The following is a 48222-nucleotide window of genomic DNA, read 5'->3' on the forward strand; positions in this document are numbered from 1 at the left end:
AGACGCCGCACCGACTCGACCGGATCCAGCTCCGGCCGGGTCGCGTCCCCGAACGGGTCCCTGCCCTGCCAGCCAACGGTCCACAGACCGAACGTGAACCTGTCCTCGGGAGTGGGGTTGAAGCGCTTCGACATCGTGCGGCCCTTGCTGTCGTACCGTCGGCTCCCACGCCGGACGGTTTTGTTTGATGGCATGACTAATACGTCACGGAGCAGCTTCCGCGCTAGACCCGAAGGAAACCCTCCGCTCCGTGAGTGCGCCGTTCTCTTCGGTTATCCGGGCAGTTCAGAGGCCGAAAAGCTGGACCTGAGCCCTTCCGCGCCGATTTGTTTTGTGTACGATCAAAACGCTCCTGAGACGTCACGCACCGCTATCCGACCGCTCTCGCCCCACCCGAGGAAGATCATGAAGTTCACCGACGGCTTCTGGCTCGTCCGCGAGGGCGTGCACCTCTCGTACGCCACCGAAGTACGCGATGTCCGCGCCCAGTCGAAGCGCTTCACCGCCCATGCCGCCGTGAAGAAGGTGACACGCCGGGGCGACACACTCAATGCCCCGCTCATCACCGTCGACTGCTTCTCGCCGGCCGAGGGCGTCATCGGCGTCCGGGTCACCCACCACGCGGGCAAGCGGCACCCGGGCCCCGACTTCGCGCTCACCGAGGCACCGGACGGCGCCGGCGAGGTCCGTCAGGACGGCCCGGTCACCGAGCTGACCAGCGGCCCGCTCACCCTGCGCCTGGACCGCTCCGGCCCCTGGGGGCTCACCTTCCACGACGCGGACGGACGGGAGCTGACCCGGGCGGACGCCAAGAGCACCGCGTACGCCACCACCGGCGAGGGCGCCCACCACATGCTCAGCCGCCTCGCGCTCGGCGTCGGCGAGCAGATCTACGGGCTCGGCGAGCGCTTCACCCCGTTCGTGAAGAACGGCCAGGTCGTCGACGTCTGGCAGGCCGACGGCGGCACCAGCAGCGAGCAGGCGTACAAGAACATCCCGTTCTACCTCTCCTCACGCGGCTACGGCGTCTTCGTCAACCACCCCGGCGCGGTCTCCTTCGAGATCGGCTCGGAGTCCGTCGGCCAGGTGCAGTTCAGCGTGGAGGACCAGACGCTGGAGTACTACGTCGTCGCGGGCCCCACCCCGAAGGAGGTCCTGTCCCGCTACACGGCCCTCACCGGCCGTCCCGCCCTGCCCCCCGTCTGGTCCTTCGGCCTCTGGCTGAGCACCTCCTTCACCACGTCCTACGACGAGGCGACCGTCACGTCCTTCGTCGACGGCATGGCCGAGCGCGGCATCCCGCTCTCCGTCTTCCACTTCGACTGCTTCTGGATGCGCGAGTACCAGTGGTGCGACTTCGAGTGGGACCCGGACGTCTTCCCGGACCCGGAGGGCATGCTGGCCCGGCTGAAGGAGAAGGGGCTGAGGATCAGCGCCTGGATCAACCCCTACATCGCCCAGAAGTCCCCGCTGTTCGACGAGGCGGCGGAACTCGGCCATCTCGTACGGAAGCCCAACGGCGACGTGTGGCAGTGGGACCTGTGGCAGGCCGGGATGGGCCTGGTCGACTTCACCAGCCCCGACGCCCGCGCCTGGTTCCAGTCGAAGCTGAAGCCGCTGCTCGACCAGGGCGTGGACTGCTTCAAGACCGACTTCGGCGAGCGCATCCCCACCGACGTGGTCTGGCACGACGGCTCCGACCCGGAGCGGATGCACAACTACTACACCCAGCTCTACAACCAGACCGTCTTCGAACTCCTGGAGAAGGAGCGCGGCCAGGGCGAGGCCGTCCTGTTCGCCCGGTCCGCGACCGCGGGCGGCCAGCAGTTCCCCGTGCACTGGGGCGGCGACTGCTGGTCCTCCTTCGGTGCCATGGCCGAGTCCCTGCGCGGCGGTCTGTCCCTGTCGCTGTCCGGCTTCGGCTTTTGGAGCCACGACATCGGCGGCTTCGAGGGCACCCCCGACCCGGCCGTCTTCAAGCGCTGGCTCGCTTTCGGCCTGCTCTCCTCGCACAGCCGGCTGCACGGCTCCTCGTCGTACCGGGTGCCGTGGGAGTTCGGCGACGAGGCGGTCGACGTCGCCCGCCGCTTCACCCTCCTCAAGCACCGTCTGATGCCCTACCTCTACGGCGCCGCCGCCGAGGCCCACCGCACCGGCGTGCCGATGATGCGCCCGATGGTCCTGGAGTTCCCCGGCGACCCGGCCTGCCGCCCGCTGGACCGCCAGTACATGCTCGGCCCCGACCTGCTCGTCGCCCCGGTCTTCACCGAGGACGGCGAGGTGGAGGTCTACCTCCCCGAGGGCACCTGGACGCACCTGCTCAGCGGCGAACAGGTCACCGGCCCGGCCTGGCGCACCGAACGCCACGGCTACGACAGCCTCCCGCTGTACGTCCGTGAGGGCGCCGTGCTGCCGCTGGCCTCCGACGACCGGCGGCCCGACGGCGACTGGCTGGACGCGCCGACGCTGCTCGTCCACCCGTCCGCGTCCCTGGACTACGCGGCCGAGGCCGTCGTGCCGGACGCGGCGGGCGCGCCGGCGGCGACGTTCCGGGTGCGGCGGGACGGTGATGTGCTGCGGGTGAGCGCGGAGGGGACCCAGCGGGCGTTCACGGTGCGGGTCGCCGGCGGGGCGAGCGCCGAGGGCGCGGGTGAGGTGACGGTGCCGCTCGGCTGAGGGACCGGTGTGCGCGAGGCCGGAGGACAGCCTCCGGGCCTCGCGCGTGCGGGGCACGCGGACGGGCTCGGCGGCTCGCGTGCCTCACTCCGCCCACGTCGTTCAGTGGCCGGCCAGGTGCTCGCGGAGCACCGTCTCGACGGAGACGGGTTCCCGGCCGGTCAAGGCGGCCAGCGTCGGGTCGACGGTGGCGAACTCGCCCTCGCGCGCGGCGGCGAAGATGCCCAGCAACTGCCGCGCCACGGTGGCGGGCATGCCGTGCCCCGTCACCTCCGCGAGCCATTCGTCGTCCGGCACGGTGATCCTGGTGAGGGCGCGGCCCGTGATCTCGGTGGTGAGCGCGGCGAGGTCCTCGAAGGTGAGCGCCCGCGCCCCCGTGAGCGGCGGCGTGGGGCCCTCGAAGCGGCCCTCGTCGGCCAGGACGGCGGCCGCCGCCTCGGCGAGGTCGGCGTGCGCGGTCCAGCTGAACGGCCCGTCGGCGGGGAGCACGAGCCGGCCGGACTCCACCGCCTGGCCGATGAAATGCGCCGCGCTGGCGGCGTAGAAGCCGTTGCGCAGCGAGGTGAACGGCACTCCGGCGGCGCGCAGGGCCTCCTCGGTGGCGGCGTGGTCGACGCACGCCTGGAAGCGCGAGGACGGGCTCGCCCCCATCTGGCTGGTGTACAGGATGCGGCGGGCGCCCGCCGCGACCGCGGCGTCGATCGCCACCCGGTGCTGCTTGACGCACTCCTCGCCCATCTTGTCGACGGAGACGACGAGCACCTGCGAGGCGCCCTCGAAGGCGTGGGCGAGACCGGCGACGTCGGCGAAGTCGCCCTGCCGTACCCGTACGCCGCGGTCGGCGAACGCCCGCGCCTTGCGCGGGTCGCGCACGCTGACGCCGACCCGGTCGGCGGGTACGCGGGTGAGCAGCCGCTCGACGATACGGCGGCCCAGCAGGCCGGTGGCTCCAGTGACGATGATCATGATGCGCTCCAGTGATGAAGAGACCGTGGTTCCAGTGGAAACGCAAAGACGATAACACCGATATTAACGGCGGAACCATAGGTGCCGTATCATTGATTCATGTCATCACGGGAGCAGACCCGGCAGCGGGTCATCGAGGCCGCCATCGACCTGCTGACGCGCGGCGGGCGCGACGCGGTCACCACCCGCGCGGTCGCCGACGCGGCGGGCCTCCAGCCGCCGGCCATCTACCGGCTGTTCGGCGACAAGGACGGGCTGCTCGACGCGGTGGCCGAGTACGGCTTCACCGCGTTCCTCGCCACCAAGCGTGTCGATCCCGACCCCGAGGACCCCATCGAGGACCTGCGGGCGGGCTGGGACGTCGCGGCCGAGTTCGGGCTGGCCAACCCCGCGCTGTTCACGCTGATGTACGCCGAGCCGGCCAGGACCGCCTCGCCCGCTTTCGCGGCCGGCATGGAGATCCTGATGGGCCGCGTCCGGCGGCTCGCCGCCGGTGGCTGGCTGCGCGTCGACGAGCGGCTCGCGGCGCAGATCATCCACGCCACGGCACGCGGCGCGGTGCTCACCTGGCTGTCGCTGCCCGAGGACCGGCGTGATCCGGCCCTGCTGACCGCCCTGCGCGAGGCCATGGTCGTCGCCGTCACCCACGAGAAGCCGGCCGTCCGGGAGGCGGGCCCGGCGGGCGCCGCCCGCGCCCTGCGCGCCGCGCTGACCGAGCGGACGCCCCTGAGCGAGGCGGAGCGGCATCTGCTCAGGGAGTGGCTGAACCGCCTCGCCGACGGCGACTGACGCGTCCCGGTGGGCGCCCCCCTCAGGGGGAGGCGGGGGGCGCGAGTTCCGGCGGGCTCTTGTCCCGCCCGCCCGGGTGGCGGTGCCGCCAGATCCAGAACACCGCGCACGACACCAGCGCCCACCCGGCCAGCACCAGGAACGGGAACGCGTGCTGGTGCCCCGCGAAGTACACTGCGGTGTGCTGGGCGTTGACCGAGGCGCCCGGCGGCAGCCACTGGCCGATCACGCCCAGCGCGGACGGCAGCAGCGGCCAGGACACCGCGCCGCCGGACGACGGGTTGCCCAGCAGGATCATGACCCCCCAGGTCGGGAGCATCGCCCAGCGGCCGACCAGGGTGTTGAACATGGTGAACGTCATCCCGCTGGCGAACATCGTGAACGCGAGGATCAGCCAGGACTCCACGAACGGCAGGTCGAGCGAGCCCAGCAGCCAGTCGACGACCGCCGCGATGGCGAACCCGCCGAGCAGCGCGTAGGCGAGGGTGAAGCCGATCCGTTCCAGCGGGGTGAGCGCGCGGGCGTGCACACTGAGCTGGATCGCGCCGACGAAGCCGATGATCACCGCCGCGAGCGAGATGTAGAAGATCGCCAGACCGCGCGGGTCACCGTCCTGGAGCGGATTGATGTCCCGCACGGTGACCGTCACGCCGGTGGCCTTCCCGACCGCCGGGGCCGCCTGCTCCAGCAGTTCCGCCACCGAGGCGCCCGAGGCCGAGGAGACGTCCAGCCGCACCTGCCGGCCGTTGTCGCGCAGCTCGAAGACGGCGAAGACGGACTGTTCCTCGACGGCTTCCACGGCCGCCGCCCGCGAGTCGTAGGTGTGGGTGTGGACCGAGGAGTTGAGGGCCTTGCCCAGCCCCTCCAGGAACGCCTTCCCCCGTCCCTCCTCGTACGAGCCGACGACGGCCGTGGGGAGCTGGTGCGGGGTCGGGTTGGCCATGGTGTACGTGTACGACCCGGCGAACAGGCCGGCCGCCGCCGCCAGGATCAGCACCAGCACACTGGCCGGCCACCACGGACCCGCGCGGAACCGCGTCCAGGCCCCTTCCCGTGCCGGGGGCGGGCGCTGGCCGTCGGGGGGCCTCTCGGGAGTCTCGTGCACGTTCGCTCGTCCTTGGTCGGGCCCGCCGGTCCGGTGCGGTGTACGACGGCGGTCATGAGGAGGTGGCGGCCGCGCGCCGGGGAGCGCGGCGGGAGAGGGCGGGACGGGGCACCGGTCGCGGCGCCCCGCCGTCCGACGGCTCCCGCCGCCCGGCGCTCCGCTCAGACCCGTACCAGCGGTGTGTCCACCAGGTGCTCCGCCAGGAACCAGGCCTGGAGTTCGTTGGTGCGGATGACGTCCGAGACCAGGATGTCGTTGGTGCCGTCGTCGCCCTGTTCCTGGACGACCGCGGCGGCGTCGTGGCAGTCGGCGAGGATCTGCTCGTGCGTCTCCAGCAGCCGCGACAGCATGGCCGGCACCTCCTCGACCCCGTCCGGCGGGCGGCGCACCGTGGTGATCTCCGCGACATGGCGGGGGTCCCCGATCGCGACACCGCCGAGCGTCTGGACCCGTTCCGCCATCGTGTCGATCAGCGCCAGCTGCTCGCCCGCGTGCTTGTCCATCAGCAGATGCAGCTGGTAGAACGTCGCCCCGCGCATCAGCCAGTGGTACTTCTTGTACAGGTCGTGCAGGATGCGCGTGTCCGCCAGGACCTTGTTGAGCCGCTGGGCGGAGTAGAGGCGGGTCTCCATGGACAGGGCCAAGGGGAACTGCTTGACGGTGCCGAACTCCTGGATGACCCGGCCCTGCTGATGCAGCCACGGCTGGCTGCCGTCGGTCTGGCGTGCCGGTGCCGCCGGCCTCGGATCGGTGCTCACGCCTGAACTCCTTCCACGGGGAGCCGAAGGGGAGTGCCGGCGCCTCGCGCGGCCGGACTCGGCCCCCTGCGACAGTCGACCAGCCGCCCGCCGGGCCCGCAAACGCTACGGCGCGGGCGAGGCACCCGGCCCGGACGGAACGGCTGCGGACGGGCCGGGCGGGAGGGGTTGTCCAGGCGTTCGCCCGACGCCTAAGGTCAGCCAGGGTGTAAGCGCTTTCCATCAGGTGTCGTCCGCCGTTTCACCGTCCGGCGCCCGCACCCGTGTGCTGTGCCGTGCTGTCGTCAGCGTCCGAGGAGGACCCCCGCATGTCCCCGCTCCCCGCCCGCCGCCGGGTGGCCGTCGTCGGCACCGGTGCCATCGTGGCCGGAGGCCATCTGCCCGCGCTCAGAGCCCATGCCGACCGGGTCGAACTGGTCGCCGCCGTGGACGTGGACCAGGCCCGGCTCGACGCCTTCCGCGCCGAGGCCGGCCCCGAGGTCACCGGTCACACCTCGATGGGCGCCATGCTGGACGCCGTACGCCCCGACCTCGTCCTCATCGGCACCCCGCCGTCGCTGCACCGGGAGCAGACGGTGGCCGCGCTCGAGGCGGGCGCCTGGGTGCTGTGCGAGAAGCCGCTGTGCCTGTCGCTGGCCGAGTACGACGACATCGCGGCGGCCGAGCGGGCCTCGGGGGCGTACGCCTCCGTCGTCTTCCAGCACCGGTACGGCTCCGGCGCCGCGCACGCCCGCGAGCTGATCGCCGGCGGGGAACTGGGCGCGCCGCTGGTCGCCCACTGCCAGACGACCTGGCACCGCGACGCCGCCTACTACGCGGTGCCCTGGCGCGGACGCTGGGCCACCGAGGGCGGCGGCCCGACCATGGGCCACGGCATCCACCAGTACGACCTGCTGCTCCACCTGCTCGGCCCCTGGGCGGAGGTCCGGGCGATGGCCGCGCGGCTGGTCCACGACACCGAGAGCGAGGACGTGTCCACCGCCCTGGTGCGGTTCGCGAACGGCGCCCTGGCCACCGTCGTCAACAGCGTCCTGTCGCCGGACGAGACGAGCCGGATACGGGTGGACTGCGCCGACGCCACCGTGGAGTTGACCCACCTGTACGGCCATCGCAACGCCGACTGGACCTACACCCCGGCCCGGCACGTCGACGCCGCGCGTGCCGCCGCCTGGCGCACCCCGGCCGCCGACGTGCCCAGCTCCCACACCGCACAGCTCGGCGCGGTCCTCGACGCCTGGGACGCCGGATTGCGGCCCCCGGGCAGCGGCGAAGAGGCCCGCGCCACCCTGGAGTTCGCCGCCGCCCTGTACAAGGCGGCGTTCACCGGACGGCCGGTGCACGCGGGGGAGATCGGCCCCGGCGACCCGTTCCACGCCGCGATGCACGGCGACCACCCCGACTGGGCCCCCGAGGAGCACGCATGAGCGACGGCATCCGCGTCACCCACACCCACGGCGAGGACATCACGGTCACGACGGCGGCCGGCACGGAGATCCTCCGGTACGTCTACCGCCCCGACCCCGACCCGTTCGAGTCCCGCAAGCCGTACGCCCACCCGGTGCGCACCCTGGCCGGGCGCACCGTGACCGGGTACCGCCCCAGCGACCACCGCTGGCACAAGGGCGTGCAGATGACGGCGAGTCATGTGTCCGGGCAGAACTTCTGGGGCGGCAACAGCTATGTCCACGGCCGTGGTTACCTGCCGCTGCCCGAGCGCGTCGGCTCGATGCGGCACGACGGCTTCGCCGAACTGGCCGCCGAGGACGACCGGCTGACCGTCACCGAGCACCTCACCTGGGTCGAGCACGGCGGCGCCGAGTGGGCCCGCGAGGAACGCGGACTGACCGTCCACTCGGTCGACGAGGAGTCCGGCTCCTGGGCGCTGGACTGGTCGATCCGCCTCACCAACCTCCGCGCCGAGCCGCTGGCCTTCGGCTCACCGACCACCGCGGGCCGCGAGCTGGCCGGCTACACCGGCCTCCACTGGCGCGGCCCCCGCGACTTCACCGGCGGTACGGCCTTCACCCCGGACACAACGGGTGCCGGGCACCTGATGGGCAGCCAGGCCCCGTGGCTGGCGTTCACCGCCGAGCACGACGACGTGGACGCCCACTCCACCCTCGTCTTCGCGCACGCGCCCGAGAACCTCGACGAGAAGACGGCGATCCACCCCTCGCACTGGTTCGTGCGCGCCGAGCCGGTCCCGACCGTCGCGTTCTCCTGGGCGTTCTTCGAGGAGTTCGAGCTGCCGCCCGGGCAGTCCTTCGCCTACCGCTACCGGCTGGTGGTCGCCGACGGCGCCTGGGACGGGGACCGGGTCGCCGCCCACCTGGCCGGGCTGCCGTGGTGATCCCGCACCCGCTGCCCGGCGCCGTCGGCCTGTCCCACCTCAGCACCTACGACTGGGAGTCCGCCGACGGGGTGTGCGGCGGCAGCCCGCACCTGCACCTGGCGTGCGCGGAGGCGTACGTCGTCACCGCCGGCCGGGGCGCGGTGCAGACGCTGAGTCCGGACGGCTACCGGGACATCCCGCTGGGGCCGGGCTCGGTCGCCTGGTTCACGCCGGGCACGGTCCACCGCATGGTCCAGGGCGGCGGCCTGCGGATCACCGTGCTGATGCAGAACAGCGGTCTGCCGGAGGCGGGCGACGCCGTCTTCACCTTTCCGCCGGAGGTGCTCGCCGACCCCGGCGCGTACGCCGCCGCGGCCGCGCTGCCGCCGGGCGGCGGACCGGAGACGGAGGCCGCCGCACGGCGTCGCCGGGACCTCGCCGTCGAGGGCTACCTTCCGCTGCGCGCGGCCCTGCTCACCGGCGACGACACCCCGTTGCGCGCGTTCCAGCGGGCCGCCGCCCGCCTGGTGCGCGACAAGGTGCCGGTCTGGCGGGAGGTGTGGCGGGCCGGGGCGCTGGCCGCCGCCGAACGCACCGGCGCACAGCTCGACGCCCTGGCGGCCGGCGACCCCGCCCACCTCGACGGGGCGACCGCCCGCGCGGCCGTACCCACCCGGCGCGGCGGCTACGGCATGTGCGGACGCCGGGACGAGTACGCCCTGCCGGGGACGACACTGCCGTACGAGGAGACCGGTCGCCCGCGTACGGGGCGGGAGTGACGGCCGTTCACCTCCCGTCGCGCGGCCCGAGGCCGCATCGAGGTGTGGGATGCGCCGCGGAAGACTCGTGACCGGTCCTGCCGCCTCGGCACCCTCCGTCCTCACCGCGACGGCTCGACCGTGTCCGCCACGGGACCTCGGGCGCGCCCGCCGCGCCGGCGGCACGCAGACCACCCGCGACGGAACGGCGTGCACGTACTGCCAGGCCGTCAGGGCGTTCGGCCGGCGCACCCCGGCCGGGTACGGGCCGTCACCGCCAGGGTGACGGCCGCACTCGCGACCCCCAGCACGGCCCCGGCGGCCACATCGCCCGGATAGTGCACGCCGGTGTGGACCCGCGCGTAGCCGATCGCGCCCGCGAGGGCGGCCAGCGGGACGGCGGCGGGCGGGAGCACCGTGCCGACGGCGGTGGCGAACGCGACCGCGGAGGCGGTGTGGCCGGACGGGAACGCCGCCGACGCCGGCATCGGCACCCGCCGGTCCACCGTGACCCGGGCGGCCTCCCGGTCGGGCCGCGGCCGGCGCACCAGGCGCTTGCCGAGCAGGTTGGCCGAGGCCGAGGCCAGGGCGAGGGAACCGGCGCCGAGGGCCGCGGCCCGGCGCCGCCGTCCCCCGCCCAGGGCGAGCGCGGCGGCGATGGTGAGCGAGATCTTGGAGTGGTCGGCGGCGCGGGAGAGCCGTCGCAGCGTCCGGTCGAGCGTGGGCGTCGGCGTGGCGGCCACCGCGGCGTACAGGGCTCCGTCCACGGCCCGCAGATCACGCAGTACGGCGGCGGTCGGCTCGCTCATGTGCTCCTTCTCCCCGGGACGTCCGGACACCAGCCTGACCCGCGGGGGCCCGGACGGCGCCTCGGCCGGGCCCGTACGGGTCAGGCCCGCGTCACGCCAAGAGGTACCCCCAGGGGGTATGCTGGAAGTGAAGTGGCGCACCCGCGTACCGAGCCCTGAGCCGAGGAGACGACCGACCATGAACACGGGACTGCGGATCACCGCCTTCGCGGCCGCCCTGGCCGCGACCTTCGGCACCGCCTACGGCGTGGGCGCCGCCGTCGACCCGGCCGCCGAGGACCCCGCGCCCGCCGCCCACGGCGAGCACGGCGACCCGGCACGCACGTCGCGGGCCGGTGACGGGCACGCCGGGCACGAGAGCGAGCCGGCCGGCGGGCTCCAGATCGCCGAGGACGGCTACACGCTGGACCTCGACACGCCCCGCGTCACCGCCGGACGGCGCACCGAGCTGAGTTTCACCGTCCGCGACGACCACGGGCGGGCCGTCACCGCCTATCGGCGTGAACACGGCAAGGAGCTCCACCTCGTCCTGGCCTCACGCGACCTGGGCACCTACCGCCACCTGCACCCGGAGCGAGCCGCCGACGGCACCTGGAGCACCCCCGTCGACCTGCCCCGGGCAGGCGGCTACCGGGTCTTCGCCGACTTCACCCCGGCGGAGCGCGGCGCCGGGAACCTCACCCTCGGGGCCGACCTGGCGGCGTCCGGCTCCTACGCGCCGCACCGCCTGCCGGCCCCGGCCGCCACCGCCCGCGTCGACGGCTACGAGGTACGGCTGACCGGCGCCCTGCGTCCGGGCCGGGCGAGCGAACTGCGGCTGACGGTCGCCCGCGACGGCAGGCCGGTCACCGACCTCCAGCCCTACCTCGGCGCCTACGGCCACCTGGTCGCCCTGCGCTCCGGCGACCTCGCCTACCTGCACGTCCACCCGAACGGCGAACCCGGCGACGGCACCACGGAGCCCGGCCCCGCCGTCTCCTTCACGGCCACCGCGCCCAGCGCCGGCGACTACCGGCTCTTCCTCGACTTCCGGCACGAGGGGAAGGTCCGCACGGCGGCCTTCACGGTCCGGGCGGGTACGGCGCCGGAGGCGGCCACGCCGTCGCCGTCCGCCACCCCCACGGACGGTCGCACCGACGCGCCCGGCACCGGCCACGGCCACTGAGCCCCCTCGGCCGGGGGCGGCGGCCCGGCGGCTCACACCGCGACGACCGTGATCCCCGCCTCCTCGAACCGCCGGACCGTGTCCGCGTCCACCGCCGCGTCCGTGACCAGGGTGTCCACCGTCCCGGCCGCGCAGATCCGGGCGAACGCCCGCCGGCCGAGCTTGGTGGAGTCGGCGGCCACCACCACGCGTCCGGCGCGCTCGCACAGCAGCCGGTTGATCGCGGCCTCCGCCTCGTCGTGGGCGGCGGCCCCGTGCGTCACGTCGAACGCCACGACACCCAGCACCGCCACGTCCATCGTGATCTGGCCCAGCACCCCGTCCGCGAGCGGCCCGATCAGTTCGTAGGACTGCGCCCGCGCCACCCCGCCGGTCACCACGATCTTGAACTGCGGCCGGACGGCCAGCTCGTTGGCGATGTTCAACGCGTTGGTGACCACGGTGAGCGCGGGCGTGCCCGAGGCGAGATCGGGGCGCACGGCCAGCGCGCGCGCCACCTCCGTGGTGGTCGTGCCGCCGGTCAGCCCCACCGCCTCGCCCGGCGCCACCAGGGCGGCGACGGCCTGCCCGATGCGCTCCTTCTCGGAGGCCCGCCGCGCCGTCTTGTACCGCAGTGGCAACTCGTACGACACCCCGTGCACGACCGCGCCGCCGCGCGTGCGCACCAGCATCTGCTGCTCGGCGAGCTGGTCGAAGTCGCGGCGGATCGTCGCGGCCGACACCGCCAGCTCGGCCGCCGCCTCCTCGACATCCAGCCGGCCGCGTTCGACGAGCAGCTCCAGCAGCGTCTTCCAGCGGGCGTCGCGCGACATGCGCACCCTCCGTTCCTCGGTCCCTGGCCGACCCTAACGCAGATGCTCTTCCGTCAAATGCTTGATTGTGCTCGAAAGCTCGCTATACCTTGCAAGAACAATCAATCCAGGGGAGGGTGTGGCCATGACACACGTCGAGGACGAGCTGAACAGCCAGCCGGAGTGCTGGACCCGCGCCGCGGCGGAGGCGGCACGGCACGGCGGCGCGCTGCCGGCGGCGGGGGAGCGGGTCGCGATCGTCGGCTGCGGCACCTCGTACTTCATGGCCCAGGCCGCCGCGGCACTGCGCGAGGGGACGGGCCAGGGCGAGACGGACGCCTTCGCCGCCTCGGAGTTCCCGCACGGCCGCCCCTACGACCGGGTCGTCGCCCTCACCCGCTCCGGCACCACCACCGAGGTGCTGGAGCTGCTCGGCCGGCTGCGCGGCCGTACCCGCACCACCGCGATCACCGCCGACCCGGCCACCCCCGTGATGACGGCCGCCGACGACCTGGTCGTACTGGACTTCGCGGACGAACGCTCGGTAGTGCAGACCCGGTTCGCCACCACCGCGCTGACCCTGCTCCGCGCCCACCTCGGCCTGCCCGTCGAGCAGTCCGTCGCCGACGCCCGCACGGCACTCGCCACCGACCTGCCCGAAGGGCTCGTCGACCGCACCCAGTTCACCTTCCTGGGCCGCGGCTGGACCGTCGGACTGGCCAACGAGGCCGCCCTGAAGATGCGCGAGGCGTCCCTGTCCTGGACCGAGGCATACCCGGCGATGGAGTACCGGCACGGCCCGATCAGCGTCACCACCTCCACCACGGCGACCTGGATGCTCGGCGAGGCGCCCGACGGACTGGCCGAACAGGTCGCGGCCACCGGCGGCATGTGGGTGGCGGGCACCCTCGACCCGCTCGCCGAACTGGTCCGCGCCCAGCGGCTCGCGGTCGCCGTGGCCGCCGCCCGGGACCTGGACCCGGACCGGCCGCGCCACCTCACCCGCTCGGTGATCCTCGCCCCCTGACGGGCCTCGGGAACCTCAGGAAAAGGACAGATCCGTGCCCCTCGCCACCACCGGCGACCTGGTCGCCCGCGCCGCGGCGGCGCGTACCGCGGTCGCCGCCGTCAACGTCATCACCCTGGAACACGTCGAGGCCGTCGTCGCCGGCGCCGAGTCCGTGGCCGCGCCCGTGATCCTCCAGGTCAGCGAGAACGCCGTGAAGTTCCGGCACGGCCGGCTCGAACCGCTGGCCCGCGCCGCCGTCGCCGCCGCCGAACGCGCCGCCGTGCCCGTCGCCCTCCACCTCGACCACGTCAAGAGCGACGCCCTGCTGCGGCAGGCGCCGGACGCCGGCTTCAGCTCCGTCATGTACGACGCCTCCCGGCTGCCGTACGCCGAGAACCTGGACGCGACCCGCGCCGCCGCCGACTGGGCGCACTCCCAGGGGCTGTGGATCGAGGCGGAGCTGGGGGAGGTCGGCGGCAAGAACGGCGAGCCGCCGCTGGACGCCCACGCGCCCGGCGCCCGCACCGACCCCGCCGAGGCCCGCGCCTTCGTCACCGACTCGGGGGTGGACGCCCTGGCCGTCGCCGTCGGCAGCTCGCACGCCATGACGACCCGCACCGCCGCCCTCGACCACGACCTCCTCAAGGAACTGTCGGCCGCGCTGGACGTCCCCCTCGTGCTGCACGGCTCCTCCGGCGTCCCGGACGGCGAACTCGCCGCGGCGGTCGCGGGCGGCATCGCCAAGGTCAACGTCGGCACCGCGCTGAACATCGCCCTGACCGGGGCGGTCCGGGCGCACCTCGCCGCACACCCCGAGGCGGTCGATCCGCGCGGTTACCTCGCGGTGGGCCGGGACGCCATGAGCCGCACCGTCGCCGACCTGGTCCGGGTGGTGGGCGCGGTCACTTCCTGACGGCCCGCAGCACGACGAACTTCGGGTCACCGGCGACCAGTTCGCTGTTGCCGAACAGGCGGCGCAGCTTGACGTGGTAGCCGAGGTGCCGGTTGCCGACCACCCACAGCTCGCCGCCCGGCCGCAGCGCGCGCCGGGCACCGCTGAACATGCGCCACGCGGTCGCGTCGGTGGTGGCCTGGTGGGAGTGGAACGGCGGGTTGTTGAGCACCAGGCCGACACTGCCGTCCGGCACCCCGGCCAGCCCGTCACCGACCCGGAACTCGGCGTTCCCCCGTGCCCCGCTCGCCCGGTACGTCGCCTCCGCCGAGGCCACGGCCTGGAAGGACTCGTCGGTGAACAGCACGTCGGCCCCGGGGCTCGCGAGCGCCACCGCCGTACCGACGACGCCGTTGCCGCAGCCGAGGTCGACCACCTTCCGGTCCCCGGCGTCCGGCAGGTGCTTCAGGAAGAACCGGGTGCCGATGTCCAGCCGGTCGGCGCAGAAGACGCCCGCGTGGTTGACGACGGTCCGGCCCGAGACGGGACCGCTGCCGTCGGGGAGCCGGTAGCCGAGCGGCCAGGGGTTGGCGGGCCGCTCCGACGACGGGTCCGGCGTGCAGAAGACGAGCCGGGCCTTCTTCTTCGCGAGGGAGGTCCGGGTCGGGCCGAGGGCCCGCTCGAACACCGCCAGCGTCGAGGTGTGGATCTCCTTCACCATCCCGGTGCCGACGACGACCGTGTCCGCGTGCACCGACGGCGCCAGCCGCAGCAGCTGGTCCTCCAGCAGCGCCAGGCTCTTCGGCACCCGCACCAGCAGCACGTCGATCCGCTCCGGCGGCGGGTCCTGCGTGGTCAGCAGCCGCACCGCGCCCGGCTCGACGCCGTTGCGGGCGAGGTTGAGCCGGGTCGCCTCCCGGCCGAGGTACGAGTCGGTGATCTGCACCGGCCGGTGCGCCGCCAGCGCCGTCACCAGCGCTCCCCAGCGGTCGCCCAGGGCCACGACCGTCCCGGACAGCGGTACCCGCTCCTCGGCGAGATGCCCGAGCAGATACTCGTCGGAGGCGTCCCAGGCGCGCAGCCGGTCGCGCGGATCCTCGGGGAACCGGGTCAGCACCGGCTCGCCCCACTCGGTCGTCATACGGTCATCACGGTCGTCCATCGTGCGTCCAGGCTAGCGGAGCCGCAGCTCAGGGCCGGTCGGCGGCGGGAGGGCGCAGGATGGGGCACATGGACGCCGAGCTGTTCCCCCGAGGCCGTACCGAGATCGCGCCGGGCGCCGTCCACCTGCCGGACCGGCTGGACGCCGGGCTCCAGCGCGAGCTGCTCGACGCCTGCCGCCGGTGGGCCCGCCCGCCCGCGGGACTGCGCACCGTCCGCACCCCCGGCGGCGGCACGATGACCGCCCGGCAGGTCTGCCTGGGATGGCACTGGGGCCCGGTGCGCGCCTGCCCGAGCTGCGGCCGGGCCGTGCGGGACAACCCGGACTGCCCCGGCCCGCACGCGTACCCGTACGCCTACTCCCGCACCGTCGTCGACGGTGACGGTGCCCCCGTCAAGCCCTTCCCCTCCCGGCTCGGCGACCTGGCCCGCCGCGCGGTGACCGACGCGCTGGGCGCGCGGGCGGTGCCGGCGGCGCCGTACGACATCGCACTCGTCAACTTCTACGACGCCGACGCCCGGATGGGCATGCACCGCGACGAGGACGAGCTGTCGGACGCGCCGGTGGTCTCGCTCAGCCTCGGCGACACCTGCGTCTTCCGCTTCGGCAACACCGAGACCCGCACCCGCCCCTACCGCGACGTCGAACTGCGCGGCGGCGACCTGTTCGTCTTCGGCGGCCCGGCGCGGTTCGCCTACCACGGGGTCCCGCGGGTACGCCCCGGAACGGCACCGCCGGAGCTGGGGCTCGTCGGGCGGCTGAACATCACCCTGCGGGTGAGCGGGCTCCGGAGGGCTTCCCTGCCGGGGACTTCCCCGGCACAGATCATGGGAGACTCGCCTCCATGAGCGGCAAGGCGGACCCCCGGAGAACGGCGGACGGTACCACCTCCAGGACGCGGCTGGACCGGGGGCGCGGGGCGCTCGGTCCCGCGTTGGAGCTCGTGCACACCGGACGCGCGCCCACCCGCGCCGTCCTCACCGCCGAACTCGGCGTGACCCGGGCGACGGCCGGCGCGGTCGCCGCCGAACTGGAGGCGCTCGGCCTGATCCGGGTCGACGCCCGGCCCGGCGCCCCCGCCGGTTCCCAGGGCCGGCCCTCGCACCGCCTCGCCGTCGCCGAGGACGGCCCCGTCGCCCTCGCCGCCCAGGTCCACGCCGACGGGTACCGGGCCGCGCTGGTCGGGCTCGGCGGCCGGATCGTCGCCACCACCCCCGGCTGCGAGATCGTCGACGCCGACCCGGCCAAGGTCCTCGGCTCCGTCGTGGAGGCCGGCGCCGAACTGCTGGAGCGCACCGGACGGCGCTGTGTCGGCGCCGGGCTCGCCGTACCGTCGGCGGTGGCCGAACCGGAGGGCCTCGCGCTCAACCCGCTGCACCTGGCCTGGCCGGCGGGCGCCCCCGTCCGGCAGATCTTCGCCGAGCGGGTGCGCGCCGCCGGCCTCGGCGGACCCGCCTTCACGGCCAACGACGTCAACCTCGCCGCCCTCGCCGAGCACCGGCACGGCGCCGGGCGCGGGTCACGCGACCTGCTCTGCGTGGCCACCGGCCACCGGGGCGTCGGCGGTGCCCTGGTCCTCGACGGCCGCCTGCACTCGGGCAGTTCCGGTCTGGCCCTGGAGGTCGGCCACCTCACCGTCAACCCCGAGGGCCGCCCCTGCCACTGCGGCAGCCGCGGCTGCCTGGACGTGGAGACCGACCCGCTGGCCTTCCTGACCGCGGCGGGACGCGAACCGGGCCCGGAGCAGTCCCTGCTCCAGCAGTCCGTCGACCTGGTCCGCGACCACTACACCGACCCGGCCGTGCGCACCGCCGCCGAGACCCTCCTCGACCGCCTCGGCCAGGGCCTGGCCGGTCTGGTGAACATCCTCAACCCGGACCGCATCGTCCTCGGCGGCCTCCACCGCGACCTGCTGCGCGCCGACCCCGACCGGCTGCGCGCGGTGATCGCCGGCCGCAGCCTGTGGGGACAGAGCGGCGGCGTCCCCGTCCTGCCCTGCGCGCTGGACCACAACAGCCTGGTGGGCGCCGCCGAACTGGCCTGGCAGCCGGTCCTCGACGACCCGCTGACGGTACTCGGCTGACCGCCGGGCCGGGCCCGTCGGCTCCTCGCCGGGCGCCGGCACCGTTCCCCGGAGAAGGAGCGGTCACCGCCCGGTCAGCCGGCGACGGCCGACCGGGCCGCGGCGGCGCGTGCCACCTGGGCGAACGGCTCGGCGGACACCTCCTCGGCCAGGCGCCGGGGCGGGCGGCCGGACAGGGCGGGCAGGGACGGTGGCGTGGTGAGGGCGAACCAGACGACCTTGCCGGACTCGCCGTCCGGCCGGGCGCCCCAGCTCTCGCTCATCGCGGCCACCATGGCGAGACCGCGCCCGCAGGTCGCGAGCGGCTCGGCCTCGTCCACCACGGGCAGCCGCGGGTCGCGGTCCCGTACCGACACCGTGAGCCGGTCGGGCAGCAGCTCGATCTCCACGGTGCACGTCTTGTCGGGCCGGGCATGCTGGTGGACGTTGGTCAACAGCTCCGTCACGCCGAGCGCGGCCCGGTCGATGAGGGAGTCGAGATGCCAGTAGCGCAATTGCGCAGATACGATTCTGCGGACCTGGCCGATCCGCGACGGCAGGGCTTGGAGCTCCACCGTGCAGTGCCTGCTTGGGTGACTGATCACGGCTGCGACTCCCCGACATAGAGGTCCGGAAGAACACTGAGGACGGATCCAGCAGGCGCCTGCGTCACGCGACCGCCTGCTGTCGTGGCCGGCGGGCTGGTTCGCAGCGTTATCGCCGGTAAACCCAGAGTGACGTGAGACCAGCGTGGCGCAAGGGGTGAGGCAGCGCAACTTACGGACATCTCACCCGCTGTGTCCCGCCGCCCGGCGCACGGCCTCGATGAACCGGCGTGCCGCCGCCGGCCCCGACTCGCCCGGCACCGGGTCCGACTCGCCGAGGGTCAGCAGGTACCGCTTGCCGTCCAGCTCCGCCAGGGCCCGGTCCCCCGGGGCGAACCAGGGCCTGGAGGCCCGCACCGACCGCACCGGCGCGCTGTCGATCTCGCTGCCGTAGCTGGTCAGCAGCTCCAGCCGGCCGTCGCTGATCCGCACCTGCCCGGCCCGCGTGAGCGAGCGGAGCCACTTGTCTATCCGCACCCCCGTCGCCGTGAACTCCGGCTCCGCCATGCCGCCGCCCCCTCGTGCGCGTCGGTGGCCGGACCGTGCTCCGGGCGGGCCGGTGCCGGCTCGTACAGTGATCCTGTGTGCCCCCGGGCGGGGCTCGGGTCCCACCCGGAGCAGTGTGCCCGCCCCCGGCGTGGAGCACCAGTGCGCGCGGGTGTCTTCCCGGTGCGGCCCGGAGCACTGGCGCGAATGCGCCCCCACCTCGCACCCCGCCCCGCCCCGCGTCCCGCTCCAGATGTTCCTTTGAGCCTCCCCAAGAGGTCTTTATGCAGGTGAGAGAGGTGCGGGAAACATGCTTATGATCGGCGCAGGCGGCCCGGCCGGGCGCCGTCGGCACCAGCGTGAGGAGCCGTGCCATGAGCACTTTCCAGCCCACCGGGACCGGTGCGACCCTGGACGTCGACCGCGGCGACACGGCGTACCGCGCGTGGCTGAAAGAGGCCGTCCGCAAGGTCCAGGCCGACGCCAACCGCTCGGCCGACACGCACCTGCTGCGGTTCCCGCTGCCCGAGCCCTGGGGCATCGACCTCTACCTCAAGGACGAGTCGACCCACCCGACCGGCAGCCTCAAACACCGGCTCGCCCGCTCCCTGTTCCTGTACGGCCTGTGCAACGGCTGGATCCGGCCGGGCCGTCCGGTGATCGAGGCGTCCAGCGGTTCGACGGCCGTCTCCGAGGCGTACTTCGCGAAGCTGATCGGCGTCCCCTTCATCGCCGTCATGCCGCGCACGACCAGCGCCGAGAAGATCCGCCTCATCGAATTCCACGGCGGACGGTGCCACTTCGTGGACGACTCGCGGAAGATGTACGAGGAGTCGGCCCGCCTCGCGGCGCAGACCGACGGGCACTACATGGACCAGTTCACCTACGCGGAGCGGGCCACCGACTGGCGCGGCAACAACAACATCGCCGAGTCGATCTTCCGGCAGCTGCGTCTGGAGCGGTTCCCGGAACCGGCCTGGATCGTCGCCACGGCCGGCACCGGCGGCACCTCCGCGACCCTCGCCCGCTACGTCCACTACATGCAGTACGACACCCGCATCTGCGTCGCCGACCCGGAGAACTCCTGCTTCTTCGACGGCTGGACCACCGGTGACCCGGACGTCACGTGCGACTGCGGCTCCCGGATCGAGGGCATCGGCCGGCCCCGCATGGAGCCGAGCTTCGTGCCGGGCGCGATCGACCGGATGATGAAGGTGCCCGACGCGGCGAGCGTCGCCGCGGTCCGCGCCCTGGAGCGGGTCATCGGCCGCAAGGCGGGCGGTTCCACCGGCACCGGCCTGTGGAGCGCGCTGAAGATCGTCGCCGAGATGGTGGCCGCGGGCCGCCGGGGCAGCGTGGTGACGCTGCTGTGCGACCCGGGGGACCGGTACCTCGACAAGTACTACTCCGACGCCTGGCTGGCCGAACAGGGCCTGAGCATCGAGCCGTACACCGCGGCCATCGAATCCCTGCTGCACACCGGCGTCTGGCCCGACTGACGGCCGGGCGCCGGCCGCATGACGTCCCCGCGCGCCCGCACGCGCCTGCCTCCGCAACGCAGCGTGGTACGCGGATCTCAGACGTCCCCGCGCGCCCGCACGCGCCTACGCACGCGCCGAGCGCCGGTCCAGCGCGCCGACCGCCCCCTTGAACGCCCGCCCCGGACCGGGCCGCGCGCCGCGCAGCACCAGCCGGAAGAGCACCGTCCCGTCCGCGGCGACGGCCCACCGCACCCGCGTCCCGCCCCGCGGCAGACCAGCCGTACCGGAGCCGCCGCCAGGAAGTCCAGTTCCACCGGATGCCGGCGGCGTCCGTCAGCCGTCCTGCTCCGGCTCGCCCGTCACGGCCCCCGCCACGACCACCCGCACATGCTCCGCGACCTCAGCGCGCGCCTCCTCGGGCAGCCCCGCGTCCGTCACCAGCGTGTCCACCCGTGTCAGCTCCGCGAACGAACTCAGGCCCACCACACCCCACTTGGTGTGATCGGCGACCACGACGACGCGCCGCGCCGACTGCACCAGCCGCCGGTTGGTCTCGGCCTCCGCGAGATTGGGCGTGGACAGCCCCGCCTCCACCGATATGCCGTGCACACCCAGGAAGAGCACGTCGAAGTGGAGCGCCGCGATCGCCTGGTCGGCCACCGGGCCCACCAGCGAGTCGGACGGCGTGCGCACCCCGCCGGTCAGCACCACCGTCGCCGCGGCCTGCCGCGCCCCCGAGGTGCGCTGCGCCGCGTGGAAGACGTCGGCCACCCGCACCGAGTTGGTCACCACCGTCAGGTCCGGCACGTCGACCAGCCGGTGCGCCAGCGCGTACGTCGTCGTGCCGCCCGACAGCGCGATCGCCGCGCCCGGCGCGACCAGTTCCGCCGCGGCCCGCGCGATCTCCTCCTTGGCGGTCGGCTCCAGACCCGACTTGGCCTCGAAACCGGGCTCGTGCGTACTCGCCTCGACCACCGGCACCGCACCGCCGTGCACCTTCTCCAGCACACCCTGCCGGGCCAGCGCGTCCAGATCGCGGCGGACCGTCATGTCCGACACGCCGAGCCGGCGGGTCAGCTCGTTGACCCGGACGCCGCCACGGCGCCGGACCTCGTCGAGGATCAGGGCCCGCCGCTGCTCCGCGAGGAGGTTCTGATTCTCGCTCACGTACGCTCCGGTCCTTTCGCCGCCACCAGTCCGACCCGCCCGGCGCGCCCGCTCCGACGAGGGCGTCCGCACGCCCCGGTGCGCCGACGCACCATCCTCGCACGCCCCGTCACGGAGCGCCCCACCGCCCACCCGTCGCGCACATGTCACTCAGACCTCACCGGAACGCCGCCAGTCACACGCTTGGGGGAGATTCCGTGGGAAGGGGTGTACGCGGCCCGCTCAGCGGAGATCCTGTGCCCGCACGCACACAGCCGACGGCGCGTCACGGGGGAAGTGCGACACAGTGGAACAGGCGCAGGAACGGTCCGCACACCAGGGCACGGCGGACGGCGGACAGGGCACCGGCACCGCCCTGGAACTCCTGGTGCACGGCGTGGGCGGCACCACCCCGCAGGAGATGCTCGACGACCCGCGCACGGTGCGGGTCACCGGCGACGACATCGCGGCCGTCTTCCGCCGCGCCGAGGACGCCGACGCCGAGGCACGCCCCGAGGACTACCGGGACAGACCGGTGCCCGAGGCGTACGTCTGGTGCAACCTCACCTCCGGCGACGGCACCCGCGCCCTGTGGCTGCTGCTCCTGCCCTTCATGGTGGCCAACCTCGCCCACTGGATGCGCCCCGCCGCCACCGGACACACCCGGACGGTGCGCCTGTACGGCCTGCTGGTCCGGCTCGCCGGACTGACCCTGACGGTGCTGCTGGTCGCCGCCGCCGCCGAGGTCGCCCTGGACCTCGCGGCCTGGCAGTGCGCGGGCACCGAGGCGTGCGCCGTGCGCCACTCCTGGCTGGGCTTCCTCTCCCCGGCCGGCCCCGACGCCGGCTGGTGGAGCGCCCCCGGCCGCCGGCTCGCCCTGGCCGCCCTGGTGCCCGCCGCGCTCACCGGCCTGCTCTGGTACCTGTCCCTGCGCACCTGGCGCGCCTACGAGTCCCAGCAGCCGATGGAGCGCGATCCGGAAGCCGGGACGGAGACCGGGCACAACGCCCTGGGCCGGCCCGGGTTCTGGTACGGGCGCCGGCTGGTGGCCCGGCTGCGCGCCGCGCACACCGCCGCCGGACTGCTGACCGTCGCCGCCGCCCTCGCCGTACCCGCGGCCCGCTTCGACCGCCGGGCCGGCGGCCCCGCGCTCCTGGACACCGCCGGGTGGCTCCTCCAGGCCGCCCTGGTCGTCATGGCCGCCGTCGTGGTGGGCGTGGTCTGCCGCCGGGGCCGCGGCGAACGGCACCTCGACCGGGGGCTCGACGAACACCTCGTACGGCGGCTGCCGCTCGCCGCGCTCGCCCTGCTGCCGCTCGCCGCGGTGTACGCCGGGTGGCGGCGGCCGGGGTGGGCGTCCGCCGGGCGGCTGCCGGGCGACGCGGTCTTCGGCGGCCTCGCCCTGGCCCAGGGGCTGCTGGTCGTCGCCCTCGCCGTCGTCGCCCACGTGCTGCACCGGGCCGCGCCCGACCCGCGTGCCGCGATGCGGGGCCTGGGCGGACCCGCCGTCGCGATGCTGGCCTGCGCCCTCGGCGGCGTCATGTCCGGCGGCGTCGCCCAGCGGGTGTCGGACTGGCTGGACGGCACCGGCACCTCGCTCGCCGGTCCGCCGGTCCTGCTGACCTGGCAGGCGTCCGTGATCCCGCCGCTGCTCGTCGTGGTCCTCGCGCTGTGCGCCCTGCTCGCCCGGCGCACCTGGTCCCGGGCCCGCGCCGAACGCGCCGCCGTGGCCGGCGACCACGCGGCCGAGGCCGGTGACCCGGCCCGTACCCGCCGGATCGCCGCCGCCCGCGCGATGGCCGGCCTCACCGACCTGGCACCGCTCCTGGTCGCCGTCGTCTCCACCGCGACCTTCCTGCTCGGCATGGGCGCCCTGGCCGGCGCCCTGACCACCGGACGGACCCCGGCGAAGGCCGCGGAAGGGACGTACGCCGTCGTGCACGGCGCCGCCCAGACCGCGCAGGCCGTGGGCTCCTGGCTGATCGGCCTCGGCTTCATACTGTTCGTCACCTGGGGCCGCCGCGCCTACAAGGACGCCTCCGCGCGGCGCACCATCGGCATCCTGTGGGACGTCGGCACCTTCTGGCCGCGCGCCGCCCACCCCTTCGCCCCGCCCTGCTACGCCGAGCGCGCCGTGCCCGACCTGACCTGGCGCATGGCCACCTGGACCCGGGCCACCGGAGGGAAGCTGGTGCTGTCCGGGCACTCCCAGGGCAGCGTGCTCGCCGCCGCCGCGGCCTGGCAACTGGAGCCGTCCGCCCGCGGCCGGGTCGCCCTGCTCACCTACGGCTCCCCGCTGGAGCGGCTCTACGGCCGCTGGTTCCCCGCCCACTTCGGACCGGCCGCGCTCGCCTCCCTGCACGGGGAGATCGACTGCTGGCGCAACCTGTACCGGCACACCGACCCGATCGGCGGCCCGGTCCGGCTGCCCGGCGACTGCGGCCCGGAGGTCGACCGCGAGGCCCTCAAGGACCCGCTCTCCTACGGCCGCACCGCCGAGCACCCGCTGCCCGCGCCGATCCTCGGGCACGGCGACTACCAGGCCGACCCGGCGTTCGCCGAGGAACGCCGGCGGCTGCTGGGCCGGCTCCGCCCCCAGGTGCCGGCACCCCGGCCCGAGGAGGACGGGACCCGGGCGGTGCCGGGCGCCGACGGCGGACCTCAGGGCTGCTCGGGCAGGTCCTCGGCGTAGAGCAGGGTCAGCTCGTCCGTGCTGGGGTCCGCGACCTGCGCGACCCGGCTCGCGTGCCGCTCCACCATCGCCTCGAAGGTCTGGCGCGCGGTACGTCCGTTGCCGAACGCGGGCCCCTTGGGCAGCGCCGCGAAGTACTTCAGCAGCCCCTCGGCCGCGCCCGGCGCCAGCCGGTACTCGTGCTCGTCGGCCTGCTGCTCCACGATCCGCAGCAGCTCCTCGGGCCCGTAGTCGCCGAAGGTGATGGTCCGTGAGAAACGGGACGCCACACCGGGGTTGACGGACAGGAACCGCTCCATCTCCGCCGTGTAGCCCGCGACGATCACCACGACCGCGTCGCGGTGGTCCTCCATCAGCTTCACGAGGGTGTCGATGGCCTCCTTGCCGAAGTCGCGGCCCGCGTCCTCCGGGGAGAGCGCGTACGCCTCGTCGATGAACAGCACCCCGCCGTGCGCCTTCTGGAACGCCTCCTGGGTGCGGATCGCCGTGGAGCCGATGTGCTCGCCGACCAGGTCCACCCGGGACACCTCGACCAGGTGGCCCTTCTCCAGGACGCCCAGGGAGGCCAGGATCTCGCCGTACAGCCGGGCCACCGTGGTCTTGCCGGTGCCGGGGGAGCCGGTGAAGACCAGGTGCCGCTTGACCGACGCCGCCTTCAGACCCGCCTGCTGCCGGCGCCGGCCCACCTCGATCATGTCGATCAGGGCGCGCACCTCGCGCTTGACGCTCTCCAGGCCCACCAGGGCGTCGAGTTCGCCGAGGACGTCCTGCGAGTCCCGGGCCGGCCGCTCGGGCACGGCGGCCGTGACGAGGGGCTCCTGCTCGGTGCTGCGCTGCCCGGGGATCGAGCCCAGCAGCCCGGGGGAGCGGGTCACCGCCTGCACGGCGGGCTCCCGTGTCTCGGGCGGCGTCCGCAGGCTCGTGCTCTCGTCGCTGGTGCAGTCCTCGACCACGGGTCCCGCGTCGCCCGCGTCCGGCCCGGCGTCCGCGAACTCGTACCCGCCGCGCGCGCACCGCTCGGTGCGGCACTTGCGCAGCGTGGTGCGGCAGCCGTCGATCACGTGGAAGCCGTAGCCGCCGCTGTTGGTCACCCGGCAGTTCAGGAAACTGCCGCGGCCGCCGGCCGACACATAGGCGCCGGCCTCGCCGGGGGAGTCGATGGTGCAGCGCTCGATGGTCGGGTCGGCGCCCTTGGTGACGATCACGCCGGTGCGGGTGGAGTCGATGGAGCAGTTGTTCAGCGTGCCGCCGCTGCCGTGGTCGCGGAACCAGGCGCCGGTCGCCGCCTCCCGGATGCGGCAGTCGTCGAGCTGGGCGGTGGCGCCGTCGCTCACCGACACGGCGGTGTTGCGCACCTGCGACAGGTCGCTGTCGACGACGTCGGCGCGCGAGCCCCGGTCGAGGACGAACAGGGCGTCCGGCACGTCGTGCACCCGGCAGGAGTCGAGCACGGCGGTGGCGCCGTCGCTGATCCAGACGGCCGGGTAGTCGCCCGTGCTGTCGAAGATCTCGCACTGGTTGGCGTCCACGCGGGTGCCCGGGTCCCACACCGACAGGCCGTTGCGGCCGAACTGCCGCACGCTGGTGCGGGTCAGGGTGAGGACGGAACGGGAACGCAGGTCCACCGCGTTCTCGGGGATGTCGTGAATGCGGCAGTCGGCGAGGGTGAGCACCGCGTCGGTGTCCAGCGTGATGCCGTCGGCGGTGGTGCGGTGCACGTCGCAGTCGGTGAGGTGCGCGGTGGCCCGGCCGGTGACCTGGACGCCGCTGCCCCGCACCTCGTAGATCTCGCACCCCACGGCCTCCAGCGAGGAGTGCTCGCCCGTCGCCGTCAGGCCCGAGCCGGCGGCGTGGTGGACGCGGCAGCGGTCCAGCCGGGGGCGGGCGCCGGAGCGCACCGCGACGCCCTCCTGGCCGGCCGCGACGACCTCGCACTCCTCGAACACCCCGCCCCCGCCGTCGACCACGGCGATGCCGATGCCCGCCGGGTTGTCGACGGTGCACCGCCGCACCGTCGGCCGCGCACCGCCGCGCACCTCTATCCCGGCGGCGGACCGGGTGACGACCCGGACGTCGAGCAGTTCCGGGGTGCCCTCCTCGATCAGTACGGCGGGTGCCGCCGCGTCCTGTCCCTCGACGTGCAGGTCCTGCACCACGGCCGAGGCGCACACGGTGAGCGGCACCCCGTCCACGGGCGCGATCCGCACCGATCCGTGGGAGCCGTCGGGACCGCGCAGGGTCACCGCCCGCCGCACCACGAGGTTCTCCCGGTAGGTGCCGGGGGCGATGGTGAGCACGTCACCGTCGGCCGCGGCCTCCAGGGCGGCGGCGAGTGATGCGTACTCGCCCGTGCGGCGCCGCCACCGCGACGTGCCGGTGTGCGTCACCTGGACCGTGCCCTGTGCCATGGCGTTGCTGTGCCCCCACCTCGTTGGTTCGATGGCTCGTTCACCGCCGGGGCGTGCCCCGGTGGTCTCTCACGCGCGGGTCGATGCCGAAACGGGTTCGGCCGGTCCACCGTAGCGTGCGCCGGAGGGGTGGACCGACCGGAGGCGGAAGCCGGTCAACTGCCGGTGCCCGTCCTGCCCCAGTCCGGACCGGCCTGCTCCCACGCCTGGTCGAGGCGGGCGTAGCGGCGGCGGACCATGCGCCAGACGACCAGCCGCCGCGCTCCTTCGGCCAGGGCGGCGGCCGCGAAGGCGGCGCCGGTCCCGGCGAGCACGGCGTGGGTCGCGGCGGTGGCGGCGTCGAGCGGGCGGGCCACCGTCCGGCCGTGCTCGTCCGTCCATATCGGGAACCGGTCGCCGGGGTGCGGGCCGTCGGCGACCGTCAGGACGGGGCCGTGCCGGGCGGAGCCGTCCGGTGCCGTCCACTCGGCGAGGACACGGCTGCGCGGGGGAGCCGCGGCGGCGGCCTCCGGGTCGACGTCCAGCGGCGAGGGGTCCAGCTCTCGGACGACGGTGGCCGTCACCCGGTGGCGGGCCTCCTGCTGGTCGTGGACCGAGCGTCGCAGGGCGTCGGCGGCGGCCGTGCCCACCCGTACGCCCACCACGGGTGCGACGCACACGATCAGCACCAGGGTGGCCAGCGCCACCCAGGCCTCGGCCAGGTCGGTCGCGCGGCGCAGCGGATTGTGCCGCCAGCGCCACAGCCCCCCGATCGCTCGCACGGTCCGCACCCCCTTCCCGCTCTGCTCCGCTCCGTGATAACCCCGGACCGAGCCGTTCATGAGCGCGGCCGTCGAAGAGAGAGCGAGATCACCCCCCGGCGGCTCCCGCCGGGCGCCCCGGCGGACCTCTCATGAACTTCTCATCCGGGTCAACGCGCGGGCCCCGCCCCCGGGTTCCCGCCGGCAGACCGGTGCTCCGCCGGATCAGCCGTCGACGGTGACGGGGTCGCCGACGCGGACCGTGCCGCGGGTCAGCGGCACCAGGTTCTGTCCGAAGAGCAGCTTGCCGCCGTGCCGGCGGTGCCGCCCCAGGGTGTGCAGGGGTTCCCGGCCGCGGGCGGCGGTGTCCTGGTCGGTGGTGGTCACCACACAGCGTCCGCTCGGCTTGGCGACCCGGAAGGAGGCCTCGCCGATGGTCACGCGCGACCAGCCGTCCTCCGCCCACGCCTCGGTGCCGGACACCACCACGTTGGGCCGGAAGCGGTCCATGGGCAGCGGGCCCTCCGCGGCGTGATCACCCCGCGCGATCAGCGAGTTGAGGGCGTCCAGGGAGGCCGTGGCCGTCAGCAGCAGCGGGTAGCCGTCGGCGAAGGACACGGTCTCGCCCGGTCGCGCGTACGCCGGGTCGACGGGCCGGCGGGTGGCGGGGTCGTCCAGGTACACCAGCCGGGTCCGCGCCCCCACATAGGCACCGCACCACGCGTGCGCCGCCTCGTCGGCGGCCGGTGTCACCCGGACCTTGTCACGGAAGAGCTCCACCGTGACCGTCTCCCCAGGGTCCGGGACGGGTACCGACAGCGGCCGCGCGCCGGGCGCGGACAGCCGTATGCCGCCGCCGGGCAGCGGCTCGGCGGCGGCCAGCGCGAGGCGTGGCCGCTGGCGTTGCGTGACGACCTTTCCCCCGTCGTCGACCAGCATCCAGCGCCGGTCCCCGGCCAGCCCCCAGGGCTCCACCTCCGCCTCCCGGGGCGCGAAGCCCCGGAACGCCTTGACCGGATGTACGTGAATCGACCGCAGTCGCGCGTTCCCCATGGGGCCATCGTGCCAGGCGGCACCGACAGCCGGGCCGGCTCAGTAGCCCCGGTACTGCTGGTTGTTGTACGGGTCCTGGTACGGAGCCGGGGCCGGTGCGGGCCGGGGCGCCGCGGGGCGCATCGCCTCGTACCCCGCCGGGGCGGGCGCTGCCGGACGGGGCTGCTGGGGCTGCTGGGGTGCGGGGTAGCCGCGCGGCGCCGACATCTGCTGCGGGATGTAGGGGGCCGGGGCCTGCTGCAGCGGCGCGGGCTGGGGGGCCTGCTGCGGATAGCCGTAGGAGGGCTGGGAGGGCGCGGCCGGCAGGGCGGGAAGGGCCGACGGGAGGGCGGGCAGATGGCTGCCCGGGGCGTCGTACGCGGCGGGGACCCGGATCGGGGCGATCTGCGGGGTGCCCCGTTCGGCCACGAGCGAGTCGTAGATCGGGGTGTCCGGGAAGGAGGCGGAGTAGTAGCCGCCGCCATAGGTGGAGCGGGGGGAGGTCATGGCACATAAGTTAAGCCCACGATGTGCTGGTTGGGGAGACCGATAAGAGGGTTGTTTTCCGTGTCCGCCGTGACCGGAGATCCCCAATGCGAGCGAACTCGATGAAAAAGGGCATGCCCGGAACGCGATCTTCTGATAAAGGCGGACTTGCGCGCGTGTTACCGACCGGTTGCGACCCGGCTCCACGGCTCCGTCCGCCCGGGCCGGCGGCCGGGCGGGGGCGGGAAGGCGCCGCGCGCGGCAGAATGGACGGACCGCGCGGAACGCGCCCAGGGGCGTTGTCAGCAAGACATAAAGGGGGCCGGACATGCTCATGGCCAAAGGGGCGAACACCGTGGTGCCGACGGGGGCGCTGCGGGTGGAAATGGGCTGGCGTTCCGGACCGGGTGTGCCCGACGTGGACGCCTCGGCACTGCTCCTGGTGAACGGAAAAGTCCGTTCCGACGCGGACTTCGTCTTCTACAACCAGCCGGCGCACACCTCCGGCGCCGTCCGCCACGAGGGCAAGCGGGAGGCCGGCGGCCGGGTGACCGACAGCCTGCTCGTCGACCTCGCGGGCCTGGAGCCCGCCGTCGAGACCGTGATCCTCGCCGCCTCCGCCGACGGCGGTTCCTTCGGCCAGGTCCCCGGCCTCCGCGTCGAGGTCCGCGACGCGGCGCGGGGCACGGTGGCGGCCCGCTTCGACAACCCGGGGGCGACGGTCGAAACGGCCTTCGTCCTGGGCGAGTTCTACCGCCGCCAGGGCAGCTGGAAGTTCCGCGCCGTCGGCCAGGGCTACCGCAGCGGGCTGGAGGGCCTGGCCACGGACTACGGCATCACGGTGGACGAGCCGGAGCGGACGCCCTCGCCCCCGTCCCCGGCCACGCCGGCGCCTCCGCCCCCGGCCACGCCGGTCCGCCTGACGAAGGTCACGCTCACCAAGGCCGCCCCGTCCGTCTCCCTGGCCAAACAGGGCGGCACCTCCGGCGCCCTGCACGTCAACCTCAACTGGGAGACGCGCGGGGAGCTTTCCGGCTGGGCGCGCAAGCTGAGCCGGGCCCTCGCCCCGCAGAGCGGCCCCGACCTCGACCTGTGCGCCCTGTACGAACTCGCCGACGGCAGCAAGGGAGTCGTCCAGTCCCTCGGCAACGCCTTCGGCGCCCTGGACCGGCCCCCGTTCATCCACCTCGACGGCGACGACCGCACCGGCGCCGTCGCGAACGGCGAGAACCTCACCGTCAACCTCGACCACCGGCGCGACTTCCGCCGCATCCTCGTCTTCGTCACCGTCTACGAGGGAGCACGCTCCTTCGCCGGCCTGAACGCCACGGTCACCCTCCGGCCGCAGCACGGCGCCCCGGTCGACTTCTCGCTCGACGAGTGCACGGTCCCCTCGACGGTGTGCGCGCTCGCCCTGATCACCCGCACCGGCGACGACCTCGTCGTCCAGCGCGAGGCCCGCTACCTGGTCCCCGAGCGCGGCGTCAGCCCCCAGCGCACCGTCGACCGGGCCTACGGCTGGGGCATGGACTGGACGCCCGGCCGCAAGTGAGCGGAGACGTTCCCCCCGGGGGCGCGGTCAGCTCTCCTCCGGCACGGCCTCCGGACGGGCGTAGGTACGGCCCTTCCAGGCCGCGCCCCGCCCCCGGTGGTGCCGCACCGCCGAGTCCACCGTCATCAGCAGGTACAGGCCCGCGGTGAACGGCAGCAGCGGCGCGAGCCACGGCGGCTGCCCGTAGTAGCGCAGCATCGGCAGGTACGTCCCCGCCATCACCAGCCACGCCAGACCGCCGGGGACGGCGCACGCCGCGCTCCCGGTGACCGCGCCCGCGATCAGCGCGACGGGCGGGACCAGGTACACCAGCGCCAGACCGGCGACCGTGCCGAGCAGCACCAGCGGGTTGTGCCGCAACTGGGTGTACGCGCTGCGCGCCACCATCCGCCACAGATCGGCGAGCCGCGGATACGGCCGCACGCTGTCCACCCGGTCGGCCAGCCCCAGCCAGATGTGCCCGCCGGAGCGCTTGACGGCCCGGGCGAGGGCCACGTCGTCGATCACGGCCTGCCGGACGGCCTCCGGGATCCGGGCCCGCTCGGCGGCCTCCGTCCGCAGCAGCACGCAGCCGCCCGCCGCCGCGGCCGTCCGCGACCCGCGCCGGCCGATCCGGCGGAACGGGTACAGCTGCGCGAAGAAGTACACGAAGGCCGGTACGACGAGCCGCTCCCACCCGCTCGCCACCCGCAGCCGCGCCATCAGCGACACCGCGTCGAAGCCACCGGTACGGGCCGCCGCCACCAGCTCCCGCAGACTGTCCGGGGCGTGGGCGATGTCGGCGTCCGTCAGCAGCAGGTACTCCGGTCCACGCGCGCGTGCCAGCCCGATCCCGTGCCGCACCGCCCAGAGCTTGCCGGTCCAGCCCGGGGGCGGCTCGCCGGGGGAGGCGACGGTGAGCGGCAGTCCGCCCACGCCCAGGGCCAGCTCGCGCGCCAGGGCACCGGTGCCGTCCGTGCTGCCGTCGTCGATCAGGAAGATCTCTGCCCGTCCCGGATAGTCCTGGGCGAGCAGCGACGGCAGGCTGCGGGGCAGCACCGCCGCCTCGTCCCGGGCGGGCACGACGACGCACACGGACGGCCAGCGGCCGGGGCCGGGAGCCCGGAAGCGGGGCGGCAGCCTGACGTCGGTGCGCCAGAAGAAGCCCTGGCAGAGCAGCAGCCACAGCCAGGCGGCGAGTGAGACGGCGGAGATCCAGGCAACGGCGTTCACGTGCGCAGTCTTACCCACCGCGCGGGGCCGCCGAGGCACATCGTCTATCGTGGCCGGGTGAAGATCGCGCTCATGGACTCCGGAATCGGTCTGCTGGCGGCCACCGCCGCGGTACGGCGCCTGCGGCCGGACGCCGATCTCATCCTCTCCCTGGACCCCGACGGCATGCCCTGGGGACCCCGCACGCCCGAGGACCTGACCGGCCGTGCCCTCGCGGTGGCCGAGGCCGCAGCGGCCCACCACCCGGACGCCCTGATCGTCGGCTGCAACACCGCCACCGTGCACGCGCTGCCCGCCCTGCGGGACCGGCACGAGCCCGGGCTGCCCGTCGTCGGCACCGTCCCGGCGATCAAGCCGGCCGCGGCCGGTGGCGGCCCGTTCGCGATCTGGGCGACGCCCGCCACCACCGGCAGCGCCTACCAGCGCGGCCTGATCAGGGACTTCGCCGACGGCCTGCCGGTCACCGAGGTCCCCTGCCACGGGCTCGCCGAGGCCGTCGAGCACGCGGACGAGGCCGCGATCGACGCCGCCGTGGCCGCCGCCGCGGCGCTCACCCCGGCCGACGTCACCACCGTCGTCCTCGGCTGCACCCACTACGAACTGGTCGCCGAGCGCATCCGGGCCGCCGTGCAGCGGCCCGGCCGCCCGCCGCTGGCCCTGCACGGCTCGGCGGGCGCCGTCGCCGCGCAGGCGCTGCGCCGCGTCGGTGCCGCGCCCGCCCCCGACGCCCCCGCCGACGGCACCCTCACGGTGCTGCTGAGCGGACGGGAGGGCGCGCTGCCCGCGCCCGCGCTGGCGTACGCGGAGGGCAGGCTGCTGCGGACGGCCGCGCCCGCGCGCTGAGGCGACCGGGCGCCCGGTCGGCCCAGTGACTCTCCGCGGCGCGGTACACGCCGAGCCGAACGTGAGTAACCTCATTGCCATGAGGGACCACCTCCACGGCGGGCACGCGCCCCACCCCGATGTCTGGACCGGCCGCGCGACCAACCGGGTCCAGTGGCTGCTGGCGCTGATCGGCGCCGCCTGCATGGCGCTCGGCGTGCAACTGGCCGTCGACTCGGCCTGGGAGTCCGGCATCGCCGCGCTGGCCATGGCGGTCGTCGGCTGCATCGCGGCCGGGCTGCTGGTCCTCTTCGGCACCCTGGCCTTCGTGCACGTCGCCCTGAGAGTCGACCAGGAGTGCCTCGAAGTGCGCTGCGGTCACATCGGCGTCCCGCGCCGCCGCATCCCCCTGTCGCACGTGGCGGGCGCCGAGTTCGCCCCCGTCGTGTGCCCGCGCCACTGGGGTGGCTGGGGCTACCGGTGGCGGCCGGAGAAGGGCACCGCCGTCGTCGTCCGGCGCGGTGAGGGCGTGGTCCTGCGCCTGTGGGACGGCCACACGTTCACCGTCACCGTGGACGACGCGGAGTCGGCCGTACGCGTCATCAAGGACCGGCTCCGGCCACGGGCCCCCGGCACCGCGCACTGAACGGACCGGCTCCGGCGCCCGCGCACCGCGACGGTGCCCGAGCCGGTCCCAGGTCACCCGCGTACACTCCCGGGGTGACCGTCACCGCACCATCCGTCGCCGGGCCGGACCGGCCGGACCCGCGGACCGCGCCCGCCTCGCGCGCCGCGCGCCTCGGCCGCCGTCTCCTCCCCGCCGCCGCGGCCGCCCTGGCCGGTGTCCTGCTCTACGCCAGCTTCCCGCCGCGCACCCTGTGGTGGCTCGCCCTGCCCGCCTTCGCCGTCCTCGGCGCGGTGCTGCGCGGGCGCGGCTGGAAGGCGGGCCTGGGCCTCGGTTACCTCTTCGGCCTCGGTTTCCTGCTGCCGCTGCTGGTGTGGACCGGCGTGGAGGTCGGCCCGGGACCCTGGCTGGCGCTGGCCGCGATCGAGGCGCTCTTCGTCGCCCTGGTCGGCGCGGGCGTCGCCGCCGTCTCCAGGCTGCCCGCCTGGCCGGTGTGGGCGGCGGCGCTGTGGACGGCCGGTGAGGCGGCACGCGCGCGTGTGCCGTTCGAGGGCTTCCCCTGGGGCAAGATCGCCTTCGGGCAGGCGGACGGCGTCTTCCTCCCGCTCGCCGCGGTGGGCGGCACCCCGGTGCTCGGCTTCGCGGTCGTCCTGTGCGGCTTCGGCCTGTACGAGGCGCTGCGGCTGGCCGTGACCGCCCGGCGCACCCGGACCGTCCGCAGGGGAGCGGCCGTCGCCGCCCTGCTGAGCGTCGCCGTCCCCGTCGTGGGCGCGCTCGCCGCCCGGCCGCTGGTCGGCGACGACGCGGAGGACGGCACCACCACCGTCGCCGTCGTCCAGGGCAACGTGCCCCGCGCGGGGCTCGCCTTCAACGCCCAGCGCCGCGCGGTCCTCGACTACCACGCGCGCGAGACCGAGCGCCTGGCCGCCGAGGTCGCGGCGGGCAAGGCGGACCAGCCCGACATCGTGCTGTGGCCGGAGAACTCCTCCGACATCGACCCGTTCGCCAACGCCGACGCGTACGCGGTCATCGACGCCGCCGCCAAGGCGATCAAGGCGCCCATCTCGGTCGGCGGCGTGGTGAAGCGCGACGGCAGGCTCTACAACGAGCAGATCCTGTGGGACCCCGACAAGGGCCCCGTCGACACCTACGACAAGCGGCAGATCCAGCCCTTCGGCGAGTACCTGCCGCTGCGCTCCCTCATCGGCGCCATCAACAGCGACTGGACGTCCATGGTCAGCCAGGACTTCAGCCGCGGCAGCGAGCCCGGCGTCTTCACCATGGCCGGCGCCCGTGTCGGCCTCGTCACCTGCTACGAGGCCGCCTTCGACTGGGCCGTGCGGTCCGAGGTCACCGACGGCGCCCAGCTGATCTCCGTCCCCAGCAACAACGCGACGTTCGACCGCAGCGAGATGACCTACCAGCAGCTCGCCATGTCCCGGGTCCGCGCCGTCGAGCACAGCCGGACCGTCACCGTGCCGGTGACCAGCGGGGTCAGCGCGATCATCATGCCGGACGGCCGGGTCACCCAGCGCACCGGCATGTTCGTCGCCGGCTCCCTGGTGCAGGAGGTGCCGCTGCGCTCCTCCCGGACGCCCGCCACCAAGCTGGGCGTCCTGCCCGAAGTCCTGCTCGTCCTCGTCGCGGCGGGCGGACTGGGCTGGGCGGTCGCCGCCGGCGTGCGCGGGCGACGCGCCGGTGACGTGTAACCGTACGCCCGTCGCACGCCGTGCCAACCGGTGAGCCGGGAGGCCGGTGCCCGTTAGGGTCGGACGCATGGCTACTCCCGACTTCATCCGCACCCTCCGCGCCACCGCCGGGAACCAGTTGCTGTGGCTGCCCGGCGTCACCGCCCTGGTCTTCGACGACGACGGCCGGGTGCTGCTGAACCGCAGGTCCGACACCCGGCGCTGGTCCGTGATCGGCGGCATCCCGGAGCCGGGGGAGCAGCCCGCGGCCTGCGCCGTGCGCGAGGTGTGGGAGGAGACCGCCGTGCGGTGCGCCGTCGAGCGGGTGGTCCTGGTGCAGGCGCTGGACCCGGTGACGTACGAGAACGGTGACGTCTGCCAGTACATGGACATCACCTTCCGCTGCCGCGCCCTCGGCGGCGAGGCCCGGGTCAACGACGACGAGTCCCTCGACGTCGCCTGGTTCGCGGTGGACGCCCTGCCGGAGATCGGTGAGTTCGGCCGGTTCCGGATCAAGCAGGCGCTCGCGGAGGCGCCCGCCTGGTTCGAGCCCCCGGCCGCCGGCTGAGGCGCGCGGCGCGTCAGCCGAGGACGAAGCGGACCGGTGTGCCGGCCGTCGCCTGGGCCGCTGCGGCGAGGGCGGCTTCCGTGACGACCGCGATCACCGGATAGCCGCCCGTCGTCGGATGGTCGTGCAGGAAGACCACGGGGCGGCCGTCCGGCGGGACCTGCACGGCGCCGAGGACCATGCCCTCGCTGGGCAGCTCACCCGCCGCCGCCCGCTCCAGCGCCGGTCCCTCGGTGCGCAGGCCGATGCGGTTGCTGTGGGGGGAGACCTGGTAGGCCGCCGAGGTGAAGGTCCGCAGTGCGGCCGGGGTGAACCAGTCGGCGCGGGGGCCGAGGCGGACCGGAAGGACCAGCTCGGCGGGCGGGGCCGGCCACGGGACGGCCACCGGGATCGCCGCCCGTCCCGTGGGGGTGGCCAGCGGGAGGACGTCCCCGTCGCGCAGGGGTGCCGGGCCGAGCCCGGAGAGCAGGTCGGTGGAGCGGCTGCCGAGAACGGGTTCGACGGCGACACCGCCGCCGAGGGCCACGTACGCGCGCACGCCCGCCGTCACCGGCCCCACGTCCAGCACGGCGCCCGCCGGCACCCGCACCGGGGCGCCCCAGGCCACCGGCCGTCCGGCCACCGTCACCGGGCAGGGCGCGCCGCCGACCACGACGGTGACGGCGCGGTCGGGCCGCACCGCGCAGCCGGTCAGGGTGGTCTCCAGGACCGCGGCGTCGGGATCGTTGCCGAGCAGCCGGTTGGCGAGCCGCATCGCGGGCGCGTCCAGCGCGCCGGAGCGGGGGACGCCCAGGTGGGCATGGCCGCGCCGGCCCGCGTCCTGGACGGTGGTGAGCGCACCGGCCCGTACGGTGGTCAGCTTGCCGGTCATGCCGTGTCCTCTGCCGTCACGAAGCGCACCCGGGTCCCCGGGGTGAGCAGCGCCGCCCGGTCCCTCGCCGGGTCCCACAGGGGACCGGGGTCCGGCATGGTGCCGATCAGCTGCCAGCCGCCCGGGGTGGCGCGCGGGTAGACCGCGCTGTAGGGGCCGGCCAGCGCGACCGCTCCGGCCGGCACGCGGGTGCGGGGCGTGGCGCGGCGGGGGACGTGCAGGTGCGGGGGCAGCCCGGTGAGATAGCCGAAGCCCGGCGCGAAGCCGCAGAACGCGACCCGGTAGGTGAGGGAGGAGTGCAGCGCGGCGACCTCGTCCGGGGCGACTCCCCACAGGTCCGCGACATCGGACAGGTCCGGTCCGTCGTAGCGGACGGGGATGTCCACCACGTCGCCGTCGTCCGCGGCGCCGGGCGGCAGCTCCCAGTCGGCGACCCGGCGGGCCAGCGCCTCCGGGTCCCGTACGCCGTCCAGGAGCACGGTCCGGGCGCCGGGCACGATCTCCTCCACCGGCGGCAGCGTCCCCGCCGCGCGCCGGCGCAGCAGTTCGGCGTGGAAGGCCGCGGTCCGCTCGGCGTCGGGCAGTTCGACGAGGAGCGCGTGCCGCCCGGCGGGACGGGCCGTGAGCGCCGGCTGGGGCGAATCCGGTGTCATGCGAACGGCCCGACCTCGACCCCGGCCGCCGCCAGCTCCGCACGCACCCGCGCCGCGATCCGGGCCGCGCCCGGGGTGTCGCCGTGCACGCACAGGGAGCGGGCGGCGACCGTGACGGTGGTGCCGTCGACGGCCTCGACCGCGCCGTCCACCGCGAACGCCAGCGCGCGGCGTACCACCGCGTCCTCGTCGGTCACCACGGAGTCCGGCTCGCGGCGCGGGACGAGGGTGCCCTCGGGGGTGTAGGCGCGGTCCGCGAAGGCCTCGGGCACGCCGGTGAGACCGGCCTCACCGGCGGCGGCGAGCAGCCGCGACCCCGGCAGGCCGAGCACGGGCAGGTCCCCGCCCGCGAGCCGCACGCCCGCCACCACGGCGTGGGCCTGCGCGTCGTCGTGCACGGTGCGGTTGTAGAGGGCGCCGTGCGGCTTGACGTAGACCACGTCGGTCCCGGCGGCGCGGGCGAAGACCCGGAGCGCGCCGATCTGGTAGGCGACCTCGGCCGCGAGTTCGCCGGCGGGCACGTCCATCGCGCGCCGTCCGAAGCCGGCCAGGTCGCGGTAGGACACCTGGGCGCCGATCCGCACCCCGCGCTCGGCGGCGAGGTCGCAGACGCGCCGCATCACCGAGGGGTCGCCCGCGTGGAAACCGCAGGCGACATTGGCGCTGGTGACGACGGAGAGCAGGGCGTCGTCGTCGGTGAGGGTCCAGCGGCCGAAGCCTTCGCCGAGGTCTGCGTTGAGGTCGATCACCTCTCGAACGTAATGGATCGTTGAACGATTCGACAAGGGCTCCACGGGTTGCCCCCGGCCGACTTCGCCGGAAAGTCACCCCTTGTTAGATCGTTGAACGATCGTCTAGGGTCCGTGCATCCGCCATGCATCCGGAACGACGCGGTCCGCTTACCGCTCCCGGGTCCGTGCCCTGCCCCCGAAGCCTGAAGAAGGCCACCGAATGATCGTGCTTCTCGGTGTGGTCGTGGTGATCCTCGGATTCGTCACGCGCCGCAATCCCGTCCTCGTGGTGGGCGTCGCCGGTATCGTCACCGGACTGCTCGGCAAGATGGACCCGCTGGAGGTCCTCGCGGCCTTCGGCCGGTCCTTCGCCGACAGCCGCTCGGTCACCGTCTACGCCATCGTGCTCCCGGTGATCGGCCTGCTGGAACGCTACGGCCTGCGCGAACAGGCCCGAAACCTCATCGGCCGCCTCGGCAGGCTCAGCGCCGGCCGGTTCCTCACCGTCTACCTGCTGGTCCGCCAGGTCACCGCGGCCTTCGGCCTGAACAGCATCGGCGGTCCGGCGCAGACCGTGCGGCCCCTGGTGGCACCCATGGCCGAGGCCGCCGCCGAGCGCACCACGGGCGCCAAGCTGCCCGACCGGCTGCGCGAGAAGGTGCGCTCCTACTCCGCGTCCGCCGACACCGTGGGCGTCTTCTTCGGCGAGGACTGCTTCATCGCGATCGGCTCCATCCTGCTGATCACCGGCTTCGTGAACTCCACGTACCACCAGGAGATCGAACCGACCCAGCTGGCCCTGTGGGCGATCCCGCTCGCCGTCTGCGCCTTCCTCATCCACGGTGCCCGGCTGCTGCTCATGGACAAGCAGCTCGAACGCGAGATGGCACGCGCCGCCGCCGAGCACGACCTGCCGCTTCCCGAGGGGGCCGACAAGTGATCAAAGTCGAATGGCTCTACTGGCTGATCGGGCTCGTCTTCGTCGTCATGGCCGTACAGATGGCCATGGACCGCACCAACCCCAAGCGGTGGACGTCCGCCGCGTTCTGGGGCCTGCTCGGGCTCACCTTTCCCTACGGGACCGGGGTGGCCAACGCGACGGCGGAGAACGGCGGCTGGACCCTGCCCGCCGAACCGCTCGGCGTCGCCGTCCTCGCCCTGATCGTCCTCGCCGGGTTCAACTTCCTCGGCAAGGGCGTCCCGGTCACCACCACCGGCGAGCAGCGCGAGGCCTCCGCCGCCCGGCTCGGCAACAAGATCTTCGTCCCCGCCCTGACCATCCCGCTCGTCGCCATCGTCTGCGCCTCCGTGCTCGACGAGTCCGGCCTGTTCGAGACGGGCAAGGCCACCCTGCTGGGACTGGGCCTCGGCTGTATGGCCGCCCTCGTCGTCGGCATGCTGGTCACCGGCGAGAAGAAGGTCTCCGTCCCGGTCCACTCCGGCCGCTCCATGCTGGAGGCGATGGGCTCCGCCCTGCTGCTGCCCCAGCTCCTGGCCGTGCTCGGCTCGATCTTCGCCGCCGCCGGGGTCGGTGACCAGGTCGGCGACATCATGAACAAGGTCCTCCCCGACGACTCCAGGTACCTCGCGGTGCTCGCGTACTGCGTCGGCATGTTCCTGTTCACCGTGATCATGGGCAACGCCTTCGCCGCGTTCCCCGTGATGACCGCCGCGATCGGCTGGCCGGTGCTCATCCAGCAGATGCACGGCAACGAACCCGCCGTCCTCGCGATCGGCATGCTCGCCGGGTTCGCCGGCACGCTCTGCACACCGATGGCCGCCAACTTCAACATCGTCCCGGCCACCCTGCTCGAACTGAAGGACCAGTACGGACCGATCAAGGCCCAGCTCCCCACGGGCGTCGCGCTGCTCGGCTGCTGCACCGTGATCATGGCGGTCTTCGCCTTCTGAGCCGCCACCGTGAGGAACCTCCTGAGCCACCCCCGTAAGGAAGTGTCGTGACCCGCGTCCTCATCACCGGCTTCGCCCCCTTCGACGGCGAACGCGTGAACCCGTCCTGGCAGGCGGCGTCCCTGGTCGCCGCCGAACCGCCCGCCGGACTCACCGTCACCGCCACCGAACTCCCCTGCGCCTTCGGCGACTCCCTCGACGCCCTGTACGAGGCCGTCCGCACCGTCGGACCCGACCTGGTGCTCTGCCTCGGCCAGGCCGGCGGACGCCCCGGCGTCACCGTCGAACGCGTCGGCATCAACATCGACGACGCCCGCATCCCCGACAACAAGGGACGGCAGCCCGTCGACGAACCGGTGGTCCCGGACGGCCCCGCCGCCTACTTCTCCACCCTCCCCGTCAAGGCCTGCGTCGCCGCGATGCGCGAGGCCGGCGTCCCCGCCGCCGTCTCCCACACGGCCGGCACCTTCGTCTGCAACCACGTCGCCTACGGCCTCGGCCACCTCATCGCCACCGAGTTCCCGCACATCCGGGGTGGCTTCGCGCACGTCCCCTGGGCGCCGGAACAGGTCACCGACGGCCGGGCACCGGCCCTGCCGCCCGCCACCGTCGCCCACGGCCTGCGGGCCCTGCTGACCGCCGCCGCCCGCACCCCGGCCGGCCAGGACCTGAAGGTCACCGAGGGAGCCACCCACTGATGCCGCTCAGCACCCACGCCGCGCCCTTCGCCCGGCTCGCCCTCGCCAACATCACCCGCGCGTACCCCAACTTCCCGGCCCACCTGATCACCTCCGCCGACGAGCGCGTCGAGCCCCGGACCCTCCACCCGGTGTTCTACGGCGCCTACGACTGGCACTCCTCGGCCCACATGCACTGGCTGCTCGTCCGCCTGCTGCGCCGGTACGGCGACACCCCCGCCCTGCCCGGCACCGGGGCCGCCGTCGACGTACTCGACCGGCACCTCACCCCCGAGAACCTCGCGGTCGAGGCGGCCTACCTCCGCGACCACCCCTCCTTCGAGCGCCCCTACGGCTGGGCCTGGCTGCTCGCGCTCACCGCCGAGTGCCGGGCGTACGGCGGCGCGGCGGGCGCCCGGTGGGCCGAGGCGCTGGCACCGGCCGCGGCCACCGTCGACCGGCTGCTGGCCGGCTGGCTGCCCAAGGCCACCTATCCCGTGCGCCACGGCAACCACCCCAACAGCGCCTTCGCCCTCGGCCTCGCCCTCGACTCGGGCGCACTGACGGCCACCACCGAACGGGCCGTACGGGAACGCCTGCTGGCCTGGTTCGCCGACGACCACGACGCGCCCGCGCACTGGGAGCCGTCGGGACAGGACTTCCTGTCCCCGGCGCTGACCGAGGCCGACGCGATGCGCAGGGTGCTGCCCAGGGAGGAGTTCGCGCCGTGGCTCGACCGGTTCCTGCCCGCGCTGCGCACCGGCGCCGCCTGCCCGCCGCTGGACGTGCCCGTCGTCTCCGACCACGCCGACCCGCAGATCGGCCACCTGATCGGGCTGACCCTCAGCCGGGCGGCGGCGCTGCGCTCCCTCGCCGACGCCCTGCCCGGCGGGCCGGTCCGCGACCGGCTGGGCGCGGCGGCCGACGCGCACCTCGCGGCGGGCCTGCCGGCGGTGGAGCGCGGCGACTTCACCACCGACCACTGGCTGGCCACCTTCGCCACGCTCGCCCTGGAGCCCGGCACCGGCACCTGAGGCCGCACGGCCGGGTTTCTTGCCGAAACGGCAGGAGAGCTGGCCCACGGGCTCGCGCCCCGGCGACAGTCGCCGTCGATCCCGCCCTGCGGAGCACCGCGGCGAGGCGGGCCAGGGCCGAGTCAGAAGGAGCCAGTTCCGTGACACAGCGATCCCAAGGTCCCACCGCGGCCGACCTCGCCGCCCAGGAGCCCGGGGAGTTCTGGGAGGACCTCTACCGCCGGCGCGCCGACGACCTCGCCGCCTGGGGAGTCCGCGTCAACCCGGTGCTCGCGCAGGTGGCCGACGCGCTGCCCGCCGCTACCGCGCTCGACCTGGCCTGCGGAACGGGCGGCGACACCCTGTGGCTCGCCCGGCGCGGCCGGCGGGTCACGGCGGTCGACATCGCGTCCACCGCCGTGCGGCGCGTCGCCGAACGCGCCGCCGCCGAGGGCCTGGGCGACCTGGTCACCACGGTCCGCCACGACCTGGCCCGGACCTTCCCGGCCGGGAGCTTCGACCTGGTCTCGGCCCAGTACTTCCACACCCCCTACGACCTGCCGCGCGGGCCGATCCCGCGCACCGCCGCCCAGGCGCTGCGCCCGGGCGGACGGCTGCTCGTCGTCGACCACGCCTCCATCGCGCCCTGGTCCTGGAACCAGGACCCGGACACGCGCTTCCCCTCGCCCCAGGAGGTGTACGACGGCATGGGCCTGCCGGCCGCGGGCTGGACCGTGGAGCGGGCCGACGCCCCGCGCCGCACGGCCACCGGGCCGGACGGGCGGAACGCCACGGTCACCGACCACGTCCTCCTGGTCCGCCGGACGGCAGGCCGAGGGCGCCGCCCGGGCGCAGCGCGCCGTCCGCCAGCACCGTGACGTCGTCGGCCACCTGGCGCACCACCCGCGGATCGTGCGTGATGACCAGCAGCCCCAGTGACTGCTTCTCGCACAGGTCGCGCACCAGGTCCAGGACGGCCGCCTGCGTCACCGAGTCCAGGGCCGAGGTCATCTCGTCGCACAGCAGGACGCGCGGGCCTGCCGCCAGCGCCCGGGCCAGGGCGACGCGTTGCCGCTGACCGCCGGAGAGCCCGCCGGGCAGCCGCCGGGCGTGCTCGGCGTCCAGCCGGACCAGGGTCAGCAGCCGTTCGACCTCTGCGTCGATCTCGTGCGGGTCGCGCAGGCCCCGCAGGACCCGCAGCGGACGCGCGAGGGCGGCGTGCACGGTCTGGAGGGGGTGCAGTGTCTCCGCCGGGCTCTGCGGGACGAGCTGGACCGCCGCCCGGTCGGCGACCCGCCGCTGGTGCGCCTGGCCCGGCAGCGGGCGTCCGTCGAGCAGGACCGTACCGCCGGAGGGCGGGTGGAGTCCGGCCAGACAGCGGGCCAGCGTCGTCTTGCCGCTGCCGGAGGCGCCGGTGACGGCCAGGCACTGCCCCGGGCGCACGGCGAGGGCGACGTCCTCCAGCACGCGCCGGGTGCCGCGGTCCGCCGTGAGCCCTGCGACGCGCAGGACCGGTGGCGTCCCGCCGGGCTCCGGGGCCGGCCGGCCGCTCGTCGCCGGGGCCGCCGCGCCGACGAGCGCCGTCGCCGCGCGCGAGACGGGAGCGGTCAGGACGCGGTCCGCCGCGGCGTCCTCCACGATCCGGCCGTCGTCCAGGACCACGACCCGGTCGACCAGTCCCTCGACCGACGACAGGTCGTGGGTGATCCACAGCAGGCCCACCCCGGAGGCACGGACCCGGTCGAGTTCGGCACGGACCTCCTCCTTCGCCACCGGATCGAGGGCGGAGGTGGGTTCGTCGAGCACCAGCAGCCGGGGGCCGCGCGCGAGGGCGGCGGCCAGGGCGGCCCGTTGCTGCTGGCCGCCGGAGAGTTCGGCGGGCCGGCGGCCGGCGAGCGAGGCGGGCAGCCCGACGCGGTGCAGCAGGGCCTCCACCTCGCGGTCGTCCCGGCTGCCCAGCGCGGTGCGCAGGGTGACCGACAGCCGGCGGTACGGATTGAGCGTCGTACCGGCGTCCTGTCCGAGGTGGGCGACGGTCCGGCCGCGCAGCCCGGGGTGCGGCACGGGCAGCGTGTCGTGGCCGTCGACGCGGACCCGGCCGCCGCCCAGGGTGATGCCCGGCCGCAGGTGGCCCAGGACGGACAGGGCCAGGGTGGTCTTCCCGGAGCCGGACGCGCCGACCACCGCCAGCGCCTCACCGGCGCCGGCGGCGAGGGACACGCCGCGCAGGACCGGGCCCCGGGCCGACCGCAGCTCCAGGTTCTCGATGGAGAGCATCCGCGCGCTCACTTCTCGCCGTCGGGGCGGGTCAAGGTGTCGGACAGCAGGTTGACGCCCACGGCGAGGACGGCGATCAGGACGAGCGGCGCCAGCAGCGCGTACGGCTGGAGCGCGGCCCCGGGCAGGGCCTCCTGGACGAGGGTGCCCCAGTCGGAGCCGGAGACCCCGACGCCCAGGAAGCCGGCGGCGCTGACCAGGTAGAGGGAGAAGACGAACCGCAGCCCGGCGTCGGCGAGCACCGTGGTCACGACCAGCGGCAGCACCTCGTACCGCAGGACCCAGGGCCACCGTTCGCCCCGGGCGAGGGCCAGCTCGACGTGCGGCCGGCGCAGTACGGGCAGGGCGGCGGCCCGGATCACACGGGCGGACAGCGGGACGCCCGCCACGCAGGCCGCCAGGACGACACCGGTCCGGCTGGGCACGGCGGTGAGGACGAGCAGCAGGGCGAGCATGGGCGGCAGCGCGGCCAGGGCGTCCAGCGGGCGCATGACGACGCCCTCGGCGGCGGGCCTGCGGTGACCGGCGAAGGCGGCCAGCAGTCCGGCCGCGGTGCCGAGCAGCACCGTCAGCGCGGTCGCGCCCGCCGTGGTGAGCAGCACCGACGGCCCGCCGTGCAGCAGACGGGACAGCACGTCGCGGCCGAGGTGGTCGGTGCCCAGCGGATGCCCGGCACCGGGGACCGTGTACGGCGTCGCCACCGTCTCGGTCGCGGAGTGCGGCGCGAGCCACGGCCCGGCCAGACCGACGAGCACGACGGCGCCGACGAGGACGGCCACGGCCACACCGCGACGCCGGTAGGGGCCGGGGCCCGGCGACGGTTCCCGCGAGCCGCGGACGCCTCGGGACTGCCGTACGGGGACGGTCATGGGGACCTCGTCCTTCCCACCGCGGTGCCGACGACGTCCGCGGTGATGGTGGCCAGCAGGGTCAGGGCGCCCATGAGCATGGCGAGGGCCTGGACGACCGGCAGGTCGCCGGTGCTGACGGAGGAGACCAGCACCTTGCCGATCCCGGGATAGCTGAAGACGACCTCCACCAGGACCGTGCCGCCGAGCAGCCCGGCCGCGCCGATCAGCCAGATCTGCGCGGCGGAGGGCAGCACGGCGGGGAGCACCGCCTGCCGCAGGACGGTCCGTTCCGGAATCCCGTTGAGCCGCATCGCCTCCACGTGCGGGGCGCGCAGCGCGACCAGGGTCTGCGCCCGGATCACGCGGGTGGCGTAGGCGAGGCTCACCCACAGCAGGCTGAGCACCGGCAGCACCAGGACGTCGGGGTGGGCCAGGGGCGAGTCGCCGGCGGGCACCAGCGAGGTGGCCGGCAGCCAGCCCAGCTGGGCGCCCACCACCAGGGCCAGCGCGCCCGCCACCACGAACTCGGGTACCGCCGTGGTCAGGAGCAGCAGCGTCGACCCGGTGCCGTCGGCCCGGCCGCCGGCCCGCCGGCCGAGCGCGACGCCGAGTGCGAGGGAGAGGGGCACCAGGAGCAGGACGGTCAGCCCGGCCAGGACAGCCGTGTTGCCGAGCCGCCCGGCGAGCATGCCGGAGACGGGGGTGCCGTTGGCCGAGGTGCCGAGGTCGCCGTGGAGCAGACCACCGGCCCACTCCAGGTACCGCTGGGCCAACGGCTCGTCCAGGCCGAGCCGTGCACGCGCCTCCGCCACCTGGTCCGGGGTGGCGTTCGGGCCGAGCCGGGCGCCGGCGGGATCGCCGGGCAGCAGGTCGACGCCGATGTACACCACCACGGACAGGGCGGCCAGCAGCACCGCGGCGGTGACGAGCCGTCCGGCGACGTACCGGACCGTGTCCCTCCTCACGCGATGAACCCGACCTTGCCCAGCCAGGGGTACTTCGGCGACTCGCGGTTCTCGACGCCCGTCAGCGTCTCCTTCGCCAGGCTCAGGACGTCACCGCGTCCCCAGGCCACCCAGTTCCCCCGGTCCGCCATGACCCGCTGGGCCTTCGTCCACGCCGCGGCCCGTTCGCCGGCGGAGGTGGTGGAGATCGCCGTGGCGACGGCCGCGGTCAGCTCCTCGTCCGGGAAGGCCAGCGTCTCGTAGGCGGCCGAGCGGGTGTAGGTGAGCGCCAGGGAGACGGGGCCCAGCGGGAAGGAGATGGCGTCGCACGCCTTCATGCCGGCCGGCTCGTACCCCTCGGTGGTGCTCACCTTGACCAGGGAGGCGTCCAGTCCGAGGCCCTTCAGCTGCTCGACGAACAGCTCCGCCGAGGAGTTCAGCCCCGTCTCGTACTCGGCGGTGCGCACCACGAAGGGCTTGCCCGTCGCGCCCGCCTCCTTCAACAGCCTTTTGGCGGCGGCGACATCGCGCTCGGGAACGGCGACATCGTCGAGGTAGTACTCGGCTCCGGCGCCGAACAGGTCGTTGGCGGGCGCCCCGTAGCCGAGGAAGACGGCGTCGACCAGTGCCTTGCGGTCGATGCCCAGCTTGATCGCCCGCCGGACGCGGGGATCGGCGGGCAGGTCGCGGGTGACGTTGAGGACGAAGCCGTACGTCGTGCGCAGGGCCTCGCCCGCGTCCCGGATCTGGAGGCCGGTCCCGGGCGGTCCGGCCTTCGCCGTGGTGAAGGAGATGTCCGAGGCGTAGTCGGCCTGGCCGTCCTTGACCGCGTTGACGCGGGCCTGCGCGTCGTCGACGCTGAGCAGGACGACCTTCTCGGCGTGGCCGGCGCCGTCCCAGTAGTCGTCGTGGCGCTCCAGGCGGGTCTCGACGCCCGCCTTGAAGGCGGTCACCCGGTAGGGCCCGGTGCCGGTCGCGGTCTCGGCGGAGAAGGAGGAGGTGCCCCGCTTGATGACGTACAGACCGGCGCCCGCCAGCAGGGTGGCCGGATCGCCGACCGGCTGCACGGTCGGTACGACGACGGTGTGGTCGTCGCGGGCCTCGGCGGCGGCGAGATCCAGGTAGGCCGACAGTTCGCTGGGCGCGATCCGGTCGGGGGAGGCGCGGTACTTCAGCGTGTGCACGACGTCGGCGGCGGTGAACGCGGTCCCGTCGTGCCACGTCACTCCCCGCCGCAGGGTCAGGGTGCAGGTCCTGGCCTCGCTGTCCACCTCGGCCGCGGTGGCGAGCGACGGCTCGGCCGCGCCGTCGGCGAAGGAGAAGAGGGTGTCGAAGACGACCGAGTAACGGGCGAGGTCGCAGGGCGAGGTGCTCGCGGTGGGGTCGAGCGACTCGGCCGCTCCCGCCCCGGCGAAGGCGAGCCGGACGGTGCCGCCGCGCCGGGGCTCGCCGGTGGGGGCGCCGGTCACGGTGGGGGCCGCGGCCCCGCCGGAGGTGCAGCCGGTGAGCGCGGCGGCGCCGAGCCCGATGAGGGAGAGGACCGTGCGCCGGGTGACGGCGGGGGAACGGAAGGCAGGGCTCTGAGACATGACACTCCGAGAGGACCGGGACCGGGAGGACCGGGAAGGACCTCATTCTTACATGACAATCATTTTCAGTTACAAGGGGCGCCGTGTGAACAGGGCGTCGTACGGGGCGTGATGGCGGTGGCGGGGCGCGCGAAACGAGGGCTTAGCGGCGCGCGTAAATGGAAACGATGATCGAGAGCGGTTGTCGCGACACGATGCGACGGCCGGCTGATGTGGGGAGGGTACTCAGTGAAGGACGCGCCCTTGTACTTGCGGCCGCGGGTGGATCCGCCGCTCGCCGGGCTGCTGGGGGATGTGCCGTTCCTGCACTCACTGGTGGACGCGCTGGGGTCACCGCTGAACGTGCTGCTGCCGGAGGTCGTCGCGGAGAACGCCGAGCGGTTCCGCTCGGTCTACCGGCGCCACCACCTGGCGGGGCGGGTGTACTTCGCGCACAAGGCGAATCGTTCAAGCGCCCTGGTGCGCAGGCTGGCCGCGTGCGACCCGGCCGCGGTCGGGATCGACGTGGCGTCCCTGGAGGAGCTGCGGCACGCGGTGAGCTGCGGGTTCACCGGGGACCGGATCATGGCGACCGGCCCGAAGGACGCGGAGTTCCTGTGGCTCGCCGCACGGCTCGGGGCGACGGTGAACCTGGACTCGCCCGGTGAACTGGAACAACTGGCGGGGCTCGTCCGCGCGTACGGTCTGGGCAAGGCCGATGTCCTGGTGCGGCTGTCGGGGTTCGAGGACGGCCACGCCGCCGGTACCCGCCTGCTGTCGCGCCGCAGCCGCTTCGGCACCCCGGTGGGGGACGCGGACGTGCTGTGGGAGGCGGTGGAGCGGAACGCGGACGCCGTCGAACTGACCGGCGTGGCGTACCACTTGGACACCACCGCGCTGGAGGAGAAGGCCCGGGCCCTGGAGCGGTGCGTACTGGTGATGGACGAGTGCCGGGCCCGCGGGCTGGCGCCGCGCGCCGTCGACATCGGCGGCGGGTTCGGCGTCGGCTACGTGGACGACGCGGGGGAGTGGGAGCGGTGGACCACCGCGCTGAGCGAGGCGGTGCTCGGCGTCCGCCCGCCGCTCACCTGGCGCGGACACGGCTACGGACTGCGCAACGAGGGCGGTACGGTGCGGGGTTCGGCGGCGCTCTACCCCGCTCACCGGCCCCTCGCCGGCCCCGGCTACCTGGAGGAACTGCTCGCCCGCCCCACACCGGTCCTGGGCCGCTCACCGGCCACGCTGCTGCTGGAGCACCTGCACGACCTGTACGTCGAACCGGGCCGGGCGCTGGTGGACCAGTGCGGTCTGTCCCTGGCCCGGGTCCTCGACGTACGGCACACCGGCGACGGCCGGCCACTGGTGCGCCTCGGCATGAACGCCGGGGACGTGAGCCTGGAGGAGCACGGTGTCCTGGTCGACCCGGTGCTGCTGCCCCGCGGCGGACCCGTGACCGCAGCGGACGACGAGCCCGTCGGGGTGCACCTGGTGGGCAACCTGTGCCTGGAGGCCGACCTGATCACCCGCCGCCTGGTCTTCCTGCCCCGGCTGCCGCGCGCCGGCGACCTGCTGGCCTTCGTCAACACCGCCGGGTACGCCATGGACTTCCACGCCCACCGCGCCCAGCGGCAGCCGGTCGCGCGGACGGTGGCGGCCGGGCACGAGGGAGGGTCCTGGCGCTGGTGCCTGGACGAGGACTACTGGCCGGTCAGCTACCCGCAGGGAGTGCCGTCATGAGGTACGACAGCATCACGGATGCCATCGGGAACACGCCGTTGGTGCGGATCGATCCGGCTGTGCACGGGCTGCGTCATATCGACTTGTTCGCGAAGCTGGAGATGCTGAATCCGTTCGGGTCGGTGAAGGACCGTCCGGCGTGGCACATGGCGCGTCCGCATCTGGAGGCGGC

At 74.5% G+C, this 48222-nt stretch carries 46 protein-coding genes and 1 pseudogene; 24 read left to right on the top strand and 23 right to left on the bottom strand.

Features of this window, described 5'->3' with window-relative positions; genetic code table 11:
* Positions 1–134: pseudogene (locus tag ACIQR3_RS36730) on the bottom strand (xylose isomerase); the annotation flags it as partial.
* A 271-nt stretch (positions 135–405) separates the two neighbouring features.
* Between ACIQR3_RS36730 and yicI the strand changes: the two are divergent.
* Entirely contained in the window at positions 406–2676 is a 2271-nt protein-coding gene (gene yicI, locus ACIQR3_RS36735) for an alpha-xylosidase (RefSeq protein ID WP_403545712.1), read from the top strand.
* 102 nt (positions 2677–2778) lie between these two features.
* Here the strand turns inward: yicI and ACIQR3_RS36740 are convergent, their stop codons facing one another.
* Positions 2779–3642, bottom strand: coding sequence for an NAD(P)H-binding protein (locus ACIQR3_RS36740; protein WP_403545714.1), 864 nt, complete (start codon positions 3640–3642; stop codon positions 2779–2781).
* Between the two features lie 99 nt (positions 3643–3741).
* On the opposite strand from ACIQR3_RS36740, the gene ACIQR3_RS36745 reads away from it, so the two are divergent.
* Positions 3742–4431 carry a TetR/AcrR family transcriptional regulator gene (locus ACIQR3_RS36745; RefSeq protein ID WP_403545715.1) on the top strand — a complete coding sequence of 230 codons (690 nt, stop codon included), beginning with the start codon at positions 3742–3744 and terminating at the stop codon, positions 4429–4431.
* A 22-nt stretch (positions 4432–4453) separates the two neighbouring features.
* On the opposite strand, the gene ACIQR3_RS36750 is transcribed toward ACIQR3_RS36745, so the two are convergent.
* Entirely contained in the window at positions 4454–5536 is a 1083-nt protein-coding gene (locus ACIQR3_RS36750; protein WP_403545717.1) for an ABC transporter permease, read from the bottom strand.
* A 161-nt stretch (positions 5537–5697) separates the two neighbouring features.
* Entirely contained in the window at positions 5698–6294 is a 597-nt protein-coding gene (locus tag ACIQR3_RS36755; RefSeq protein ID WP_403545718.1) for a Dps family protein, read from the bottom strand.
* Between the two features lie 308 nt (positions 6295–6602).
* Here ACIQR3_RS36755 and ACIQR3_RS36760 point away from each other — a divergent pair, with 308 nt between their 5' ends.
* From ACIQR3_RS36760 to ACIQR3_RS36770, 3 genes are read left to right on the top strand one after another with little or no spacing between them, the layout of a single operon-like run.
* Positions 6603–7718 carry a Gfo/Idh/MocA family protein gene (locus ACIQR3_RS36760; RefSeq protein WP_403545719.1) on the top strand — a complete coding sequence of 372 codons (1116 nt, stop codon included), beginning with the start codon at positions 6603–6605 and terminating at the stop codon, positions 7716–7718.
* Positions 7715–8644, top strand: coding sequence for a PmoA family protein (locus ACIQR3_RS36765; protein WP_403545720.1), 930 nt, complete (start codon positions 7715–7717; stop codon positions 8642–8644). Before ACIQR3_RS36760 ends, ACIQR3_RS36765 begins: the two co-directional genes overlap by 4 nt.
* The gene (locus ACIQR3_RS36770) at positions 8641–9405 is read left to right on the top strand and encodes a cupin domain-containing protein (protein WP_403545722.1); all 765 of its coding nucleotides are present in this window, start codon (positions 8641–8643) and stop codon (positions 9403–9405) included. Before ACIQR3_RS36765 ends, ACIQR3_RS36770 begins: the two co-directional genes overlap by 4 nt.
* A 209-nt stretch (positions 9406–9614) precedes the next feature.
* Here ACIQR3_RS36770 and ACIQR3_RS36775 read toward each other — a convergent pair whose 3' ends face one another.
* Positions 9615–10193: a phosphatase PAP2 family protein gene (locus ACIQR3_RS36775; RefSeq protein ID WP_403545723.1), complete on the bottom strand. Its 579-nt coding sequence runs from the start codon at positions 10191–10193 to the stop codon at positions 9615–9617.
* 178 nt (positions 10194–10371) lie between these two features.
* Between ACIQR3_RS36775 and ACIQR3_RS36780 the strand changes: the two genes are divergently transcribed.
* A complete protein-coding gene (locus ACIQR3_RS36780) occupies positions 10372–11358 on the top strand; it encodes a hypothetical protein (protein WP_403545725.1) in 987 nt (328 codons plus the stop codon).
* A gap of 32 nt (positions 11359–11390) precedes the next feature.
* Here ACIQR3_RS36780 and ACIQR3_RS36785 read toward each other — a convergent pair whose 3' ends face one another.
* Positions 11391–12170: a DeoR/GlpR family DNA-binding transcription regulator gene (locus tag ACIQR3_RS36785; protein ID WP_403545727.1), complete on the bottom strand. Its 780-nt coding sequence runs from the start codon at positions 12168–12170 to the stop codon at positions 11391–11393.
* 124 nt (positions 12171–12294) lie between these two features.
* On the opposite strand from ACIQR3_RS36785, the gene ACIQR3_RS36790 reads away from it, so the two are divergent.
* Complete coding sequence (locus ACIQR3_RS36790; RefSeq protein ID WP_403545728.1) at positions 12295–13176, top strand: SIS domain-containing protein; 882 nt, start codon at positions 12295–12297, stop codon at positions 13174–13176.
* A gap of 34 nt (positions 13177–13210) precedes the next feature.
* A complete protein-coding gene (locus tag ACIQR3_RS36795; protein WP_403545730.1) occupies positions 13211–14071 on the top strand; it encodes a ketose-bisphosphate aldolase in 861 nt (286 codons plus the stop codon).
* Here ACIQR3_RS36795 and ACIQR3_RS36800 read toward each other — a convergent pair.
* Complete coding sequence (locus ACIQR3_RS36800) at positions 14061–15191, bottom strand: methyltransferase (protein ID WP_403545732.1); 1131 nt, start codon at positions 15189–15191, stop codon at positions 14061–14063. The two genes, ACIQR3_RS36795 and ACIQR3_RS36800, sit on opposite strands and share 11 nt — an antisense overlap.
* Before the next feature lie 89 nt (positions 15192–15280).
* Here ACIQR3_RS36800 and ACIQR3_RS36805 point away from each other — a divergent pair, with 89 nt between their 5' ends.
* Positions 15281–16060 carry an alpha-ketoglutarate-dependent dioxygenase AlkB family protein gene (locus ACIQR3_RS36805; protein WP_403545734.1) on the top strand — a complete coding sequence of 260 codons (780 nt, stop codon included), beginning with the start codon at positions 15281–15283 and terminating at the stop codon, positions 16058–16060.
* On the top strand, positions 16057–17295 hold the full coding sequence (locus ACIQR3_RS36810) for an ROK family protein (protein ID WP_403545735.1): 1239 nt from the start codon (positions 16057–16059) through the stop codon (positions 17293–17295). The genes ACIQR3_RS36805 and ACIQR3_RS36810 overlap by 4 nt, the downstream gene beginning before the upstream one ends.
* A 74-nt stretch (positions 17296–17369) precedes the next feature.
* Here the strand turns inward: ACIQR3_RS36810 and ACIQR3_RS36815 are convergent, their stop codons facing one another.
* Positions 17370–17879 (bottom strand): ATP-binding protein, encoded by a 510-nt coding sequence (locus tag ACIQR3_RS36815; RefSeq protein WP_403545737.1) that lies wholly within the window; start codon positions 17877–17879, stop codon positions 17370–17372.
* A gap of 183 nt (positions 17880–18062) precedes the next feature.
* On the bottom strand, positions 18063–18386 hold the full coding sequence (locus ACIQR3_RS36820) for a hypothetical protein (RefSeq protein WP_403545739.1): 324 nt from the start codon (positions 18384–18386) through the stop codon (positions 18063–18065).
* A 353-nt stretch (positions 18387–18739) separates the two neighbouring features.
* On the opposite strand from ACIQR3_RS36820, the gene ACIQR3_RS36825 reads away from it, so the two are divergent.
* Entirely contained in the window at positions 18740–19864 is a 1125-nt protein-coding gene (locus ACIQR3_RS36825) for a PLP-dependent cysteine synthase family protein (RefSeq protein WP_403545741.1), read from the top strand.
* Positions 19865–19969: 105 nt separating this feature from the next.
* On the opposite strand, the gene ACIQR3_RS36830 is transcribed toward ACIQR3_RS36825, so the two are convergent.
* Together ACIQR3_RS36830 and ACIQR3_RS36835 are read right to left on the bottom strand one after the other, a co-directional pair.
* Entirely contained in the window at positions 19970–20098 is a 129-nt protein-coding gene (locus ACIQR3_RS36830; protein ID WP_403545743.1) for a hypothetical protein, read from the bottom strand.
* Positions 20099–20179: 81 nt separating this feature from the next.
* Positions 20180–21013, bottom strand: coding sequence for a DeoR/GlpR family DNA-binding transcription regulator (locus ACIQR3_RS36835; RefSeq protein ID WP_403545745.1), 834 nt, complete (start codon positions 21011–21013; stop codon positions 20180–20182).
* Between the two features lie 286 nt (positions 21014–21299).
* Here ACIQR3_RS36835 and ACIQR3_RS36840 point away from each other — a divergent pair, with 286 nt between their 5' ends.
* On the top strand, positions 21300–23684 hold the full coding sequence (locus ACIQR3_RS36840) for a hypothetical protein (RefSeq protein WP_403545747.1): 2385 nt from the start codon (positions 21300–21302) through the stop codon (positions 23682–23684).
* Here the strand turns inward: ACIQR3_RS36840 and ACIQR3_RS36845 are convergent.
* The 4 genes from ACIQR3_RS36845 to ACIQR3_RS36860 all read right to left on the bottom strand — a co-directional run bounded on the left by ACIQR3_RS36845 (position 23654) and on the right by ACIQR3_RS36860 (position 28371).
* Positions 23654–26092 (bottom strand): right-handed parallel beta-helix repeat-containing protein, encoded by a 2439-nt coding sequence (locus tag ACIQR3_RS36845; RefSeq protein ID WP_403545749.1) that lies wholly within the window; start codon positions 26090–26092, stop codon positions 23654–23656. The two genes, ACIQR3_RS36840 and ACIQR3_RS36845, sit on opposite strands and share 31 nt — an antisense overlap.
* 155 nt (positions 26093–26247) lie before the next feature.
* A complete protein-coding gene (locus ACIQR3_RS36850; RefSeq protein WP_403545750.1) occupies positions 26248–26853 on the bottom strand; it encodes a hypothetical protein in 606 nt (201 codons plus the stop codon).
* A 204-nt stretch (positions 26854–27057) separates the two neighbouring features.
* Positions 27058–27885 carry an MOSC domain-containing protein gene (locus tag ACIQR3_RS36855; protein ID WP_403545753.1) on the bottom strand — a complete coding sequence of 276 codons (828 nt, stop codon included), beginning with the start codon at positions 27883–27885 and terminating at the stop codon, positions 27058–27060.
* Between the two features lie 39 nt (positions 27886–27924).
* Complete coding sequence (locus ACIQR3_RS36860; RefSeq protein WP_403545755.1) at positions 27925–28371, bottom strand: DUF6643 family protein; 447 nt, start codon at positions 28369–28371, stop codon at positions 27925–27927.
* Positions 28372–28684: 313 nt separating this feature from the next.
* Here ACIQR3_RS36860 and ACIQR3_RS36865 point away from each other — a divergent pair, with 313 nt between their 5' ends.
* On the top strand, positions 28685–29902 hold the full coding sequence (locus ACIQR3_RS36865; protein WP_403545786.1) for a TerD family protein: 1218 nt from the start codon (positions 28685–28687) through the stop codon (positions 29900–29902).
* Positions 29903–29929: 27 nt separating this feature from the next.
* On the opposite strand, the gene ACIQR3_RS36870 is transcribed toward ACIQR3_RS36865, so the two are convergent.
* Positions 29930–31114 (bottom strand): glycosyltransferase, encoded by a 1185-nt coding sequence (locus ACIQR3_RS36870; protein WP_403545756.1) that lies wholly within the window; start codon positions 31112–31114, stop codon positions 29930–29932.
* A gap of 57 nt (positions 31115–31171) precedes the next feature.
* Between ACIQR3_RS36870 and ACIQR3_RS36875 the strand changes: the two genes are divergently transcribed.
* From ACIQR3_RS36875 to ACIQR3_RS36890, 4 genes are all read left to right on the top strand, one after another.
* On the top strand, positions 31172–31957 hold the full coding sequence (locus ACIQR3_RS36875) for a glutamate racemase (RefSeq protein WP_403545758.1): 786 nt from the start codon (positions 31172–31174) through the stop codon (positions 31955–31957).
* Between the two features lie 79 nt (positions 31958–32036).
* Positions 32037–32582: a hypothetical protein gene (locus tag ACIQR3_RS36880; RefSeq protein WP_403545759.1), complete on the top strand. Its 546-nt coding sequence runs from the start codon at positions 32037–32039 to the stop codon at positions 32580–32582.
* 74 nt (positions 32583–32656) lie between these two features.
* Positions 32657–34270, top strand: a complete 1614-nt coding sequence (gene lnt / locus ACIQR3_RS36885) for an apolipoprotein N-acyltransferase (RefSeq protein WP_403545761.1) — start codon at positions 32657–32659, stop codon at positions 34268–34270.
* Positions 34271–34337: 67 nt separating this feature from the next.
* The gene (locus tag ACIQR3_RS36890) at positions 34338–34817 is read left to right on the top strand and encodes an NUDIX hydrolase (RefSeq protein ID WP_403545763.1); all 480 of its coding nucleotides are present in this window, start codon (positions 34338–34340) and stop codon (positions 34815–34817) included.
* A 13-nt stretch (positions 34818–34830) separates the two neighbouring features.
* On the opposite strand, the gene ACIQR3_RS36895 is transcribed toward ACIQR3_RS36890, so the two are convergent.
* From ACIQR3_RS36895 to ACIQR3_RS36905, 3 genes are read right to left on the bottom strand one after another with little or no spacing between them, the layout of a single operon-like run.
* On the bottom strand, positions 34831–35688 hold the full coding sequence (locus ACIQR3_RS36895; protein ID WP_403545765.1) for a biotin-dependent carboxyltransferase family protein: 858 nt from the start codon (positions 35686–35688) through the stop codon (positions 34831–34833).
* Positions 35685–36341: an allophanate hydrolase subunit 1 gene (locus tag ACIQR3_RS36900; protein ID WP_403545766.1), complete on the bottom strand. Its 657-nt coding sequence runs from the start codon at positions 36339–36341 to the stop codon at positions 35685–35687. Before ACIQR3_RS36900 ends, ACIQR3_RS36895 begins: the two co-directional genes overlap by 4 nt.
* A complete protein-coding gene (locus tag ACIQR3_RS36905) occupies positions 36338–37090 on the bottom strand; it encodes a LamB/YcsF family protein (RefSeq protein ID WP_403545768.1) in 753 nt (250 codons plus the stop codon). The genes ACIQR3_RS36900 and ACIQR3_RS36905 overlap by 4 nt, the downstream gene beginning before the upstream one ends.
* A gap of 202 nt (positions 37091–37292) precedes the next feature.
* Between ACIQR3_RS36905 and ACIQR3_RS36910 the strand changes: the two genes are divergently transcribed.
* The 5 genes from ACIQR3_RS36910 to ACIQR3_RS36930 all read left to right on the top strand — a co-directional run bounded on the left by ACIQR3_RS36910 (position 37293) and on the right by ACIQR3_RS36930 (position 41551).
* Positions 37293–38012, top strand: coding sequence for a DUF969 domain-containing protein (locus ACIQR3_RS36910; RefSeq protein WP_403545769.1), 720 nt, complete (start codon positions 37293–37295; stop codon positions 38010–38012).
* On the top strand, positions 38009–38983 hold the full coding sequence (locus tag ACIQR3_RS36915; protein WP_403545771.1) for a DUF979 domain-containing protein: 975 nt from the start codon (positions 38009–38011) through the stop codon (positions 38981–38983). Before ACIQR3_RS36910 ends, ACIQR3_RS36915 begins: the two co-directional genes overlap by 4 nt.
* Positions 38984–39030: 47 nt before the next feature.
* Positions 39031–39681 carry a pyroglutamyl-peptidase I gene (pcp, locus tag ACIQR3_RS36920; protein ID WP_403545773.1) on the top strand — a complete coding sequence of 217 codons (651 nt, stop codon included), beginning with the start codon at positions 39031–39033 and terminating at the stop codon, positions 39679–39681.
* Positions 39681–40694, top strand: a complete 1014-nt coding sequence (locus tag ACIQR3_RS36925; RefSeq protein WP_403545774.1) for a DUF2891 domain-containing protein — start codon at positions 39681–39683, stop codon at positions 40692–40694. The genes pcp and ACIQR3_RS36925 overlap by 1 nt, the downstream gene beginning before the upstream one ends.
* A gap of 140 nt (positions 40695–40834) precedes the next feature.
* A complete protein-coding gene (locus ACIQR3_RS36930; protein WP_403545776.1) occupies positions 40835–41551 on the top strand; it encodes a class I SAM-dependent methyltransferase in 717 nt (238 codons plus the stop codon).
* On the opposite strand, the gene ACIQR3_RS36935 is transcribed toward ACIQR3_RS36930, so the two are convergent.
* From ACIQR3_RS36935 to ACIQR3_RS36950, 4 genes are read right to left on the bottom strand one after another with little or no spacing between them, the layout of a single operon-like run.
* A complete protein-coding gene (locus ACIQR3_RS36935; RefSeq protein ID WP_403545778.1) occupies positions 41469–42950 on the bottom strand; it encodes an ABC transporter ATP-binding protein in 1482 nt (493 codons plus the stop codon). The genes ACIQR3_RS36930 and ACIQR3_RS36935 overlap by 83 nt on opposite strands.
* Positions 42951–42958: 8 nt before the next feature.
* Positions 42959–43819 (bottom strand): ABC transporter permease, encoded by an 861-nt coding sequence (locus ACIQR3_RS36940; protein WP_403545780.1) that lies wholly within the window; start codon positions 43817–43819, stop codon positions 42959–42961.
* Complete coding sequence (locus ACIQR3_RS36945; RefSeq protein WP_403545781.1) at positions 43816–44766, bottom strand: ABC transporter permease; 951 nt, start codon at positions 44764–44766, stop codon at positions 43816–43818. The genes ACIQR3_RS36940 and ACIQR3_RS36945 overlap by 4 nt, the downstream gene beginning before the upstream one ends.
* Complete coding sequence (locus tag ACIQR3_RS36950) at positions 44763–46334, bottom strand: ABC transporter substrate-binding protein (protein WP_403545783.1); 1572 nt, start codon at positions 46332–46334, stop codon at positions 44763–44765. Before ACIQR3_RS36950 ends, ACIQR3_RS36945 begins: the two co-directional genes overlap by 4 nt.
* 210 nt (positions 46335–46544) lie before the next feature.
* Here ACIQR3_RS36950 and ACIQR3_RS36955 point away from each other — a divergent pair, with 210 nt between their 5' ends.
* Both ACIQR3_RS36955 and ACIQR3_RS36960 read left to right on the top strand, forming a co-directional pair.
* On the top strand, positions 46545–48050 hold the full coding sequence (locus ACIQR3_RS36955; RefSeq protein WP_403545784.1) for a Y4yA family PLP-dependent enzyme: 1506 nt from the start codon (positions 46545–46547) through the stop codon (positions 48048–48050).
* A partial coding sequence (locus ACIQR3_RS36960; RefSeq protein WP_403545788.1) for a pyridoxal-phosphate dependent enzyme occupies positions 48047–48222 on the top strand: 176 nt, incomplete at its 3' end. The genes ACIQR3_RS36955 and ACIQR3_RS36960, both read left to right, overlap by 4 nt.

Source organism: Streptomyces sp. NPDC090994, assembly GCF_044768905.1.
Classification (GTDB): domain Bacteria; phylum Actinomycetota; class Actinomycetes; order Streptomycetales; family Streptomycetaceae; genus Streptomyces.

Excerpts from the sequence above, each read along its gene's own strand:
- ACIQR3_RS36820 (WP_403545739.1), bottom strand. The coding sequence starts at position 18,386 with ATGGCGGAGCCGGAGTTCACGGCGACGGGGGTGCGGATAGACAAGTGG.
- ACIQR3_RS36765 (WP_403545720.1), top strand. The coding sequence starts at position 7,715 with ATGAGCGACGGCATCCGCGTCACCCACACCCACGGCGAGGACATCACG.
- ACIQR3_RS36825 (WP_403545741.1), top strand. The coding sequence starts at position 18,740 with ATGAGCACTTTCCAGCCCACCGGGACCGGTGCGACCCTGGACGTCGAC.
- ACIQR3_RS36925 (WP_403545774.1), top strand. The coding sequence starts at position 39,681 with ATGCCGCTCAGCACCCACGCCGCGCCCTTCGCCCGGCTCGCCCTCGCC.
- ACIQR3_RS36790 (WP_403545728.1), top strand. The coding sequence starts at position 12,295 with ATGACACACGTCGAGGACGAGCTGAACAGCCAGCCGGAGTGCTGGACC.
- ACIQR3_RS36805 (WP_403545734.1), top strand. The coding sequence starts at position 15,281 with ATGGACGCCGAGCTGTTCCCCCGAGGCCGTACCGAGATCGCGCCGGGC.
- ACIQR3_RS36900 (WP_403545766.1), bottom strand. The coding sequence starts at position 36,341 with ATGACACCGGATTCGCCCCAGCCGGCGCTCACGGCCCGTCCCGCCGGG.
- ACIQR3_RS36740 (WP_403545714.1), bottom strand. The coding sequence starts at position 3,642 with ATGATCATCGTCACTGGAGCCACCGGCCTGCTGGGCCGCCGTATCGTC.
- ACIQR3_RS36780 (WP_403545725.1), top strand. The coding sequence starts at position 10,372 with ATGAACACGGGACTGCGGATCACCGCCTTCGCGGCCGCCCTGGCCGCG.
- ACIQR3_RS36785 (WP_403545727.1), bottom strand. The coding sequence starts at position 12,170 with ATGTCGCGCGACGCCCGCTGGAAGACGCTGCTGGAGCTGCTCGTCGAA.
- ACIQR3_RS36950 (WP_403545783.1), bottom strand. The coding sequence starts at position 46,334 with ATGTCTCAGAGCCCTGCCTTCCGTTCCCCCGCCGTCACCCGGCGCACG.
- ACIQR3_RS36775 (WP_403545723.1), bottom strand. The coding sequence starts at position 10,193 with ATGAGCGAGCCGACCGCCGCCGTACTGCGTGATCTGCGGGCCGTGGAC.
- ACIQR3_RS36860 (WP_403545755.1), bottom strand. The coding sequence starts at position 28,371 with ATGACCTCCCCCCGCTCCACCTATGGCGGCGGCTACTACTCCGCCTCC.
- ACIQR3_RS36890 (WP_403545763.1), top strand. The coding sequence starts at position 34,338 with ATGGCTACTCCCGACTTCATCCGCACCCTCCGCGCCACCGCCGGGAAC.
- ACIQR3_RS36855 (WP_403545753.1), bottom strand. The coding sequence starts at position 27,885 with ATGGGGAACGCGCGACTGCGGTCGATTCACGTACATCCGGTCAAGGCG.
- ACIQR3_RS36880 (WP_403545759.1), top strand. The coding sequence starts at position 32,037 with ATGAGGGACCACCTCCACGGCGGGCACGCGCCCCACCCCGATGTCTGG.
- ACIQR3_RS36760 (WP_403545719.1), top strand. The coding sequence starts at position 6,603 with ATGTCCCCGCTCCCCGCCCGCCGCCGGGTGGCCGTCGTCGGCACCGGT.
- ACIQR3_RS36955 (WP_403545784.1), top strand. The coding sequence starts at position 46,545 with ATGTGGGGAGGGTACTCAGTGAAGGACGCGCCCTTGTACTTGCGGCCG.
- ACIQR3_RS36940 (WP_403545780.1), bottom strand. The coding sequence starts at position 43,819 with ATGACCGTCCCCGTACGGCAGTCCCGAGGCGTCCGCGGCTCGCGGGAA.
- ACIQR3_RS36800 (WP_403545732.1), bottom strand. The coding sequence starts at position 15,191 with ATGACGACCGAGTGGGGCGAGCCGGTGCTGACCCGGTTCCCCGAGGAT.
- ACIQR3_RS36745 (WP_403545715.1), top strand. The coding sequence starts at position 3,742 with ATGTCATCACGGGAGCAGACCCGGCAGCGGGTCATCGAGGCCGCCATC.
- ACIQR3_RS36865 (WP_403545786.1), top strand. The coding sequence starts at position 28,685 with ATGGCCAAAGGGGCGAACACCGTGGTGCCGACGGGGGCGCTGCGGGTG.
- ACIQR3_RS36935 (WP_403545778.1), bottom strand. The coding sequence starts at position 42,950 with ATGCTCTCCATCGAGAACCTGGAGCTGCGGTCGGCCCGGGGCCCGGTC.
- yicI (WP_403545712.1), top strand. The coding sequence starts at position 406 with ATGAAGTTCACCGACGGCTTCTGGCTCGTCCGCGAGGGCGTGCACCTC.
- ACIQR3_RS36910 (WP_403545769.1), top strand. The coding sequence starts at position 37,293 with ATGATCGTGCTTCTCGGTGTGGTCGTGGTGATCCTCGGATTCGTCACG.
- ACIQR3_RS36845 (WP_403545749.1), bottom strand. The coding sequence starts at position 26,092 with ATGGCACAGGGCACGGTCCAGGTGACGCACACCGGCACGTCGCGGTGG.
- ACIQR3_RS36895 (WP_403545765.1), bottom strand. The coding sequence starts at position 35,688 with ATGACCGGCAAGCTGACCACCGTACGGGCCGGTGCGCTCACCACCGTC.
- ACIQR3_RS36810 (WP_403545735.1), top strand. The coding sequence starts at position 16,057 with ATGAGCGGCAAGGCGGACCCCCGGAGAACGGCGGACGGTACCACCTCC.